We start from the raw sequence: 55,415 nt of genomic DNA on the forward strand, positions 1-55,415 counted from the left end.
TTCAAATTATTCAAATTATTCAAATTATTCAAATTATTCAAATTATTCAAATTATTCAAATTAAAACAGGTAGCAATACATGAGAATTACAGAGTAATCCTCAGACCACTCATCCACCGATCCGGCATAGGCGCGTCAGTGTATCATCCCATTGGTTGCTACCTGAGATCTATACAACTTCATAAAATAAAAAGATGATCTAGCATGGTGCTATCAAATTGACGGTTGATAATTCTCCTGTAAAAAGTCGGTGGAGGAGTTTTGATGATGTTTTCTCAGGTGCTGGGTAATTCATGAGACCTGACTACGGATCTTCTCTATGTTTACTTTCGAGACCTACACGAATAATTTCACTGCTTCATCAAATGTCATATAATAAACCTACACCAGTTTTTAAACTACATATGTCCAGTACATGTAAAATATGAAAACTTTACTTTTTACACTCTTGGCAGTAACTCTCTTTCTGAGTACAATGACTTTTGCAAGTGCTCAATCTAATACTACTGGTACTACTCCACATAGTAATATTGCATCCACAAATGGGAATGTTACTGATCCAACCATTGTTTTAGGAGGACCTCAGGATAATCCGAATATATCTAATACTACTACACAAGTACTCACACCAGTAAGACAACCCACTACACCACCAACACCGTCTGATAATCAAGGAGTAATTAACACCGCACTGTCTATTCCAGAATTACAAAATTGGTCACATGATTGGCAATATGTTGGCATGTCATTTCTTGGAAACAACAAGGCTGGAACATCTGCTTTTCAATGGGAGTATGCATTTGTCGATCTAAAAGCGCCTTCTAATAGTGCACCTTTTCCATGTAAGATTGATTGGAGCGCAACTATAGAAGTAGATATGACTACAATGAAAATAATATCTGCGGACTACCTACAATGGAATCACATATCTGTGAGGGTCCTGAAGGTGGAGGAGTACAGGATCAACCACCAGCAGTATATCGACCTACTACCTCACAACAAGTTTCCAATACTACAACTACAGCAATAAAACCCAATGTACAAGTAGCTCCTCAAGTAACGCAACCAGCTATAACTTTGGTACCTACATTGTCAGCAATATCATCAACAATTCCTGTTTGGGTGAAAGGTATTTTCAATTATCATGGACAAGGACAAATATCTGATAATGAATTGATCAATGCAATCAGCTTCCTAGTACAACAAGGAGTCATCAAACTAAAGTGACTAACAAAAAATTAACCCATAATCAACCGAGAATTTACACGTAGAAGATCAACCGCAGACTATACAGCACCTCTAGCATTTAGAAATTCATCCGGTAATCACTATACGGCCCATCTGAATTTGCCGATACGACTTAACCTATATAGTTTGATGACGTATAGTATGAAATGAAGAAGAATGTCTCTGATGCAGAATTTGTAAACGAGTCAGTAGAATTTTTCAACGAGCGAATTGAACAAATAATTGCTCAACTTCATGAATCTGCTCTAACCCCTCAGCAAAAAACTACACTGGAAAATGAAAAACAAATAATCATAGAGCGAAGAAACTATTGGAAGATAGAGCAGACTAAATTGCAATTATGTGACTAAATTCACTCGTTTGTTTTTACTTGTCTAATCACAGTTTTGTCATTTTGTCCAGTTTAGTTTACAAAGTACCTTGGAAAGGAGTTAACGAAGAGTCCACTTTATCCAAGATAAATCTTAGAAATTCTGATAATGGTTTTTTTAGCCAATGTTTTGCATTCCATTCCAAAACTAGATCATGATAAAACTTCCATTCGTCTTCATCTTTTTTTAGATGTAATACCATCATTTTTTCAAATTCTCTTGTATCCCAATCAACTGGGCATAGCTTGCTATCCATCTGGGTTAATTTACCATCTCTAACTTGAAACGGGTAAGATTTACACACACCGGGTTTGAAATCGTTTACGGTACAACGAAAGAACTCCCCAGATTCTACAAGAAACGTGCATGCATTACTTTTTTGTTTTAATGCAAGATCAACTAGTCCTTCTTTTACCTTTATGCCAAGATCAAAGTCCTTTGCGCCATAGATATCAAGAAAAGTCTCAGGTTTTACCCCGAGTCCTTTTACAAGCCTGTAAACATCATGTGCGTTTACAAATATCGTGTATTCTTTGCAGCAATTAGTATGGCAAGAAATACAAGGATAATCTGCAACATCTCCAGAATTAGTCAGGTTTTACTTTATCATCTTGCATGCTTTATGCGTATGTCTTGTTCGATTTTTAATTGGGACACAAATCACTATATGGTAAAATAAAATATGCTTTTTTTTATAATAATTGACAAAAGTTAAGTAACGTAAAACAGACTAGAAAAATCGTGGAAAAGGGATTTGTTTTAATCAACTGCGAACTCGGAGCAGAAGACTACATAATTGAAGAGCTCAAACTCATACCACAGGTAAAAAACGCAAATGTTACGTTTGGAGCCTATGATGTAGTAGCAGAAGTACAGGCAAAGAATTCCCAAGAATTTGACCAGACCGTATCTCAAAAGATACGAACATTATCGCAAGTGGTAAGCACAATGACCCTAAAGGCTACAACCCAAGAATCAAAGTAAAATATTTTTTAGTACAATTACCATATTCTAAACAATAGCAAAAAGTTGCCAAACATAGCTTGTTCAATTTGGCGCTCCACAAATTCAAGTGTGTTTTGTTCCAAAATACAAAGTAATGTCAAATTCATTCATGACCGCAATAGATGTCATAGACCGTAGAATTATAGAACTACTTATGGAAAACGCGAGAACTCCAGCACGTCAGATTGCAAAAAAGCTTAGAAGTGAAGGTCATGACATTCAAGATCGAGCGGTTGCATATAGAATAGAACGACTTGAGAAAAGGAAGATAATAACAGGATACGAGGCCATACTTCATAAACTACTAGTTGAGGATTTTGAGGCGCTGTATTTGAAATTTAAGACAAATAAACCGTCAGATGTCTTGTCTGATGAGATCTGCAATTTTGTCAGGGAACTGCCAAACTGTTTACTGACCGCTTCAGTCACCGGAAACTGGAATCTACTAATATTGACTGCTAAAGATGAATTGGGCAAAAAATGCGAACGCCAAATTATTGAAAAGTTTTGTGAACATATTGAGGATTATAGAGTTGACAATTTGAAATTTCAGTCAATTAACAAGTTTAACATGCAGTCGGTAATGATATGAAAATTCCAGGATCCTATGAAAACACTGACAGTGGAATTACTGCTATAGTAGTTGATGATGACATTGATACTGTCTCTTTTCTTTGTGAACTTTTGGAGATAAAGGGCATCAATGTTATTGGAAAAGGATACGATGGGATGGAGGCAGTCAAGCTGTTCATAAAACTCAGACCAACCATTGTATTTCTGGATGTAACAATGAAAGACCATGACGGGTTTTTTACATTAGAAAAGATAAGAAAGATTGAACCAGATGCCATTGTAATATTGATGACGGGAGACTTGTCAGAAGACACTCAGAAAAGATTGATTGAACTTGACGCATCTTCCATAATTTACAAGCCTTATGACATTAATGAAGTAATGCGCCAGACAAACGAACTAATTATCAAACTAAAACAAGAGTTGGTGCAAGACATTGCAGCTAAAAAGGCCCGTCTAGAAAAGCTAAATATGATACTTGGGAATCGTCTACATGAATCAGACATGGATACAATTCGCAAGGCACAATATTTTGATGAAAAAGAGAAACTAGTCTAAATCAATTTAGATACCAGATTTTGCCTGGAATACCTAAAAACTGATTATAATAAATAAAAAAGAATGGGTGTGTACTCTTACTTGCTGTGAGAGTATACCGTATCTACGCTAAAGAATGGACAGTTGACAACAAAGCCTGCCACCATTGTATCGGTCATGTCACTTTTGCTAGTCAGGTCGTGAGTGTTCTCAAGCACGGTTGCCATCGTTGGGTCTTTCCATGTAACTACCTGTATTCTCCACATTGGGGAATAGTACTGGTCTCCCTCTTTTGCACTTGCTACTCCTGATTGAAATCCAAGAGGTCCGCTGCCAACTATACCGTTAGAAAATTGGTATAGATCAGCCGCTGAACTTGTAGAAATCGTATTTTGAGTCTTGTTTGCAAATACAATTCCAAGTGCGTCTGCTGGACCCTTTTGTGATGCATCAGTTGCGATATAGTAAATCGTTGAACCGTCAGGAGCAAATCCCCTATGAGCAACAAAAGTTACTTGCATCTTGTCAGTGTCTATGTTTAACACTTGGGCACTTCCGTAAGAGCCAGACTCGCTTATACTGTCGCGCAATTTCATGTGACCTGCTGGAATAGTTCCATCCAAGCTTCCACCCCACTGTACAATTGGACAATTGACAACTATTGTTGTTGGCATGATTGTTATTTTTCCTGCATTAAATGCGTTCATGATGTCATTTTCAGAGCCAAGAACTGTTGCGTTTGTTGGGTCATTCCATTGTACCAAATTTACTTTCCATAACGGACTGTAATTTGTCTGTCCTGGAATTGAATCAACAACATTTGGTTGAAATCCTAGCACGCCTCCTCCCCTGATTCCATTTTTGAATGCATAGATATTTGCAAGCGAGGTAGCTGGTGCCTTTTCTAATGCAGGTGCAAATGTTACAGGAAAGTTTGTGAAGTTAGCTAGTGCACTTGCTATTGTCGAATCAGACGCCTCAGTTGTTACATAGAATACATCTTGTCCTTCAAACAATCCCTTGACCAATGGAATAACAATTGGGAGATTTGCGTTTGATAGCTTTAGAGTCATGCCCTGGTCTTGTTGCATTGTCATTGAGTTTGACATTGAATTTGTCATTGTATTTGACATGGATGAGTTTTGTGCCATCATTTGTTCAGGCATTGTCATTGTAGGTGTCTTTCCTTTCTGTGCTTGGCCAAGTTCTATTTGCATCATGGTGTATTCTCCACGATTGCATATGTGATCTCCACATACCGGAGTATTTCCAAATGTTGCAGTAAGAGGTTGGTCGTTCAGCATGCTCAAGTCTCTCTGAGTTAGTGCATTTACAGACGGAACAAAGCCAGTTATTGCAGACATGGAAAGCAACGGCAGAATCAAAAGAACTGCCAAGCTACGAGTTTTGTATGTCATTACAGGCATAGATTCAAATTTTCTAGTTAAGACTTGTTCCAAATCTCTTCCAAATCATATGAACAAAAATCTTCAAACCATCATTATGGACAAAAATATCCAAGTAGAATGTAGTCTACAAAATAAATTCAGTTGAAAACCCACTGAAGATTTGAGTCCTGTAAGACTCTCACTAACGAATTTGAACAGGAAATTCAACACTTTTCTGATGTAATCGCTTTCCCAGATAAAATACACCTGTGATAATCCCCATCTCAATAGGTGCAATACACCATAAGCAAATCAACAAAATCTTTTTCTTTCTAGGGGATAAACCCATAACCTGTCTGTACCACTGTGATACATACTTCATTTCTTAAACCTCAGTTGGCCATACTTTCTCTTAAGGTTATCTTACACAATTTTTCTAGAAAATCCGTAAGACTTGAATTATAATCTGAGATCAAAGGATTGAGCCACGTGCATTTTGCTAGAACAGATTTAGCTAAATCCAAGGTTTATGCCAGATTAGTTCCAGTATATTCGATACGTTTTTTTAATTTTTTATTTATTGGGGCTTCAAGATAGTAGGGGGTTTTTTCCTTCCTTTGGCATATGCATAGGTAAATGCACAAACTAGGACACTAACACACAAGACAGGACCAGAAAGTTCAGGTATCACATCAGAGTGAGTCAGGTTTTCATATAATGATGAAATTGCTATAACAAACGCAACTGCGCTTAGCAGATATGACAGGTATCGAAATCCTCTAGTACCCAATGTTCTTGAAAATGCAGACCTGAACAATACACTGTCTAGTGAATCCATAGCTATCATACCAACTCCAAATATGGCTATCATTACAAGTGCAGATTCTATTCCTAGTACAACTGTACTGGCTGCAGAGATAGCAAGAGCAGAAATTTGCGTTGCAGTATCAAATCCAAGACCGAAGATTATGCCAATGATAAAAGACGAGCCAAAAGTGCCCACACCTTTTGTCCTTGGAAGAATTTTACCTATCAGAATAGCAGGAGCGGATTTTCCAAACTTTTTCATCGCGTAGATATTAATTGCTCCAATGAATCCTAGCGCCGCAGCACCCATTATTCCTGACCACATAGAAAACACGCCGCTTTTATCAATTACACTTGCAGCAACAAATACAATCAGAATCATTTCTCCCAGAACTGACAGCATATGCCCTGCGCTAAATCCAGTGCCTACCCATCTTGATTTTTTATCTGCATTATGGAATCTGACTAAATTATCAATGGCTGTTATATGATCTACATCAAGTGCATGACGTATTCCCAATCCAATCAAAGTAACAATAGTTATTGCAAATGCCCACGAGAGATAATCTGTCAAATTATAACTTTCTCCTCAAAAATATCTTGACAGAGCGTTGATGGCATTCAGCAAACTTGCTTGGCGTAATTATTTAAATACTTGGACGGTTTATCCAACTCAAAATCAATTTAAGATCGATATAAATACAATCCAAACTTTTCTAATCACATAATAAGATGCATCAAGTGATTCGACTATTATCCAGAGTTACAGACAGATATGCCCCAAGCAGGATTCTAAGCTTTGACCTGGCTCATGTCTTTAAAACCATGCAGATGATGGAGATAGGAAAGGCAAGCCGAAGCAAACTTGTTCAAGAGATGGGACTTGGTGAAGGTTCCATCAAGACATTGGTAAAACACCTAAAGATGAACGGTCTGATAGAAAACTCCAATGCCGGAATGTGGTTAACAGGTAAAGGAAGAACTGTATACATGAAACTATGTTCTGTCATACCTGCAGAGACAGATATTCCAAAATGCTCCATCGTATTAGGCAGATTCAATCATGCAGTACTCATCAGGGGTTTTGCGTATACTGTAAGAGCAGGAATTGAACAGAGGGATATTGCAATCAAGAATGGAGCCATAGGTGCAACTACCCTAATATTCAGAGAGGGCAGGTTGACAATGCCAAACAAGAGCCAAGATGCTCTAAGAAAAGAACCAAAAATATACGATCTTATCATGGCACATTTGAGACCAGAAGATGAGGATTGCATCATAATAACCAGTGCAGATGATAGAAAAACTGCAGAAATGTCTGCCAAAAGTACTGCGTTACAAATTATTTCAGAGCATGAGAAACATTTTTGACTCTAGATTAGAATGGGTTAGACGCAATACCATTATGAGATTATTTTAATAATAATTTTTACACAATGCTTTTCACATCACATGTTTAACATAATATCATTGAGTTATTTACAGAATACAATTCCTCTTGTTCTTTTGTTGATGTTGTACAATTCAGCAGTGTTTGCTCAAACATACAGTAACCCAAGTTCTGTTTTTACAAATGATTCAGATGCGGTCTGTGCATATGTACTTAATGGACACCTAATGTATGGCTCAAATTCCTGCAAAACAGATGGAGTACCCACCATTTTATCACAGGCAAAAAGTATTACACCAGACGTCATTTCGTACTTGGCAAATACTGATAAATCACTATACGTTCTGATTCTAAATCATTACCAGTGCAATGAATGTAATTTGGACTTGTCAAAACTTTGCACATATGATAACAACGGAAATCAAATTCCGCAATTTTCAGATGAACAAAAAAAAGTTCTGTCAGACCTGCAAGCAAATTTTTCATTTAACATATGTCCATTTACAAACCACTCTACCAGTATGACTCTGCCCAGTATGGCATCATACAACATACCCGATCCCCTAAAACAATTCAGGTCAGGAGTTTCTGCAAAGAATGTAAAATGTCAGAAGGGTCTTGAGATAGTTATCAAAGCAGAAGATGGTACCCCTGCTTGCGTGACACATAATGGTGCCATCAAACTGACACAAAGAGGCTGGTACAAAATGCCATGAAATAAAAAATTAGACTTTCTGCGTGAGTTTGTTTTGTAGGTTTCAAGTCATGTAAGAATCTCTACAAACTCCTTTCCACACTTTTTTATTTCCAACTTTTTTTAGATATTTTTATTCAGGATCTCTCTTTTGTTTACACTGCCTACATGTATTTCAGGATAAACAGGCATGCCTTTCTCATATGCTAATTTTTCATCATCAATATAATCAAAACTTCCAGCATCTGGAAAATCTGTTAAAATTTCCATTATCAGAATCTTTTCTCGACTAGGTTTTTGTGTCATTTCATATGTAATTGTAAAAACTTCTACAGTCCTCTTATTGCGTGGATCATACCATTGTCCTTTGATGGCTTTTTCGTAAAGCTCTACTGTTGCCATATTGAGATTACCTGAACTTTGATCATTTTTCAGCTCTTAACAAGGAATACATCAATACCCCTCCAGATATTGCAAGAGATATTACAAATGTTATCAATATTTCATGCATGTCACGTTCCTCCCTTTACTAAAACTTCTTGTGCATACACTTCTGGATATTGCTTTACCAGTTCTACGTTTAGATTCAATACATTGATGTAATCTGGTGCAAAGACTAGAGCATTTGTTTCCTTATTTTTTGCAATATCAAGTTCAACTAGTGTTTTCAAAGCATTTACCGGAATTCCAGTTGCATTACTTATAACAGGTATTTGAGAAATAGCCATGTTAGGAGTAATGTCTGGATCTACACCTGATCCTGAATCAGTTGAATTTCTTGGTTGAAAGAATTTTGTAGAGTTGAAATTTTGTGCGATAAGTTCTGAGCCAACTACTTTACCGTTTAGTACAACCTGACTTCCATTTGACTGGTATGGAAGAGTAGTCTGACCTATTGCTGTAATCAACAACGGATAGGCAACCCCCGTAGTGATAATCATAAGCACGACTATTCTAATGGCGGGCGAAAATACTTTGCTCTTTATTGTTCTCATCTTCTATATCATCTCATAAAGACCGACAGTAGAAGGTCAATTGCTTTTATTCCTGCAAATGGAAGTACCACTCCTCCGACTCCATACATCATCATGTTCTTGATGAATGTCCTCTCTGGAAGTTCTGGCTTGTATTTTACACCCTTGAGCGATAACGGTATTAACATTGGAATTACTATTGCATTAAAGATCAACGTTGACAGTACTGCACTTTCAGGACTGTGAAGTTGCATTACATTAAGCACTTCCATTTTTGGATTATCCTTCATAAACATTGCAGGAAGGATTGCAAAGTATTTTGCAACATCGTTTGCAATGGAAAATGTGGTGATTGCACCACGTGTCATAAGCAACTGCTTTCCAAGCTTTATAACTTTGAGAATCTTTGAAGGGTCAGAATCCAGGTCCACCATGTTTGCAGCCTCCCGTGCAGCTGCAGTACCTCTGTTCATTGCAAGTCCGATATCAGCTTTGGCAAGTGCAGGTGCATCGTTGGTTCCATCACCAATCATGCCTACAACGTGTCCCTTTAGCTGTTCTTCCACTACTCTGTTTAGCTTGTCAGTTGGTTTGGCCTCTGCAATAATTTGATCAATATTTGCCTCTCTTGCAATTACCTGTGCAGTAAGTAGATTGTCACCTGTGATCATAACAGTTGTTATGCCAGCGACATGGACTTCATCCAACTTTGTTCGAATGTCCTTTTTGAGAGTATCCTTAAGCGAGATCAATCCAATTATCTCGTCATTTACTGCAACTGCAAGCGGTGTTCCACCACTCTTTGACACCTCTTGAGCCTTCCAACGTAATTCTGGCTCGTTTACATTTGTGGCAATCTTTAGAATTGCCTCAACTGATCCTTTTAGGATCTTCACTGGCGTATTGGATTCTTCTAGTTCTTCCACCTTGGCAGAAACCCTAGTACGTGGTAATGTTGATTTTAGAGTTTGATCCTGTGTAGTGGATAATTTTTTCTTTGGTGAAAATTCTATGCCACTAAAACGTGTTTCTGAACTAAACTCGACAGGCTTTCCTGTCATAATCTCCATCATAAATGGCGGTTCGATTTTCTTCTCATTTGCAAGTTCAATGATTGATGTTCCTTCATGCGTGTGATCACTAAAAGATGCGGCATAAGCAGCTTGTGCAATATCTTCGTCTGTAAATTTTTCCATCGGAACAAATGCAATTGCACGTCTTGCACCTTCAGTGATAGTTCCAGTTTTATCCAAGATGAGTATATCACAATCACCTGCTGCCTCTACTCCCTTTCCAGATTTTACTATGATGTTGTCTCTTGCCAGTCTGTTAATTCCAGCAACTCCTATGGCAGGCAATAATGCTCCAATGGTGGTGGGCATCAAAGCCACTAGTAATGCAACAAGTATCGAAATATCCATGTGATATCCAAGATAGTATCCAAAGAACAGCATAGTTCCAACTACGATTATGAAAATTAGTGATAACCCTGCAAGCAGTATGGTAAGAGCAATTTCATTTTTGGTCTTTGGCCTTTTTGCACTTTCAATTAATCCTACCATCTCATCAAGGAAGCTCTTACCAGCTTCCGAGGTTATCTCAATTATGATACTGTCGTTTGCCACCTTGGTTCCTCCTAGCACTGGATTGTCCTTTTCTTTGAAGGCAGGGTTTGACTCTCCAGTCATCATAGATTCATCTATGAACGCTCTTCCTTGATGTACGATACCGTCCCTTGGAATTATCTCTCCTGCATAAACTCTAACTCTGTCTCCCACCTTGAGATTGGCGGAATTTACCAGAACCTCTTTGCCGTCTACTAGTTTTTTGGCCAAAACTTCCTTCTCCAAATTTCTAAGAGAATCAACCTTTGCTCTTGCTTGGGACTCTGATAAAGATTCAGAGAATGTTGCAAACCAAACTGTAACAATTAGAATTATGGCAGATTCAATATAGAATATACGGTTTTCATTTACAAATTCTAATGACATGTTTGGCAACAAACCTATTGCAAGTAGCAAAAAGAATCCAACTTCAACAGTAAACATTACAGGACTTTTTTTGGCAAGATAAAGTGGACTAAGCTTTGTTACAGAGTCCCCGAGCATCCTTTTGTCAAATATTGCTTGTTTTAATTTTGTCGCCATTATTCCATCACACTACATTGAAAACGGTCCCATTATCAAGAACGGAAAGAAGGTAAGTACTGTTAAAACGAATACCATTATAGATAATACCCCAACAAAGAGAAAGCCTGAAGTTTTTATTGGTTCGACAACTTCTTTTCTATCCCTTAGGGTAAACGATCCTGCAATTGCCAACATCAATACAAATGGGGCATAGCGTCCAAGTAACATGACCGCCATTGTAGACCAATTCCAAAATGGTGTGTTTGCAGATGTGCCAAGATAATCTGATCCATTGTTTGCAGCAGCTGAACTATACTCGTACAAAACTTGTGTAAATGTTGCAGGAGTTGTTTGTTCTCCTAGAATACTTTGTGCACTCTCAGTAGTATACGCCAATACTGATGGAACCAATATCAATGCAGGGTGAATCAGAAATACAAATGCGGCAAGTTTGACATCTCTGGGGCTTATCTTCATGCTCATAAATTCTGGAGTCTTTCCTACCATTAGTCCAACCAAAAAGAGCGTAAGTATTACAAAGATGATCATCATCATCATTCCTGCACCGTCTGCTCCAGGGATAGCTTGTACAAACATGCCAAGAAAGAGTCCAATTACTGCATTTGGCGACATTCCCGTAAGAGATGCATTTGCAGAACCAGTGTTTGTTGCTATTGACGATTCCTGGAAGAGCGCACTTCCAAAACTCCCAAATCGTGTCTCAAGACCTGTCGGGCCGCTCTGTTCTGAGAATCCAAGAGCAAGCATCACACCAAATCCAATCAGCATGGCAGCAAGTATGGAAATTCCCCTTCCTTTTCCCAATAGATGACCATATGCTACGGGAAATGACAATGGTATTACAAGCATAAGGATACACTCAAAGACATTTGAGACACCAGTCGGATTTTCAAACGGATGAGCAGAGTTTGCACCGAAAAACCCGCCTCCATTACTTCCAAGATCCTTTATCGACTCAAGTGATGCAACTGGCCCAATTGTAATTGTTTGATTTCCACCTTGGAGTGTGCCTACGGTGATTGTTGGATCCAACGTCTGGGGAGCCCCAAGGAAAAGTAATAACAAGGCAGAGAAAAATGCAATTGGCAGTAAAAGTGTTAAAATTATTCTAGTAAAATCAACATAAAAGTTTCCTAATCCGAATTCTTTTCTGATAAAACCTCGGATAAATGCAAATGCTGCAGCCATTCCAGATGCAGGTGCTACAAACATTAGAAAGGTTAATCCAACCATCTGTGAAAAAATCGATAGTTGTTGATCGCCAGCATAGTGTTGAAGGTTAGTGTTTGTAACAAACGATGCAGCGGTATTAAATGCAAGATCAAGTGATAACCCAGGCTTTGGCGAGAGTGGTAGATTGTTCTGATATATGAGTACTGCTAACAGAAAACCAGCTGCTATGGCATTAGTCACTATTAGTGCCAGAGTATATTGTTTCCATGTCATCTGTTCATACTTGTCTACACCAATTATCTTGTAGAAACCGTTCTCTACTCTGCCCAATGTTTTTTCTAACGGTCTTTTTTCATAAATAATCATTCTTGCAATGTATCGGCCAAAAACTACAGCCAATCCAAGAGAACCTACCAGTACAACTAGAAGTATTACAATGTCCACATAAGGTCACCTAGGTTCTTTCTTTACAATGTAGATACTGATTCCATATTGGACGTGTTTTTGACAACACTTGCAGTTCTACATTTGTATCCATCTGAAATCAGCTATTCACCAAGATACATGAATATAGAGATTTCCGTAATTCAATAACATTATTAATCCATTATTACGTTATTAAATAACATGTCACAGATAATTAGAGAACCACCCTTTGTACCTGATGAGTTAGATCTACTGATACTAGAACACATGTCAGATGATGCAAATGTCCAGTTCAAACATCTGTCCGAATCATTGAAAGTTGATCAACGTACAATTGCAAAACGCGTAAACAAAATGAAAGAACACGGTGTTCTAAAAAATACAATAGAAATAAGATGGTCACGAATTGGCGTGGGAATTGCAGCCTATGTGGGTGCAGAAACAGGTCTTGGAGAAAAAGATTTAGTTAAATTACGCGAATTTATTCGTAAAGAACCACGTGTGATAGAAGCATATTCCACAATAGGAAGTCAGGAATATTTTATTAAAATTTTGGAAACTGATTTACAGAGTTTAAGGGAAGAGGTTTTGATGCCGTTGGAACCAATCACTTCAAAGCTTACTAGTTCCATCATATCATCCAAAGTAAAGCAGAAAGACGATGTCTCACTTCTCCGTTTTCTCAGACAACGATGGTTTTCACATAAAAAAAAGTAAGGCGTCATAATAATTCTGGTCGAGTATGAAACTTTTATGAATATCTTTGATTGGCATTATAATTAGTTGAAAACCAGCTAAAAAGGTGCGAGTCATGTAAGACTCGATAAAACAGTTTGAACGAGTTCGAAGTAAAATGGTTATAACTTATTAGTCATTGATAAATAAGTAGTGAATAAATATTTTCTAGTTTTAATTTTCATAGCAGTCGCAATTTCAGCATTTGTGATTGGTCAAAGTGTTGGTATATCCATGGCTTCTCCATCCAGTGCAATTTCAAACACCATACAATGGCCAAATATTCACCAAAATGTAGCGACGGATTTCAATCCCCAAATAAAATCACCACAAATTGAAGATAGTTCTTTTATCAGCCCCTTTGCTGTTGTTATTGGAGATTGTCATATTGGAAAGATGGTATTCATGGCTCCAACGTCTGTTTGTAGAGCCGATGAAGGTACTCCAATTTACATCTCTGATTATTCTAATATTCAAGAAGGTGTAGTATTACATGCACTAGAGACTACATTGGATGGAAACAACATAGACGGAAGAAGATTCTCTCAGGATGGAGACAGGCTACTTGCAAATGATTCTAGATTTGATCAAGGTTATGCCGTATTTATCGGTAGTAGTGTAAGTCTTGCACATGATTCAATGGTGCATGGACCTGCTTGGATTGGGAATAATACTTTTGTTGGCATGAAGAGTCTTGTCTTTAATGCCAAAGTTGGAAGTAATGTGGCAATTGGTGTTTTTAGCCTTGTAACAAATGGAGTGGTGATACCAGACAACAAATTTGTTCCGCCAGGAAGTCAAATTCTTACCCAGGCAGAAGCTGACGCTTTACCTTCTCGCATAGGAAGTGGAGCATATGAAAATATCAACAAAGGTGTTCTACATGTCAACAAGGATCTTGCAGATGCCTATAACAGCAACGACCTTGGAAAAATAAAGTATTACAGAGAAGCATTGATGGAGGAGGAAGGTATGGCTGCTACACAACCTTCGCCATAAATTTTTGTGTAATTTATTCACAAGAGAAAAGTTAAGTTGTGACTTTTTCATTTTTACATGGTCTTAGTCCTGTAAGGCTCGTTATTATTTTGGTGTTATATGGTACCACTTTCTAATAAAGAACTTATTTTTGAATACTGTTACCTCTTCGGTAGTTGTTATCGCTGTTACCCGTCGGTTGGTAGAAATTTATGAATGGCGAGTTTTTTTCTTCTTTTTATTTTTATTAGATTGGTAGGCAAAGAAACCAAGCATTATACCAATAATAATAGTCGCTATAACTATCCCCATTAAAATTGATGGACTGACATGAGAAGCATCCATAGAAATCAGGTATTGAAACCAAGTTAATTAAGATTCTAATTTTTATGAAATACTAAGAAATTCGTAATCTCTTGCCTTTCTTGCATCATTTTCTATCATGATCTTTCTTTCAACGGGTTATGTCTAGTGCTACTGCGTGAACCCATGTATCCCGGTAATCACATATTGCCCTGTGGACCTTACCGTTAGCAGCATCGGACTGACCATTTGTATCAAAAATTAGTTCACATGAAATATGATACGTCTCACACCAGGTTTACAAGCCAGCCAACTGCAAAGCCAACAAAAATTCCCATATAGATGGCTCGTTGAGTCAAGACAGATACTAGAGTATTACCGTGTTTTTCTTTTGAGTCACGTGGCACTTCAACAATAATCTGTGATGGGGCAACAGATGGTTCTCTGAAAAGTATTCTGAACATTGGAAGTATTACATATAGTATAGTACCTATTGCTATGCCATTAAATGCCAAATCAAGAACATTTGAATTGTAAACGTATCCAATGCCGCCACCAAGTATTGTTGGAAGACCTCCTACTAGGAACATCAATGATAATATGCCCAGTTTCTTGTCCAATTTACCCGCCATTGGTGCAGCTATTGGAAAGCCTTCCGTTAAATTCTGAATTGTAAAACCAGCTAGTATTACAAACGTCTCACCTGCAAGTCCATACTTTACGCTTGCAGATCCGTAGACTAATCCTTCAGTTAAATTCTGGAACCCCATAGCAATGGCAATTATCAGAGCCAGTTTGATAGGCGACAACCCATTCTTTGATCTGTGTTCAAAAAAATACAAAATAAGAAATCCTCCAGCTACAGCCGAGCCAAATATTCCATCAAAAAATGCCGATGTGCCATATCCTTGTAAAGAACCATCATTTAACATCGGGGCTACATCAGAATAGATATCGGCCATTAGAAAGACAAGAATGCCAACTGCAACAGCATTGAAAAACTTGATTTTTCTATCACCCAGTTTCTTGCGGAGAACAAGTGGTAGTGACAAAAAGGTGGAAAGACCCATCACTGCACAGAGTGTTATTGTCAGTATGAAATTAACCAATTCATTGTCCTCCATGACAGACAGGATTTCCATAACATGAGAGATCAACACCAGAAATATCAGATCCGTCTATGTCTGCACCTTGAAGGTTTGCATGTGCAAGACTGCCTCCGGTAAGATCCATATCGTCCATGTCTGCATCTTGTAGATTAGCACCTGTAAAATCAGCGTCTAGAAAGCTGGCGGTAGAAAGATCAGCACCCTTGAGATTTGCATTTGTAAAATTAGCAACTTCGAATTGGGTTTGTGTAAATATCACACCTTGCAGGTTTGCACCTTGAAAGTTGCTACTTGGAAAGGTAGTTCCAGTAATCGTGGCACCTCTAAGATCCGCACCCTTGAAATTAGTGTGATAGACATCTGCGTATTCAAGGTCTGCACCCCGAAGATCTGCACCTGCCAAGTTTGAATTTGAAAGGTAGGCACCACGCAAGTTGACATTTTGGAGGTTTGCTTTTGAAAGGTTGACGTTAAACAAATCTGCATCTATAAAAATACTGCCTGACAGATTAGAGCCAGACATTTGAGCATCATGAATACGAAGGTAGTTCCAATAACAGTTGCTCAAGTCAGCATTTGGATGCACTTGCATGTTGCAAAGTTTTATTATTGGCGGTGTTACAGTTTTTGCTGTTACAGAATTATTTTTATCCGTGTATTCATTTTCATCTTGCTCTTCACCAAAAACCTTTGTTACTTGTCCCATTGGAAATAGAAGCAATGTTACAGTGATAAAAAATAAAATGATTTTTGAATTTGTTTGCATGATTAGGTCAAGATAATCAATGGCATTTAACATGTTTGAAAGAAATAAGTTCTGAAAACAAATTCTAATTCTAATAACATGGAATTAAAATAAAAAAATTAGAAAAATAATTTTAACATCATTTTAATCTATGGTATGAAGTAAATCCTTGCTTCCTCTCGTTGTCTTTTCCTTTGGTTTTTCATTTTCATAACCAATTGGAATTATAGCTACTGGCCTCTGACCTTGTGGAAGATGTAATATTTCTGAAACTTTCTTTTCATCAAATGCCCCAATCCATACAGTAGACAACCCAAGTGCATGAATTGTTAGTTGGGCATATACAGCGGCAATAGTGGCATCCTGAACAGAGAAGAACTGGGACCTTTCTCCGAATCGTTCAACAGAGCGAGATGGATTAGCACAAAAAACAAGCAATAAGGGGGCTTGAGCAATTAGAGCCTGGTCTTTAGCAGCTAACACTAGGCTTTTTTTTATTTCTTTATTTTTTATGTGATAGATTTCAAATGTTTGCAAGCCACCAGAAGACGGAGCCAAGTTGCACGCTTGCAATATTTTGGATAGTTTAGATTCATCAACCATATTATCCTTGAACGCCCTAATTGAGCGCCGCTTATTTAGAAAATTAAGGAATGCATTCTCATCCACGGCATCTCACCTTTTGTGTCAAAACCACGACCAATAGATCAAGGCGATTTGTTATAATAGCGTCGAAAAATATCAAACTTGAGAATCATCACCGGGCACGTCAATTTTACATCATAAGGAATTCCATATTTGCCATAACAGTTTGACATGACGTAATTTTTCCCCTTGCAAAAAATTTTTCGTTTTAAATTTATTTCAAATCCAACAGTGTTTGATAAAAAAGAATAAAACAAAAACATCCTGCTGCTGCAAACATCGTCAAATGTTAGAAAATTCTCAAAGCATAAAAATCCAAACTATGATTTTTCACTCGGAATAGATAATTCAGTCAAAATTCCGCCAACAAATCTATTGTGTTTAGTTGTGGTAATCTCTTGATTTGCAAGCTTTGAGATCTCGCCTACCAAGTCATCATCGCCAGATAGCATCAACTTTATGGTATTGTAATGAGCCAAAACTATAGCATCGTTTTCTCCAGACGCAATCTTGGTCACAAGTTTTTTTATAGTATCAATCTTGATATCATAGGACATTTTTGAAAAACAGTGTCTCAGTATATCTCCTACAATTTTTTGATGTTCTTGTCCAACTGTAATGTTGAGCCGAAATTTTGGAATACGAGATAGGTCTTTAACTAAATCTAATAATGGAGATTCCGAATCTGTACAATATTTTGCCATAAGCGTAACAAACTGTGATTTTGTAATATCATCAAGTAGATAAGAAGACTCTAGGCTCTTGCTTGCCTCAATTGTAAACTCTGTTACAAGAAAGAGAAGTTCCAAAGGGTAGTTGATTGCACGTTTACTATATTGTACCGGATGACTAACAAACATTTGGTTTATCTTGGCAAGTGTTTGGGCAAAGACCAGGCTCTTTTGCGGTCCATCTGCTAACTTGCGAATAAGCTTGAGACAGACCACCAAGAAAAGAACATACTCTTTGATGGTTACATTTAATGGAAGAGCAAGTGCCTCAAATTCATTTGTAAACCTCTCAAGAACTTTGAGTATTCTCTCCTGCTTGTCCATTCTACGCAGATCAAGTCTACCTTCTGAGCGCGTGGAACTGTCAGTGATTTCCCCCGCCATCAAAATTCCTTTATCTTTGACATTTAAGAAAATTGGACTGCCCTGTTTTAGTACACTTAGAATGTACTCTAGTTGTCCTAGCCCATACATCTTACGACTTGTGGTAAGCTCTTCGACAGATTTTATCAGATCTTCAGACAACGCTTTTGTGATAAATCATCCAATAGATAAATCTGACAAGATATTTTTTGCGCTACTTTTCCTGTGCCAAGTACATATGAAAAATCATTTCCCAGATTGAAATTGTTGGAAATTGTTTAAGGCACAAAAGTTTGATCACCATTAGGATAAATACACTAGAAAACTTATCTTCAATATCTGCGTAAATTTAGCATGTCGTCTTATGTTGTAGAGAGGAACTTGGGCCAGTACATTTTCTTCATGGATGTCTCACCAGCATGGTGGTTAAATCACAGGTCGAGCGATGAAAAAATTATAAAATACATAATGGACAAATTTGGTCGAGACTATTATCCCAGAACAATATTTCAAGCAAGAAAACAAGTTGATCTTGATGACCTTGGCAACCCTCTTAGCAGATACATAAGGTCGGAGATTATAAATAGAGATTTTTCATTCGAGTTTTTACCTGAAGAAGAGATACACAAATCACACTATACCATAAGAAATGGAAACGTAATCTTTGAAAACAATCTAAGAAGACAAAATGCAAGGCTAAAAATATCTGTCAGAGTTTACAACTAGATTTTATTTTAAATTTTTATGAGTACCATCACAAAACGGTCTGTTTTTTGATTGCTGGCAGCCACATGCATGAATAATAGTCTCTTCATCATAAGTGATTACTGTGGGTACAATTCCAGAGCCCTTGTGTGAGCCATCACAGTATGGACCGTTCTTTGATTTCCCACACATGCAAAATGCAATTGTCTCGCCAGCTTTTGCTTTAATTTCAAATGGATGATTTTGCCAGCCTGTCATGACATAATCAAATGTTTAACAGTATTTATGATTTTTCTAGAGAAAATATTTGTTGCATTAGAGAGGAGGAGCTGATGCAGTACCGCCACACCTAGTACAAGGTCGTGATGTGAATGGCTCACCAAGTTTCATAGTTACTTTAAACTGAGTTTTACATTTGCCACATGTATATGGAACTTGTACTGTTGTCATGTGGTATAGAAAAATTTCTTTTGTCAGTATAAGTGTTAGCTAGTATGTATCAAAAACTGAATATCTAGCCCAATCTAGAACCAGAATGAGTAGACGGGCTACTCACTGTAAATGTTTCAGAGCCGCTACCAGAGAGATATCCAGATTTTGCAGCAGTTGCACTTGCTGTGTATGTACCAGTTGGCGCATTTCTTGAAATGGAATAATTGAAAGTCACTTTACCGCTTGTATTTGTTGTTCCACTTCCCTGTGCGGTACTGCCATTAGGAGCTGTTACTTTCAATGTTACTGATGCTCCACTAACTGGAGTTGAGTTGTTGGTTACCGACACAGTAAAAGATGCAGTTGAACCTTGTGTGAATGTATTTCCTATAGATGTGACAGAAACTGAGAGTGGAGTTGAAATTGTAACTGGGATGCTAATAGAATGAGATATTGTGCCATCTGTTGCAGATACTGAAATTGTTGTAGATGATGAAGGTGTAGTAAAAGTCATTGTCGTAGTAACACTTCCTGAAGAAGATACAATTACAGGATTTGGACTAAATGATGCACCGGTAATCGAAGATGATAATGTAATACTGCCGCCAGAAGGATAACCATTTACCGGAGTAATAGTAATAACAGAGTGTTGAGTCGAGCCTGCAGTTACTGCAAATGATGATGGGCTAGCAGAGATTGTAAAGTCAGGAACTGGAGGTAGTGTAAGAGTTGGAATTAGATTATTTACCTGTGGACTGCCAAGACCAGTTACTTCGTCGTAACCTACAGATGCATTACATACTATACCACAGTTTCCGTTGCTGCCAGATGTGATATCATGATAATTTGTAAGATATTTTGAGCTAGTTGCTGCACCATACAAGGCATTGCTTGTACCATATGATGCGGATGCAAGTTTTGCATTTTGGCTATTTGCTATTGCAGAGATTGCAGCCCATTGTGGAGCGCCAGCACTCGTACCTCCAACTGTCCACCAACCACTTTGAGACTTGCCATTAGTAACTATTGGAACACTGTCATAAACATATACTCCAGTGTTTGGATTACCGTCATAAGCTACGTCTGGGACTGCTCTGTTAGCATTTGTATTAAAATTATTTTGATAAGTAGGTTTTGGTTCATATGTACTGATACCTCCACCACTGTCAAGCCATGCAGTTTCACTCACCCAGTTTCCTGAGCTGTCAGTTGTAAGTGTAGTACCACCTACAGATATTACATAAGGTGATGCCGCTGGCCAATAGACACCATGACCACCATCTCCGGATGATACGAAGAAGCTAGTTGTTGGACGGTTGTAATGAGAATCATAACTTGTTTCAGTTGAAAATTCACTTCCTCCCCAGCTGTTAGAGACCTGTTGAGCACCACTTGCTACTGCAGTATCCACACCAGTAAGAAGATTTCCAAGTGAGTTATCGGTTGATTCTACTAGAACAATTTTTGCACCTGGTGCAATAGAATGAGCCCATTCAACATCAAGAGAAGTTTCCAATGCCCAGCCAGAATCAGTAGAGGGAGTTCCCTGAAGATTTGTTATTAAACAAGAATTAGCAGGACATGATGGCAAACCAAATTGAGTATCAAATGTTTGAAGATCACTTGCAATATTTGGATCGTTATATGCGTCTACAATTGAAATTATTTGATTATGGCCACAAAGACTTGGGTCAGTCCAGTCAGAGGTCGTAGTAAAAGCACAAGTCAAACTCTTGAAACCGTATGCTGTCAAGATAGTTGAAGGAGCATTACCGCCTGTTAGAGTGGTTGCTGCAGGACCTATGAATATTTTGACATGTGCTGGATGGTGTTCTTTTATTTTTAATGGGTCACCTGAAATTGGAGATTGATTTGAAATGCCAGAGGTTGACAATAGTCCACCAGGACCGTGTATTTCATCTTGCTGGGAATCCGTTCCAGGCAAACTAGCAAGTGCGCCACTGCCAGCAAGACTTGAACTTAGTAACAATAACGAAATAGCAGTAATTACAGAGATTGCCTTTAGCACCATTGACGCTTCTTTTCTAAGTTGACTTAAAAGCATTACTTAACTTTAATCAGTTCAGTCTAGTCAAAAATTATGGACATTACCTCACATCTCTGAGAATATAGTTGGAATCATAGACCAACACTTAGAATTTGAACAAATTATGATTTTTACCTAAAACCAAGACGATGGATGCCATTATAGATATTGCAAATATCACTATTGAGATAGAAGGAAATTCCGGAATTGAGGAACTGTCAGATATTTCAAAGGTAAACAATTTTGAAACAGTATTTGGCAAATTATTTCCAGTATTATATGAGAATGTAACATTAGCATTTGTAGCACCAGGCAAGGTAGCAATATACGAATTAGCCTGGCTTGGTCCAACTATAGTGGCATTCTCCCCAGGCTTGAGATTTGCATTAAATATTGCAAAGCAGCCCATTGCTTGACTTGTCTGCACATTCTTGTCAAAGGTTATAGAAAGAGGAGAGACACATCCTCCGTTAAAGTAAATTGTGCTGGGAGAATTATTTACTATGGTTGCATTAATTCTGATAGAATTTCCAACGTGTACATTTGCCGGACTAGTTTGAATATTTGTAAGTTCAACTTCTTGCCCAAAAGCTGGTACACCTTCTAAGAAGCAAGCAACAAAAATCAATGAGATCAATAACAATATTTTTTGTAATCTTCCAATTTGCACATTTGTAGTATTCCAGAAATGACTCTTAAAGGATTGGATTCATGTGAGAAGTGTACTCCAAGTTTTATTGTCACGTTAAACTGATTTTTGCATTTAGCGTACGTATATGAGACTTGTACTGTCATGACGCTCTAAAAAAATCAAGTTGAATCTGCAGGTACCAGACTTCTAGGATTGGGGTTGAACTTACTTACAATGTATAGTACCTTGTCATCACCTTCTGGCAGTGGATTTGCACATCTACCGCATTTTGGCAAAACTACAACTGCATCAGCATCAATTTCACCTATGAATCTATCACACTGAGAACAACGAACTGATTTTTTATCATAGATGTTCATGATATACATTCACAGATCTTGATGATAAGTAAGTAGTCTGCACTGCCGTGCAAAAATTTGTTTTACACATAAAAGTTGGATTTCATTTTTATCTACAACAAGTCAAGAAGTCCTTTAGTACTTTGATTGTATAGTAACATCATGACTATTGACACAATTCTTGAAAGCATAATGCACACGGACAAGCATATCAGATATGCCACAATTGCCGACATTCAAGGAAATGAAATCAAGACTCGGGTGAGGGAAGGAATAGAACCATTTCTAAATCCTCAAGATACAAAAGAAACACTCCAGTATGCAGCAAACGCATGGAAGATTAGAAGGACCTTTGAGCCAAAGATTGGAAAAGGTCAGTACGTTTTGGCAGTATATGAGAAGCTAAGGCGATTGACAATGCCGCTTGCAGACAAGTATCTCATCATGATTACTTGGGGCCCAGATGGCGGAACATTTGATATCATAGAACACATGCAAAACATGTTCTCCGGCGATGCTACAAAAGACTGGTAAATTTCCATTTGAATATTTTTTTAGGTAATCACATCGTTAGCTGTGCAAGTTTTAGGAAATACATTGTTTCTAAGACTAAATTACATTATCACATGAATTAAGTTGTTTCAATTATTAGAGCAAACTATTTTGCGCAATATATCACATCTTAAAAAATATCCAGATTTTAAAACAAGGATTCCACGGATTTCAAGGCATCCCATACTGGTCCCACATGACCAAATTCATCAAAAGCCAACTGACGGGTTTCTCTTATCTTTTTCTTATTATCAGGATCGTCCCTTAACAAGACTACCAAGTCTTCTAGCCTGTCTGCCAACTTTGATTGGTCTTCCACATCTACACCTTGGATGGATTTTATCTCATCAGCTGTTAAAACGGTTGACTGTTTTTTTGATTTAGACAAAGTTCTAATTATTTCGTCAATTTTCAGAATTGTTGCGTCCTTGTCCAATAATTGCAATGATAAAATTCCATTATTTAAATTGAGATCTATTGTCCGTTGATCCTTAACGCATCTAGATATATCTAGGTCACAGTCTATTTTGAATTATTTTTTTTACAATCCTACACTGGTGATTGCATTTCCAGAATTTGCATCAACTATGAGAATTATTTTCTTGCTCTTGTGGTCGTATTGGGCAAACCATATTGGAACATGCAATAGTTCACCGCTTGCAACTTCTTCCTGGGTCTCCATCTGCCTAATCATGTGGTATTTTGCATGAACCCTCTGAGACTGGATTTGATCAACTATGTTTTTTGCCTGGCTTTTTGCAGCATCTTCGTTGATATCGCCATTTAATACCTTCATCGATTTTGGAATCTTTTTTGAATCAAAGTCAGTTTTTTGATCAAATGCAAATTCATAGCCATGAGGCTGGTATGCCGTTAACGATTTTACTGCTATTACAGGACAGTTGTAGCTTTCATCATAAGTATATGCCTTAGTTGCATTGTTGTTCATCATTCCGCCTCCTCCCATCATTCCACCAAGTAACATTCCACCCATCATTCCACCACCATATCCACCCCTTCTACCGCCACCACCCATTGCTCCACCCATCATACCTGCCATTGCAGCAGTTGCGGCAATGCTTCCTATTTCTACTGCAATATCTGTTGCAATCAAATTTGTTTTTGCAGTTACAGGTACAACCCAGTATGGTACCATCAAAAAGTCAAGCTCTTCAAGTGTAGAGATTTCTTGAAGATGTCTATGCAAGAGTCCCTTGTCCATCATCTGATGCAATCTTGCAGTTATTTGATCTTGGTCTGATATTGTTATTGGTAACATGTAGTGCTTGGTAATATTTTGCCAGCCTGCGCTCTCTAAACTAATGCTGCTTCCGCAATACTCACAGGATATAACCATCTCACCAAATTTTGGAGTAATTGGTGCGCCACAGCTAGAGCATTTTACTTGCGTGGCTTCAGGACTTGAATCTTGTTTTGTAGTGGGATTTGCGTCTTGTTTTATAGCTGAAGCCGGGGTTTGTTTTGCACCACATTTTATACAATATACTGCATCATCTGCAAGTTGTAGACCGCATTTGACACAAAACATATCTTTGAATTATTTTATTGTGTTTCCACAATGTGAACAAAATTTAGAATCAACTGCTATTATGCTATTACATTTTGAACATGTTATGCCTTGAGCTTTTTGCACAGTCTGCTGCTGTTCTGTGCCACAACCTGGACAGAAATTACTAGATACTGGCATCATCATGCTACACTTGGGACACGGTTTCATTGGAGGCTGGTACAACCCCTGACCCATCTGCCCTGCCATTGCATAACCAATTCCAGAACCTGCTCCAAATCCTACTCCAAGGCCTGCCATCGAACCTGCTCCTCCTGAGGGATTTTTTGCAGCCTCTGTCATGGCCTGACCTGCCTGATATTGCATGTAATTTACTCCAAGTACAGACATCTCTCCTCTTGTATTGATTGCCTTTTGTACTTCATCTGGGAGATTGATTGTAAGTCCTGAGATCTTGTTGATTTCAATTCCATATTGTCCAAAACTTGATAGTACATTTGATAAAACAACTTGTTCTATATTTTGCAAGTTTGATGCAATATCAGTAACTTTGAGTCCGGTCTCTTTCATCTTTCCTAGTGCATTGAAGACCAAAAGTACCAGTTGTTCTTTGAGTCGAGATTCAACTGCATCAGATGTCTGTATTGCAAATGTTCCAACAAATTGATTAATAAAATTCTCAGGTGACGATATCTTCCACCTAAACTCTCCAAACACTCTCAAGTTCACCATGCCAAATACTGGATCTACAAACTGGTAAGGACCCTGTGAGCCAAATTTTCCATCGATATACCTATTTTGTAAATAATAAACTTCAGCGGCTTGGACAACTCCTGTGAAAAATTTTAACAGTCCGCCAACTATAGGGGCATTAAAGTCCGTAAGTGCATACCTGTTTGGTTTGTCAAAATAAGTCAGTACCTTTCCATCTCTGAAAAATACTGCAATCTCGTCTTCCCTTACTACGATATTATCATTGAGTCTGATGAGTCGAGGAGCCTTCCACATGATGTTGCCTTCCTTGTATTTTGATTCCCACTCCATAGTAGTTGAACCGGCTACACTTCCTCCCAGGTTGGGTTCTTTTTTTCGTCCAAACATTTACTGACACCTCATGTAGTTTGTTACCATTTTTATCACTTTGTAACTAGAATGTTTTCTACAGAGTCTAGTCTTTTCTTCCACGACATGCCAAGATTGTCCAATAGTGATGAAATTTGCGATGCAATATCTTGGATTTGTCTACCAGAGTTGTAATCGGACATAGAATTAGAACACGTTGTAAAGATCTGCTCAGATGTATTGACTGAATCAAAATCATATTCATACAACTTGTTGAGAACGCCCTCGTCTATTCGTATGTTGGGAGATATTCCTGCAGAACCCTGCTGAGCATGCTGTATCACCCCCGATACCTGCTGGATTTTAGATATTGTACTTCCCACAATAGTAAGATTGGTAAAATCATTTTTTGCAGTCATTGCTTTTCTTAGCTCTTCAAGTTTTGTCTTGGAGTCATTCAGCTTGTCAGATATCTGCTTTCGTAGTAACTGGTCTGCAGCTCTGATATCTTCAAGTTTACGATATTCTTGAAGAGCTGGAATTTTTAATTGTAATTTTTTTAGTGTTCCTCGATTGTCTTCCACTGTTTTTCTTATGTCTGGTGTTTCTGGCATTGTATCACTGATGATGTTACAAAACTTAAAGATTCCGTGAGAATCATACTTTGATTATACTAGTAATCCAAGACATGAGTTAGCGTATAGATCTTTGAGTACTAGTGTCACATTAAAGACCACATAGCTTTGTGTGTGGACAAAAATTATTGGCATCCAATTGCAGATTAGAAAATAGCATCCTAGGCAGTTACAATCCAATCTACTTGTAGCACGATTGAATTTGCGTCTGCAATAGAATCAATTCATACAAGGATTATTATCTAATAACATATTTCCAAATTTCTAGATGTATAGCGGAGAACGTGAAGTCCAGTCAAAGAGAAAGGCCCTTGCCGTTTTACAAGACGAGATAAACAGAATTCTCAACGCTGTCAGAGATCTATCAATTCTTCCCGGTTTGATTATCAAGGCAGACAAATCTGAAATAAAACAGCTGCTTGAGCGAATAAAGAATACAGAGAATGAGGTAGAAGCTCTCCGCAGAAAAATCACTCGAGAGATTTCAGACATTGGTGGCCTCATGATGCACAGGGAGAATATTTTGAACTCGGCATACACGATGGATGAAGTAGCAGGATACATCACAGGCATTGCCTTCAAGCTCTCAAACATCAAGGCAGCCACACTCAAAAAAGAGAAGCTTGACAAGGATCTTGTAGAACTAATAGAACTAGCTGTAGACCAGATTCAAAAAATTAATGAAATAATCAGAGCTCTTGCAAACAACAACAGTACGGTGGCAATTGACTTGGCACATGAAGCACAGAAAATAGAGAGACAGGTAGATAACAAGTATAGGGCATTGAGCATAAGAGTTCTTGACGAAACTAGTACAACAAAAGAGCTGTTACTTCTCAAAGACATAGTAGAAGGAATTGAAGAAATGTCAGACAAAGTTCTTCAAGTCTCGGATTCATTTATTTTGCTGGCCCTTAGCTTATAAAATATTAAAAAATATTTGTCATGCATCGTCCATACTAACTAATTTTAGTATTACCCATACAGAGATTGACAATAACCTAAGACATTGATACTTCCATAATTACAATATGAGTATCCTTGCGTGTCACATATCTGGAATTATTTTTATCTCTAGCATTTGAAATTTTGCATTTGCTTTTGTAATGAATCCAACTGGGAATACATTTGCAAATCTTGCTGATATTCTTGCTGCGATATAGCTATTTTTGGCATACCATTGTATTGTTTTTCTAGTGCATTGAATTGTTGTTGTAATGTATCATACTGACCAATTTGGTTTTGGGTGCATGCATAGTTTACCTTTGGAGACTTGAATCCATCTTGAACCATAGGAGTTGTTTTCGTTATAGAATACGATGTTATCGGAAATTGTTCTGCTCCATCTTGTAAGAATGCAACCATGGTGTAAACACCCCCCTGTGTAACAAACGGAGACAAGTCAAAAGATGTGTCAACATAGTTACCCATCTGCACCATCCTGTTGGCAATCTCCAAAGTCTCATTACTGGGCTGATAATACGAACCTGTTACTGGAGGTTGAACTATCGTTCCAAGTTCATTTCCTAGTTTATAGAAACCATCATTTTTGTGCACCTCATAGGTCTGCTTTGTTGGTAGAGGATCATAGAATATTCCAATACTTAGAAGTGAGCCAGTTTTTAGATTTCCGGCAAAAGTTACAATGCCATTATTTTCAGAAGGTGATTTTGTAAAACTTAGATAATTATTTTCAAAGTTCTGAGTCATGAAAAATGAATACTTGGTGTATGCAATTCCGATGCTTACTGCAGTATGATATTTGTCCAAAATATTATCCCTGTGCCCATTATTACAACAGATGAGATCATTATTCATCATACTAGATTCACTATTTTGAATCTCAGTTTTTGGATCAAGGGCGGGACAAATTACAAGAACACTTTGACATAAAGAAGTATTATCGTATTTAGAATCTGCAGCATTTTGTGCCACATTTCCAAACCCACCATATTTTGTATATACCATGTATGGCTTTTCACCATCTGACATGTAGTGTGACAATGTTTGCATATTCAACATGTCTTCTGCCTGCGCCTGGGCTGCCTGATTATTACTTAATGCAACAGGCAGTAATCCATGAGATGTTCTATCGTTATTGATTAATTGTAATGCATAATTTCTTAGTTCAGCAAGTGTAGTAGACTGGGTAGTAGATATGACTGGAATTGGAACCTGTCCCGTGTTACCATTATGATAAATACTTTTTATTGGAGATATGCTTGATTGTGAAATTTGCTGTTTTTGGATTGTTTTACCTGAATTAATTTGAGATGTTGCATTGTTTACTGTTTCAGCATTGCTTGGAGCATTTGAGTTATTTGCAAGTGTTGTAGCTTCTTTTTGAATTTGTTGTGACGTGTCTGATGCTCTCTCGGATACAAGATTGAGAAATTTCTGAGCCATTTGACTTGTATTTGCATAATAAAATCCAGCAGATATAATCACACATATGAATAGAACAGAAAAAATCTTTGCAGGACTTTTAGTCTTACGTGTTGATATTCTCTCATGTCCACAATCTATGCAAACAAACCTTCCCTTTTGAGTGGTGATATAATTATGATTTTTACATTCTTCCAAATGAATTGACTTCCTGTATTATCACATTTACTGGAATTTGTTCTAGTGTCATCCTATTTTTCCTCCCGTTAGTTGAACAATAGCGGATTTTAGATCGTAATGACTTGCCTCTCCCAGTACTTTTTCAATTAGATTATCTGCCATGGGTTGTGCCTTATCTCGGATCATAACAAAATCTTGATAATATTGAGTGGCATTTATTCCCGTGTATGCAATAAAGGCCAAACCAATCAGAGATATTACGATTATCTTACCTAGCATTGTAATCTGTCTCATGACATCACTTGATTAGATTAAAGGTTTGTGTACCAATCATTAGTCTACTAATTAATTATAACATTACAGTGCGTTGTGCAGTAAACTGGCAGCAGAATTTTGTTTTTATCAAGGTTTTATCATTTAATTTTTTAAAACCACGAGCGCGTAGCAGAGTATGATAATTATACTAGCAAACCAAGAGTATCCTAGTTGGATAAAATTGAGTACGAAGGCACGGTCTGGGCAATAAACCACGGCTTGCCACAGCCATTACTTGATCATTGTATCAAAAAACTAGTTGATCATGGAGTAAAAAAAGAAGACATTGTAATTACAGATGCCCCATCTGACGTCAAAGTAGGAACAGTCGTAGTTGACGTGTACCCATATCATATTGAAGTGGGACGTGTGAGAACCACAAGAAATGACTCTTACATAAGCGGTAGCATAATGATAATAGAACTAAAGGCAGACCCTGAAGGCAAATACATCGATTAGAATTTAAAAATCAATTATTCGCCAGATAGTTGTAAAGCCCCAATAACATACTGATCTATAAAAATTGCACGTGCATTAACATACAATATGATTACATGTACAATCTGCGGTAAAGATATGAAATTTGTTGAAGGAGATATCATCCATGAAGAAAATTGGTATCATAGAACCTGTTTGAAGATAAAAAATAGGAGCGCGGATATTTGTGCTCAAAGCAATATAGTGGAAAAAACACTCAGTTTGGATTAAGTATCATACAGTAATGGATCTACAAGACTTTGTGTAATATATAATCACACACTCATCTCTAAAGATTACCAACTGTATTACAATACCATACAAATGATTACATGTACAAACTGTGAAACTGTCCACATATCCGAATCTGCAATAGTATGTTCAGATTGTGGAAGCATATTTGAATAGGCAAATTGCCTAACCCCATTTTTTGATTTTTGTATTCAATTTATAATATCTTTAATTTATAAGATACTCTAAAATTCAAACGCATAATTATCTATAGTATTGTTATAACAAACAAGAAATGAAGATACAAAAACAAAATATAATATTTGTAGTTAGCGTATCACTTGTTTACTGTGCAATATCTGCAGGATTTTCCCTAGTCGGAACGGTTCTTCCAGATAGGGTGATGTTACTCAATCCAATAGAACATGGTAGTCTGAGTGTAAAGGAGATTGGAGGACATTTCGTTTGGGGACTGGTTGCAGGAATAGTCACACTACGACTCCGATACATACTCCTGGGTGGAATACTAGCAGTCCTAATAGACTCTGATCATCTCATAGGACTATTACATGTAGAAGCCATACCCCGAATGAGCCATTCAGTCACATTCGCAATTTTATCCACAATTATCTTGTTACTTGTATTTTCCAAAAAGGATTACCGGTTGGGGGCAATTGCATTTACAAGTGTACTTACCCACATATCATATGACATGTTTGCAGACTCGTATGGATTTCCAATCTTTACACCGTTTGTCAACAAGATAATCCAGATTCCAAGAACAGACTGGATAGTCTTTGAAATTGCAGCAATTTGCATAATTGGAATTGTAAGCTTTATTGTTACAAGAAAAGAAATAGATATTAAAAAAATCAGCAAAGAGCCAGGTAGATGAAAAATTATACTTCGTCAAAATGATGCAAGTTAGGCGATGGAGTAGATTCTTTTTTCCACATCGTCCTATCTTTTAGACAGCGTGCCTGCTCTGCATCCATTGGCATATCATGCTCGATAAATACAGGAATATCTTTTACTCCTAATTCGTCTGCTGCAACTGCTCTATGCCTTCCATCATGATAGACAAACTGGCATTTACTCAAATCCAATTTCAGAAATGGCGCATCTTGTGGTTTACATTTTGAAATTCGTTTTCGTTTGTGTTTTACCAAAAGTTCTGTAGTGGATACATCATCTTCTGATCTTTTTTCAACAATTTCTCCTGCAAATGCATAGTTGAGAAATTCAGAAGGCTTCATCGTAGTATAAAGCAGTCTTCCTGCCCCAGCATCTTTTGGAAAATTGGCGTGAAAACCGCCAGTTCTGCTTCCCTCTTCGATAAAGTATTCAGGACTTTTTTTTATTGCAGGAACTGGAATTGTCGGAGTCCATACTGGATAGTGTTCTTTCTTTGTGCACTTACAATCAAGTCTTCTCCGAAACATATCCGTAATAGAAGCAGGTGCAGATTCCAATGTTTTCAACATACGGTCTGCCTCGGATCTAGTCGGAATTCTCAATAGATATTTTTTTGCAGACAAGTCATATTCTTTTTTATAAATTTCATCCATGACATCAAGTAGCTTGCAATCATTTAGTCGATCGATAAAAACATCATCACGTTCGTCTGTTGTCTTGCTTTTTGTCATACCAAGCATGTAACTTTACCATTATAGTAGTTTTCCAAATATTTTTTCATGTTCTAGATTTATCATCTTTAAGAATATCAGAAATAAAGGAAAAATTGCAAATTACCAGACTTGGATAAATCTTCTGGATATTATTATGCTTCCAACTACAGATATCATAATTACTACTCCAACAATTGGACCAAATTCAGGAACTGTTGGTGCCATAATCTTGGACATGTTCATTATAGTAATACTGTGAGTGGAAAAGTGTGGAATTAGAACTAGTACCTGTACACCACCTTGAGTAACTACAATTGCAAAGCTTGGATTGTCTGTTGATTTTGCATGTAATATTGCATCCATGTTTGGCGCTGGTTGTATGAGTTGTCCATCATACATTACACCAAGTTGCTTTAGGTTTGCCACATTAATTGTAGTTGCATTAAGATTAAATGAAATTACCTTTGGGCCTGTTTGACTAGGTGCAGTCACATTGACGTTTAATGAATTTGGTGTAGTGTTGATTGTTTGAACTGAAACATTATTGTCAATGGATGTAGTTGTAGATTGATTAGTGCCAACATTTACTTCGGCAGCTATCGTTTGGTTAGCTTTAGCTTGATTGATGCTCTGAATTTCTTGTGGAGTTGCAAGTACAGACTGGGTAGTAGATAATGATGATGAGATACCATTTACCAACAGTGTCGATGTAGCAGTACTTCCCGAATGAGCCGAGTCACCTGCATAAAATACTGTTATGGTTACACTATTACTTGGATTCAAAGGTGGGGTATATTGAAGCGAGCAAGTATCACTTGTCAATATACAAGCATCTGAACTAAATGAGCCACCTGCACCATTATCAGTCCACTGGACTAGCCCTATCATACTTGAAGAAGGATTTGTCGTATCTGTTACTGTTACAGCAAAAGTGACTTTGGTTCCAACAGAAAATGTTGCAGGATTTGGTATGATGGCAGCAGTTGTAGGATGAAGTCCTATCGTAGTCGATATAGTGCTAGTACTGGTAGGAACAACATTTGCAGACAATTGTGAGAGACCGGTATTTGGCTGATGCATGGTATCACCACCATAACTTGCAGTTATGGTTATTGCACTTGGAGGATTTGTAGAAGGAGTATATGATACAACACATGCGCCAGATGCCAGTATGCATGTAGATGAACTAAATGTACCACCAGCATTTCCGTCACTCCAGATCATTGTTCCTGTTGGAATGTTTTGAGCATTAATAGGATCAGCAACTGTTGCAGTAAATGTCACTGCAGTTCCTGCTACATACGATGCAAGATTTGGCGAGATTGTAAGTAGTGAAGATGAAGTAGAAGAACCTGAATTTGTCAAAAGAGACGTTGCAGAGTTTGCAGCATGACCTGTATCACCATAATAGCTTGCCGTTATAGTGATAGAATTTTGTGCATTAGATGATGCAGTATATGTTACAACACATGTACCTGATGACAAGTCGCATGTTGATGCACTAAATGTACCACCAGCATTTCCGTCACTCCAAATTACTGTCCCGGTTGGGACATTTAGAGAATCAATAGGATCAATAACTGTTGCAGTAAATGTCACCGTGTTTCCTGCTACATATGATGCAGGGTTTGGCGAGATTGTAAGTAGTGAAGATGACGTAGAAGAACCTGAATTTGACATCAAGGTAGATGTTCCTGAAATTGAGGGATGATTTGAATCTCCGCCATATGTTGCGGTGATAACTATCGAATTTAGAACATTAGATGATGCAGTATATGTTGCAACACATATACCTGATGACAAGTCGCATGTTGATGCACTAAATGTACCACCAGCATTTCCGTCACTCCAAGTTACTATACCTGTAGGAATATTTTGAGAGTTCGTAGGGTCGGTAACTGTAGTAGTTACGGTAACTTGTTCTCCCGATGATATAGTAGAAGCAGATGATACTATTAGAATAGAGGCGGTATCCTGAGTGTGTGATAATTGAGATATTCCACTACTTGTTTGATGTGTACTATCTCCACCATAACTTGCAGTAATTGTTACTGAATTTGAAGAGCTTGAATATGGAGTGTAAGAGATTGTGCATGTACCAGAGGATAAAGTACATGCGGATGAGCTAAATGAGCCGCCATCATTTCCATCACTCCATGATACAGTTCCAATAGGCGTTGTAGGAGAATTAGATGTATCAGTAACAAGGGCTGTAAATGTCAAGGATTGACCCGAAACATATGACGCAGAATTTGGAGTTACTGTAATTGATGTAGTAGATGTGGTTGAGCTTGTTGATACTGGATTAGAGGATGTAGAGATTACTGTAACTGAAAATGTTGTAGTGGTTGATTGCATTGGTTGCGATTCCAATTCGTTTGCTTCAACTGTCACCTGATAAGTTCCAGCTGTTTGAAACCGGAAAGGAATATTTGCTGTACCTTGTGTAGCATGTGATAAAGTTGAAAAAACAGGACTGCCTTGTTGAGTTATAGAAAATGTATAATCAATATCTGGCTTGTTGAAATTAATTTTGAAATAAGTAGTTCCACCGACAACTGGATTTACAGGATAACTAGAAAATTGGATTTCAAGGCCACTATTAGATATCGTTGGCGGCATAGAAGATGGATAATAATATTGACTAGATGGACCGGAAGTTTTCCCATATTGTAATCCTTGTGACGCATTTGTAGAAGTATATCTTTGTTGAGAAATATTACTTGATTGTTGTGAGTTTTGGTAAGTTGGTGAAGGAGTACGTGTACTATTGTGCAAATACGCATAACTTGTAGGGTTCCCAGTATTAGCGGATGATTGAGGAGAGTTTTGATAAGTTGGAGTGGTGTGTGTGCTATTGTGTAAATATGCATATCTTGTAGGGTTCCCAGCATTAGCATTTAGAGTATAATAGGGAGTTGTACTTCCGCGGTTATAATTAGGAGATTGTGTGTTATGAGAAGTCATTTGGGCATGTGCTGGTTGTTCCAAAACACCAAAAGCAAGACTTGCTACGGATACCATAATGACAACTAGTAATATCTTAGAATGATTCAGGATTAATGCTAGTCATCATCCACTAATAAGGGAGTCATATTTTTCATTAGTAAGACATAAGAAGATTAGAAATTTTGGCATTCAAATTACAATACAAAAATGAAATTAAAAAACAGTTTAAGTATCAGACAAATCCAATCTTACGCATAATGGTATCCGAGAAAATAGTCAGGTTTCAAAACAAGAACAAGGACTTGAATCAGCTAGCACAGCAAATATCTACAATGTTGCAACAAGACGGATACAAGACACAGATGACATCTACTTCACCAGTAGGCATAGTTATGCAGGCAACCAAGGCAGGCATTCTCAGAGATATCATAACTGCAGACAGGGCGTTTACTATAATGATAAGCGGTGATCCAAATGACTTTGCAATACACATTGGAATTGGCAAGTTGATACAAAATATCGTAGTTGCAGCAGTAGAGGTATTGTTCTTATCAGTGTTATTTTTGGCAGTTGACATTCCAGAAATGCTCTGGACAAGACATGTAGAAGAAGAAATATTAAAAAAAATAACACAGATTGTAGGATAACAATCACGAAAGTTCTTTACAAAGGTACGATATGTATAATCACGAATAAAAAAATATCTATTTTTTTCTTGCCAGTTCTTGTTACTATCGTGGTCATCCTTTTCTCACAAACTTTTTCATTGTCTGCATATGGATCAAGCGCGCTGCCATGGCCTACTTTTATGCACGACTACTCCCATACTGGTTTGTCCCAGTTCGCAGGAGTACAATCCAACTCTACATTGTGGCAATTCAATGTAAAAAATGGTACTAGTGCACTTGTTATAGGTCAGAACAATATTATTTACTTTGGCTCGTGGGGAAACCTTGTTGCAATAGATGTAGATCATGCAGAAAAATTCAAAATCAATGTGGGAGGTATTGTAGATTCCCCCTCGATTGGCTCTGACGGAACATTATACTTTGAAAATGGTGGCAACACAATATTTGCAGCAAGCCCAGAGGGCACAATAAAGTGGAAATACCAATCCAATGACACTGTAACAATTCCAGCAATTGATATCTATGATAGAATTTATTTTGGCAGTGGTAATTTTCTAGAGTCTGTCAGTCCAGTTGGAAAACTCTTTTGGAAATATCACACAAATGGACTGGTCAGTATCCCTTCAGTTGGGCCTGATGGGACAATATACATCGGTGATACAGACCATAATTTTTATGCATTAGATTCATCCGGGAATTTAAAATGGAAGTTTAATGCAAAGGGAATTACTACGTTAGGTTCAATCAACCCTCAAAATACAGTCTACTTTTGTGATTCAGACAATTACCTTTATGCCGTAAATCAAGATGGCACACTCAAATGGACTTTCCAGTCCACCAATATAGGCACGCCCCCTTCCATTGGCCCAGACAATACTCTATTTCTTGTAGACGGAACTGGCCTAGTGGCACTAAATTCTGATGGTACTAAAAAGTGGGACTATCATCCTGCAAATGTTACGGTACAATCAGCATCTGTAGATAAAGACGGTACAGCATATGTAGGAATTTTTGAGAATCACCTTTATGCACTTGATTCTTCTGGAGATGTAAAATGGAATTTTAGGGCAGATGGCGGAGTCAGCCAGCCTGCTATTGGCTCGGATGGTACAATTTATTTCAACAGTGGAAAAGGAATCATCTACGCACTTGGACAACCAGCAATACCAGAATTTCCAATGCCCACGCTTCTTGTGATAATTTCATTTATTGGCATACTGGCAATACCAAGAGTCTTTCGGATATAGATGCCATATTTTTAAATGATCAAAATAGTTTATGAATGAGTTGAAAAAATTTCTCGTCATTACAATTTTAGTAGTTGGAATTATGATTATGTTTTTGCAGCCGTTAGCGTTTGGACAGTACTATCAGATACATCATACGATCTTAATTCTAAATCCCATATCTCGTACTGCACAGCAAGGAGATCATCTGACTTTTTCTGGCACACTTTTGACCGCAGATGACAAAATACCACTTTCAAACAGAATGGTGTTTATACAATATGATTCGCCTTATGATTGGACAAGAATTCGTACAAGTGCAACAACTGACAATAATGGAAATTTTGTAGTAAGCTGGACAGTGAATCCAAAGGGAACCGGTATTTGTACTTACAATTTTTTTGCAAAATACAATGGGGATGATAATAATTTCTGGTCCATTAGCAAGCAATTTCTTCTGAATGTCACACCAAGATCTATTAAAAATTGACTACATAGCATAATTTCAAAACAAAACTTACGACGTTCGCATTTTGTCCGTGATTATTTAATCACTTAATTTATTTCTGTGTCTCTAGTCTCCGGGTTCATCTTTGAACCAAATAACAATATGATTGAAGCTACAATCACATTGATTCCAAGAAGCACGGGAATAAAAGATCCTCCATGGGACAAGAGACTGACTGCAATTAGCGGTGCCCATGAACCAATCAATAAACCTCCATTGTAAACAAATCCATTTGCAGTATTTCGTACTTGAGTAGGAAATCTCTCTGACAAAAATGCAGGTATTGGGCCAAAACCTGATGTTGCCGTAAAGATCAAAATTACAGTATACAAAGATCTTTCATAAAATGATACAGCATGATACAATCCATAAACTGCAGGTATTGCAAGTATGATTGCAGATATTGCAAATAATCCCAGTGTCTTCATTCTACCAATTTTTTGACTAATATAACCCGCAAATATCTGTCCAAAAAATGAGGTTATCGTTGCAACAATAAGCAGAAATGGTATCTCAGACTTGTCCATATTAACATAATTTTGAAGAAATGTTGGATAGAACCCCATTGTTGTGTAGTACCCGTATTGAAGCCCAGTCATGATTATCAATGCCAAGAAGAAACGCTTTCGTATGTTAACATCAGAAAATATTTTTCGAAGAGGAGCACGCTCTATTTTCTTTTGGTGAAATTTCTCAAGCCAGACTTGAGATTCCTTCATCTTTATTCTTACAAAGAGTGTAGTGAGCCCAGGAATGATTCCTGTGAAAAACATTATTCTCCAACCTATCTCTGTGAACTGAGGACCTGAAAAGTGTGTAAATACAAAATAATATACAACTGATGCCAGTATAAAACCAAAATTATATCCACTTTGAAGAATCCCAGATAGTAGTCCTCTTGAAGATTTAGGTACAGTCTCCATTGTAATTACCGCACCGCTTCCCCATTCTCCACCTGCAAAAAAACCTTGCAAGAACCTTAATGTAACTAAGAATATCGGAGCAAGAATGCCAACCATTTCCCACGTCGGTAACAAGCCAGTTGAAAATGTGGCAACGGAAAATCCAATTATGGTAATCATCATTGCTTTTTTTCTCCCTATCTTATCACCAAAGTTTCCAAAGAATGCCCCTCCAACTGGACGCATTATCAGTGTAACAACATAAGCTGCAAAAGCAGCAAGAAGAGAAAGTGTCGCATTGCCCGTGGGAAAAAAGAGTTTGCTAATCAATGGAATAACCAGTAACATCAACACAAGATCATAACCGTCAAGAGCCCATCCAAGAAAAGAACCTAAAAGTACAGACCGCTGATGGCTAGAAAGATTCATTGTGATTGCAATATTTTAAGCGAATTTTAATCTATTATAATCATTAGATTTTCAAATCTGAGAATCAATCCAATTGTTATATACAAAGATTACATAACACTATCCGAAAACATATGGAAGACACACATGAATCATGTAGAACAGAAGGCGGCGCAAGATGCGGGTGCGGGTCAATGTCTTCTCACGAACACCAGGGCAGCGGTCACATGTCATCTCATGGCGAATGCGGTTGTGGCGATGGTCATCATTCGCATTCCATGACAAAGATGTACAAGCATGCGTACATGGATGCGTTGTATCAAGCCCAAGTAGAACGCATCAGAAAAAGAATTGATGCCAAATTTGGGACAACGCTTGACAAAATGGCAGATGCTGTAGTAGAGTCGTTTGGGAAGATGTGGGAATCAAAAATGGCAAAAATTGAAGCATGGCAAGGACTTGAATCTAAACTTAGAACCATCCTTTCTGAAAAAGCTAAAATCTAAAATAATCTCCCCTAGCCTTTTTTTAATGTCGTTTTTTAGCGGCTCGCACTGTAAGTAAAATTACTCCTACAATCAAAACAATAATTCCAATAAAGTACCAAGTTTGAATCATAGAGCATATTTGTTGTGTTGGTTGGTTAATAATTTGTGCAAACATTCCAATTATAGAACTACAGAGATTTGAATATCCGAATAAAAACATAGTTGAAATTCCTCCGAGGATTATGAAAATAATTCCTACAATTGCAAGTCCAGCATATCGTTTCTGTTTTAATGGTCGTTTTTGAATTGCCTTAGAACTGTTTTTACCCTGATATGCTCCACATCTTGGACAAAAATCGTGGATTCTAAATATTCCAGAACCACATGCAATACAGGATTTTAAAGCAGTATCTTGTGAGTATTGTTTAGTTTCAAGTTTTTCCTTTTTTGATATAGTTTTACGCGTATCAATAAAATTATGTTCATCATGAAATGCCCCACATCTTGAACAAAAACTAAACATTCTTGGTACAAGAGTTCCGCATTTTGGACATAAATCTACAAGATGTCCATCAGATGGCTTGGCTTCTCCCTCGTATCGCTGCTTTGCATTTTGAATTTTTTTCTCAAGAGATCCTACTGTTGATTTTTTCTGATATTCATCTTCTTCTACATGTGGGTAGAGGTATTTGGAAACTAGCATATCCACATATCTACGGTCAGTTGGATATGCCGATTCTTCAGTTTTCAACCTATTTAGTATAGACTCTAATCTAATAGGATCCCCATAACCAAATTCCATTAATTGTTCAACAAGTTCGATCAGCGCTTCATTCATGAATAACAATTTGATGATTTCTCTAATTAAAAGACATTTTGTTCATTTTTTATATTTTTGTTCACAGTATCATCAAATAGACTCCTAGGTTTGAATTAGATTAAGATCAGATCCCCTAGGAATTAGATAAAAATTAAAAAGAAATATTGCACTATTGTTTGTTATTTACTATTTGTTGTAATTGATGAATTACATCTACAGCAGCCTTGATGTCATTCCAAACATCGCTTGATTGTGTTCCCTGATACTTGTTAGACCCTACCTGAGATAAGACAGCCTGAGCATTGCCGATATCAGTCTGTGCTTGGCCAACTAGTGCTTGAAATGTAGAGGAGTTATTTTTCCCAGCAAGAAGATTTAGTTTTGCTTGATCTGCCTGGATTGCAGTATTTGCTGCAAAGTGAAAGTTGTTGGCAGTTTTGCACCCATTGTATAGACAGAAACTATCCAATACAGATTGAAGCTGTGTGCTGTTCTGGGCATTGTTTACCGCTGTTTGAAATGCTTGAATTTGAGTGTCTGCAGTGTTGATTGTCTGGTTCAGACCTTCAGTATTTGCACCATGTCTTGTCAGCCTATTTGCCAAATTCTGAGCATGTGTAATAGCCCTGTCAAATTTCTGGATATTGTTTTGGGCTTTTTGTTGTTTTACTTCAAAAAGACAACTCTTCTGTGCCAATTGGAGTTGTGCGTTATCTGATTTTAAAGCAGAGTTGACTGTCTTGCTATGCACAGTCCGGATTGCATGTATAATATCAAGACTGGCGGTTCGTTGGTCAGAATTGTATTTCTGTGCATCTGTTTTAAACTGGGATGTATTGTTAGCATTTGCATCTGCCTGTAGAGCAGCAAAATCAGCATTCAGTGTTGGAATGTCCGTATTTGTTAGAGAGGATGTGATTGTCGAATTCTGTATTACATTTACGACATCGTTAAGATAAGAAGTAGCATGAGTATCAATACATGTAACTGATGCCAATGGTAATTGTAGATTCAGAGATTGTGATGCGGAGCCTTGATCTGCAAAAGCAACATATGGCATAACCAATATTAGTGATGCAATAAACGCACTGTATTTTACAGTCGGATTCATTGTGCTTTGATATTTTTTTAAGATATAAAGCATTACGTAGCTTTGTTCACTGACAAAGTTAATGTATCGTATGTAAAATATAAAAAAGACAACTATGTTAAAAGTCAGGAAATTATCTTGGATGGATTTGTAGTAAGATGTACAATATGTAAGACCAAATTTGTAATTCCTGATATGGGTCCGTGCACTGATCTTGAATATGAGAAATACATTAAAGATTCTGGCTTTGTGTGCAAGTGTGGCAAAAACGACTGGTTTCTGGATTCAGATTAGAAAATATCAAATGTCGATTTTTTAATTTCTCCAGTCTGATGTGATAATGAAACACTTTCTACATCTGATAGATTTATTTCAGATCAAACTTTAGATTACACGTGCGAAAGAAAAAGGCACCAAATCCCAAGCTAAGAATGCAGGTAGCTATTGCGATTGGCGTCATAATAATAGCCATAGTTATTGTTGTAAATTATTATCTAGACCAGACACAACTCTCAGGTCAGAGATTTGGAGACCAATTAGCTCAGATTCAGCTAGACCTCAAAAATGAAACTCAGAGTTTTGATGCACATCTCACACAATACAAAAACGGACATATATCAAAAGACCAGATGCTCAACATAACAGATAATCACATAACAGCAGTACAAAATATTCTTCCGCGATATGAGCAATTAAAGACACCAGAACTTTTTGTGCCATCGTTGCAATTATTCAAACTCTCTACTGAAACCCAGATTGAAAGCGACCAGGCTCTAAGAGAATGGGTTGTGACAGGAGACAATGCAACATATGCTAAATCAAATCAGTTGCTGCAACAGTCATTTCAATACGAGATGAACGCACTCCAGTCTTATGAAGATACAAAATCTAAAGGCTCACAGTAAGCCCTTATGATGCGCAAAATCTAATATGTCACTTAGATTTCCCAGAATTTCTTTTTTCTCTAAAGGAACCGGCGAATCAAATATGATTCCAAGTGTAATGCTTAGCATGTCATGATCTGTATGAGAGACCAAGATTTTATGATGCTCGATTTGTTTTTCGATAGTTAGATTTTTCCAGGCCAAAATTCTGTTATAGACATCTTGTAGTTGTTGTGCAACATAGTCAAGGTTCATCTCTTTTCCATCTTCAAATAATCCAAACTTGACAAGAGGTAACATCATGTACCCACCTTTGATCGGATCATGATTTTTCATCATCTCTGCAATCACTAGATCAGATTTGTCTTCTGGTTGAATGTCTCCATACTCTGGCGCAAAATATCCTGCGAGGGTCTTGCGGTCGTCATAGATCTTAAAATAAGTCTCTTCTTGCTCTATGGTCCACATTATATTACGCCGTGATTTTTTCTGCTACTGGGTTTACCTTAAGCGTGTTAAGACATTTACCACAAAAATACTCTTTTCCAGTATTGAAGATGGTCGGATTTTTGCACTTGGGACACTCCCTGTTTACTCGATTAACTTCAATTGGCATGACAACACTGTAAACCAATTCCTCAAAAGATGCGAGGTCAAATTTAGTTTGTAATGGAATCGATTTTGCACAAATTATAGGACTTTAACGTGCTTTATTGCATCCAAGAGAGCTTTTTACACCTGAGAAAAACTCAACGCCTTCATTGATACAGTATGCACTGCTGTACATCATGCAATCTTGCAATTGCATTTAGTGCGTTATTTTTGTAATCTTCATTTCTTGCAAGCCATGAGGCAATATCTGTCGCAGTTACTATTCCTACAAGTTTGTCATCCTTTCCCACAACTACAAGACGCCTTATGTTATAGGCTGACATCAAGGTGGCCGCTTCTACAATTATCATCTCAGGCTCTACAGAGATGATCGGATGTGACATTATCTTCTCAACTAATACCTGAGACGGTTTCAAATCCTGAGACGCAACCTTTGTTACAATATCTCTTTCTGTAAGTACCCCTACTGGTTGTCCCCCCTGTGTCACTACAAGTGAGCCAATCCCTAACTTTGTCATTATCTGTGTAGCCTCTAAAACACTCGAGTTTGCATGTATGGTCTGAACAAATTCTGCCATTATTTCCTTGACAATGGATTCGCTCATCTTTAGAAACTATTGAATTTAAGATATTAATTCAGACATCTGAATAATTCAAGTCTAGGTTAAATTAATTTTAGCAATGTCTATTTCAAAATCTTTGCCGTTTAGTAGATTTAATATAATTAGCAGAAGAAAATTCAATAGTGAAAAATATCAACAATAATGCACCATTAAAGTACTGTAAAACAATTCTCATTAATTCAAGCCCTGAAAAAATTTGGGAAGTAATTACAGACATTAACCAATGGACAAGCTGGGAGACAGATATCAAAAACCCAAAGATCAATGGGCATCTAAAACCCAACACAGTTTTTGACTTTAAAATAAACAGAGTAAAAATTCGGTCAAAGATTCATACTGTTGAACCATTTCATCATTTTGGCTGGACAGCAAAATTTTTTGGGATGTATATCATTCACAATATGACGCTAACAGAAACAAAAGGGCAAACATTGGTATCAGATGATGAAAGCCTAGAGGGTGTCATCGTGAGACTTTTCAAGAAATTATTTGATAAAAAATTAGAAAAAAATAAGCAAAACTGGCTTGAACAACTAAAAAAAGAATGTGAAAAATCAATAAACTAAATAATAAAAGAAAGTTTTATTATCGAATATTTTTTGGCCTGATTTCTTTTACTCTGTCTTCATCTACGCTTATGTATTTACAACGTACATGATGTCGTAGTTGTTCTCTTGCCTGTTTTTTGTTCTCACCTGATGACCAATGCCAGCAGATAGAACATACAACAGTCCATTTTTTGTCTGATTGAATGTCTCCTAGTCGTGGGGGACTGGTAATTTGCATAATGTGTAAAATCTTCCTTTTACTCTTATCCTAGTTGTATGATCGATGTTGACCTGTGTGAAAAATATTATTCCCCAATCCTCGACATTTTGAAAAATCAAACATTATAAACGATGCAAATAAAATCTAGTTCGTGATTCCCGAGTCTACAAGAAAGTTCATCGACAGCCTAATCGACTATTATATCAGCGAAGCAGCCTCTTACAAACAGCTAGCAAAGACATACTATGACGAAGTCGAGGATGTCAATGCAAATGCTTTTGGAATTATAGTAGGATGCGTGTATTCTGGATTTTTACAGGCATATCAGAACCAGAAACTAAAGCCGTCACTTGAGGACACTCAAGAGTTTACACGTATGATAAAACTGCGAGCCGCTCAGATAAAACGAAATATACTGGATGCCAAGGTCTAGACTGTTCACTAGATTACTGGTAAAACGACTGTAAAAGTAGTAGGATTATTTCTCGTATGTATTGTTCCATTGTGTCGCTCTACGATCTTTTCACAGCTTACTAGACCCAATCCAGTACCTACCTGTTTTGTTGTAAAAAATGGTTCAAATATTTGAGGTAATATTTTTTCTGATATGCCAGGTCCAGAATCTATAAAATCAATCACAATATGACCTGCATCAACTTTCCAATCAACAGTTATAGTTCCTTGGTTTTCCCCTATGGCTTGAATTGAATTTAATAATAAATTTCCACAAACTGCACTCAATTGATTTTTATCACACATTATCTTAACATCATCTTCTTTGGCAAAATTGACTAGAATGTTGTTAGGAATAAGAACAGTCTCAATAGATGACAAAATTAAATCAGTGACAGAGCATTCTGACATATTTAATGGTCTATTACTTACATAATCCATGACATCTTCTATCTGATGCCTCATCCTTTCTGACGATTTTAAAATGGCAGTAACGTGTTTTGACATGTTTGTATTTGGATTAGCATCTAATTGAAGTTCTAATAATTTTGCAGAATTGATAATTACATTTAATGGGTTACGAATATCATGTGCAATCCTTGCAGTCATATCACCAATTATCAGTAACTTTTGATCTTTTTCTTTTCTTAATTCATCCTCTAGCCTATGAATGTCACTGAGATCTTTTCCCGTGACTAGATATCCTTCCATATTTCCCAATTCATCACTTAATTTAGTGCCACTCCATAGAGAAGAAAATACAGAGCCATCTTTTCTCATCACTTCAAGTTGAACATTTAGGTTTATACCATCAGTTACTACCTTCCCAAAGGCCGATAATGCTTTTTGCCTATCCTTAGGAGATACCATATCTACAGGACCAATCTTTCCTAGTGCCTCAATTTTTTCATATCCAAAGTTTTTTGTAAAATGATGATTACAGTCAAGAATTCTCCCATTTTCATCCATTATGACTAGGATATCAGGTGTGGTTTCAAAAAAAGTTTTTAGAATATGTTCATTTCTCATTAGTCTTTTTAAAATCATAATATCACAGTTGCGTATGGATTTATGATAACTGCATATTTATGCACGTATTCACATGTAACATACAAACAAGTATTTTAATATCAATTAAATCGCAATTTACATCTTTGTTGACTGCAATTTTATCAGCACATTCTACAGCATTACATAAACAGTTTCCATAGCATTAAATTGCAACATTTTCAACTGTATTACATGTCAGAATTAATCCATTATCAAATTCAACAGTTAATAGACAATGGTCAGACTGTGCAACTAACCCTGGTAGAAGATGTGCAGACAGAACCAGTCTCACAAAAACAACTCATGCTTGATGCAATAAACCAAAAGCTAGATCCAGAACTTAGAGACCAGATTGCCCCATTTATTGAGGCAATACTTCAGGCACAACCGACCATTGCAATCAAAAGTTATGCACAAACATCCATTACGATTACAATGCCAAAGCGAAGATATGAAAGAATGGGAAGTCCAGCTGTTGGTCAAAGGCTCGAAATCAACATAAAAAAGATCTAGGCTAGTTTTTCTATATCAGATATAGTTTCAAGTGGCAGTGAGCAAGTAAAATCTCTGCAAACATATACCCGGGTTTTATTTTCATCATATTCTTTTCCTGCAAAAAATTGCAATTGACTAAGATCTTCAAGTTCCTCTTTTTTTGAAATTAAAACTAGAATTGCTTCAGGAATGAACTTCCTTGTCAAGTAATTTTTGATTTCGACATTTGATGTGTTTATTACAGTAATCTCTAGCGGCTTAATCAAATACGCGTATACTGCATTTAGCAATTGTCCAAAACCAAAAGGATTTTCTGCAGCCAGCATGCCAAGTGACTCCAGTACCTTTATTGCAGTATCAAGATATTTTTTCTCTCCAGTAATATTATATATTCTCAGCATCACTGCGGCCGCTATAGAATTTCCAGAAGGTAGGGACAGGTCATAGATATTCTTTGTTCTTATGAGCAATTTTTCGTGATTATCTGCAGTAAAGAAAAAGTTTTTGTGATTTTCATCCCAGAAATGTTCCAGCAGATAATTTGCGTAATACACTGCAAGATCAAGATACTTCTTTGAAGGTCTAGTTTCAAAATAATCAAGTAACGCACTTGCAAAGTAGGCATAATCGTCCAAGTATGCCATAAGCTTTGACTGTCCATCCTTGTACGTATGAAGCAGTTGCCCATCTTTTGTCAATTTACTCTCAATGAATTTAATACAATTCTCAGCAGATTTTAGAAAATCTTGTTCCTCAGTTATACGATATCCCTTGATAAATGCCGAGATCATAAGCGAGTTCCAGCTTGTCATTATTTTATCATCTCTTCCAGGTGCAACTCGTTTTTCTCTTGCCGCATGAAGTTTTTCCCTTCCTTGTTTTAATATTTGACTGACCTCGGATTCAGTTTTGCCAAAATGAAATGCCACAGATGACAAGTGTATGCTGTTGTACAGTATTGTGTGCCCCTCAAAGTTACCACCATCTGTTACATCATAGTATAAACAAAACACATCAGAGTCTTGCCCCAAAATTTCTTGAATATCTTTTTTCTTCCAAACATAGAATTTTCCCTCCTCACCCTCCGAATCTGCATCATATGCAGAATAAAATCCACCTTCAGGCGACGTCATTTCTCGCATGACAAATCGCAACGTATCTTGTACTACCTCAAGATATCTAGGCTCTTTTGAAATCTGGTATGCTTCGGCATATACAGGAGGCAGTAACGCATTATCATAGAGCATCTTTTCAAAGTGTGGAACAAGCCATCTTGAATCAGTGGAATATCTATGAAACCCACCACCAATCTGATCATACATTCCACCATTTGCCATCTTTGTCAATGTCTTGAACACAAATTCTTGGAATTTTGAAATTCCAGATAATTTAGAATATCGTAGCATAAAAGAAAGATTAGACGCATTTGGAAATTTAGGAGCTTGTCCAAATCCCCCATTTGTCATATCCACGATGGATAACAAATTGACTGCGGCTTCATCTAGAATAGATTTTTCAAGCTTTGAATCATGTACATCAGATTCAGTTCTTTGTAAACCATTAACAAAATTTTCTGCTGCCTGTTGTATGTCACCGGGCTTTTCTTTCCAGGCTTGTGCAAGTTGCCTTACTAGACTTCCAAATCCAGGTCTACCGTAATTGTCAAGTGGTGGAAAATATGTACCCACATAAAACGGTCTTTGATCAGGTGTCAAAAATACGCTAAGAGGCCATCCACCACTACCAGTATTTAGCTGGCAGACTTTTTGATAAATATCATCGATGTCAGGTCTCTCTTCTCTATCCACTTTTATATTTACAAAATATTCGTTCATGATTTTGGCAATCTCTTCATTTTCAAATGATTCATGGGCCATAACATGGCACCAGTGGCATGCACTATATCCAACACTGAGAAAGATGGGTTTGTTTTCTTGTTTTGCCTTGTTTAATGCCTCCTCTCCCCACCCATACCACTGGACTGGATTGTGGGCATGCTGTAAAAGATATGGGCTAGTTTCTTTTATCAGACTATTAGGCTGCATAGATCATATAAGAAAATTATAGTATTTGTATTAATCTCTTTAACAGAAAGAAATAATGTTGCCACCTTGACTCAAAGATCTAGTAATGAAATTTAGAATGGATTTTTTTATCATAGCCGTGGCAGTAATTTTTCTCACAATACATACAGAACAGGCATTTTCACAACAGGTAAACACATGTCAGTATCATACTATTTGCGTACACCCAGGAGACGTGCTAAGATATTCTGACACAATAGGTTCTACCAACAGTTCTGAGACATATAATTTCGAAGACATGATAGATTCAAGTCATATCAGAGTAGTGCAACAAAATCGAGCCAATGGTAGCGAAATTAAAAATTTTACCATGATTCTCAATTTAAAAACTGGCTTTGCACAGAGCGAACAAGATTCTAGTATTACAAGCCCGTTTCTACAAATCTTGTCCACTCCAATGAAATACAACAAGACGGATAGTTCAATCACACAAATATTTACAGATTTTAACGGTTTTAATAGAACTGCACTATCTGCATTTCATTCAACAGATAACAATACATCAAACATGGTATTTGATGCAGAAACAGGAATATTATTGGAGATAAAATCTGCATCTCTTATTACAACAGGCAATACACCTCAACTGGTAGATTTTTCAAGTGAACTGACTGACACAAATATAATAAATTCAGACTCTTCTGGAATTTTGTCTTCGAATAATGTTGTCTCAATACCAAGCTGGATTAAAAACAACGCCAGATACTGGCATGATGGAACAATTGATGACTCGACATTTGCCCAAGGGATACAATATATGATAAAACAAGGAATAATCACAATCCCACCAACACAGAGCGGTCAGGCAAATCCAGGAATTGCAATTCCAGCATGGATTAAAAACAATGCAGAGTATTGGGCTTCAGGAGATATTGACGATGGTACATTTGTCAATGGGATACAGTATCTCATCACATCTGGAATCATTCAGGTTTAGACAATAACTTGAGACTAGATGAAATTAAATAAAACTAGAAAATGGTTCAGTTATGAATTGTAAGAGATGTCATCATACAAGTGATGCCCATGTGCCATCGCAAGAAAGTACATCTCTTACAAAAATTGGAAAGTGTCTTGTCAAGACTTGTTTATGCAAACAATTTGTGGAGCCTATTGAAGATATTGATGATGAGCTAGTCTAAGTTGTCTATTGACCTTGGATTCCAACTTTTTCTGAAAGAGGTAATGTCTTTGTATGATTAGAAGTTATTGCATTTGAAGCAGTAGTATTAGACAAATGAGATATAGTTACATTTGCATTAATTGAAAGACTTTCCACATTAGCACCAATTTGTTTACCAGACAGTGTTGCGTTTGAAACATGAGCAGTAACAGATGCAGCAATTGGAACTGCGAGTTGGGTTGAATTAGTTGTTACAACCTTTGGAGTGTTAGATGATACAACGCTAGTAGCATTAGTTGATGTGGTGTTTTTACCAGTCAAAGCTGCTGATGTTGTTTGGTTTACAGAGGCAGCGGCGGTTTGAGCTGCGGCTTGGGCCTGTACCTCTTTTAGATGCGCTGCTTGGGCTTGGATGATTGTACTATTTGTGATAAACACCAGTTGTTTGTTTGCTGAAAGTGTTTGGTTAAAGATTATCACCATACCAGTCGTACTTGGGTTTTGTTGTGTATCTTGAATTTGCTTTTGTTGTGCGTCATCTATAGTAGATGCAGAATCTAGCAGCTTTAATTTTGCGCCAACAGGCTGTGCAGTATCATAGAAAACAATATTGTATCCATGCTTTGGAGTCATGGAATCAATTTCTTGATTTCCCATAATATCACTTGAAAAATGATAATCGCCACCTATTGCCCAGACAAGCAAGCCTATGAGAACTAGTGATACAGAGATTACAATCATCGAATAGCCAACCTTTCGGTAATTATGAGGATTCTTGTCTTTTACAACAGGTTTGGAGGCATCCGATGGCTCGCCAGGATTGGACATTCGTTTCCCAACACTGGGTAGCGGAATTTAATCTTTTATTGTCATCACACAGTACATCAATCAAAGGTCAAATTACAGCCTATTTCTGGGCTTGATCCATTTTGAAGATCTGGACTGTCAATAGATCTAGGGCTTTTTTGAGATGCTCAAATTCATCAGCAAAATGTTTTTGATTTTCTGCAAGCACCTTAAGAACACCCATTAGTGATTTTTTCTCACGGTCAGTTGTTGACGCCTCTAGTGCATCTATTCTTGATATTATTACGTCAAGTTCTTTTTTGAGTTCAGCACCATGGGATTTAGATTTATCCATCGTTGATTTTACTTGATATAATATATGAACATATTAAAATCAAAGTATTGTACAAAACATGTCATGATTGACGAAAAACTTGCATCGTTAAACATTACGCTTCCAACCCCACCAAAACCTGCAGGCTCGTACATTCCAGTTGTAAAGACAGGTAACTTGGTCTTTGTATCAGGACAGATTCCAATGAAAGACGGACAGGTACAGTTCAAGGGACAGGTACCTACGAACATCTCAGTTGAAGATGCACAAAAGGCTGCAAAATTATGCATAATCAATGTCTTGGCGCAGCTAAAGTCAGAACTTGGAACGCTGGATAAAATATCAAGAATAGTTCGAGTTTCAGGATTTGTTAGCAGTTCTCAAGAATTTTACGAGCATCCAAAGATAATCAATGCTGCATCTGATCTTCTCTTTGAAATATTTGGCGAGAAAGGAAAACATACAAGAGTTGCAGTAGGAGTTGTAAGCCTGCCTCTAAACTCGGCAGTTGAAATCGATTTGATTGCAGAAATTATTTGAGTTTGGCATTAAACTTTTTGAGAAATAAACCGATTTTTTCTTTTGGAATTACCGCACCACATGCCTTGTCGTGTCCTCCACCAGAGCCACCAAGTTCTGTTGCCAATTGATTCACTATTCTTCCAAGATGAATCTTGCATGTTCGTGAACCTCTAACTGAGACTGCATATATTCCAGGTTCCTCTCTTAATTTGTAAGCTACTCCAACTTCTTTTCCTGACAATCCTAAAACAAAATTTACAGCCATGCTTGCACCCGAGTCTTTGACTTCCATGTATGACAAATTTTTCATCTTCTTCATGTTGTCCTTTACTTTTTGTATAACACCAGAGATTCTCTCGGCTTGTGTGCTTACAAACTCAAACACATTTGGAATTGCATGTGGATATCTTGATTCGCTCAACTCATCAACAAGATATAGCAAGTATTCAGGATCTTTTTGATGACTTGTAATTGTAAATGTTAGAGTGGTGGCCTCTAATAATACAAACTGTCTGTCAAATCTTTGTAGTTGTGCTGAACCAATTGGTCTGTCTTCCATATAGTCTGTAACTGCAGCGCATGCTGCTAGAAATGAACCATAATCTCCTAGTTTTGATTTGAACGCATTATACACTTGAACGGTGGTACATTCGTTAACAGTATGAATTAGTTTTACCTTCATTGCCTTGATCTTCTTTTTGATTGGCTCTTCGATGTCATGATGATCAATGTATGTAATTACGACTTTGTTCTTTTTTAATGCCCTGAGTAATTCTACAAATTGGTCCTGATTTGATTTGCTCAAGCCAAGGTCACATATGTATAGATTTTTTAGTTTTTCATCATTTTTTAGTGCCTCAAGTTCATTCATCAATCCAGGATAATCAACAAGTTTTGTTTCACCGCCAAAGGCTTTACGAATCAGCGATGCCGCACCTATACCGTCAGCATCTTCTTTATGAGAGACACAGACAGTTCTTGTTCTTGCCATGGATTATTCACGGGATAGAACGCCCCCATTTAAACTAAAAAACAGGCTTTGATTTCTTTAAGCTCATGTATGTCTTAAATTCTGCAACCAGTGTCTGATGACCTTTGACATCTTGTAATACAACACAATACATGTCATAAAATGAAATTCCAAGAAGTTGCGACTCTCTGTCAAGTTTAGCAATCTCTTGCAAGACCCGTGGGTCTTTGGTTTCCACTACAAAATTGTCCACTAGACGGATAAATTCGTCATCCCATTGGCTCATTTCTACCAATTTATGACAAATTTTGCTATAATTACCAAGGTTACAAGATTAGACCTAGTGCTTAATTTTTTACTCCCAAAATTAGTAATAATTTAATACGTATTTTTACCACTGTTACCCGTGCAAACAAAGAATATTGGCCTTCGAAATATCGAGGTTGCAGATACCAAAATTTCTGCGATAGATGGAATTAATGGTAAACTCATCTATAGAGGCTATGATATTTTAGACCTTGTAAAAAAGTCATCATTTGAGGAGACATCGTGTCTTCTTCTCAACGAGGATTTACCAACACAGGAGACGCTCTCTTCATTCTCAGATATGCTTGTTGCAACTCGTGAAATCCCAGAGAATTTAGAAAAAACTCTAAGAAACATACCAAAAATTGCAAACCCCATGGATGTTTTACAATCCACAGTATCACTCATGGCGGTATACGACAAGGAAAAAATTGATGATAGAGATACAAATTACAAGAGAGCAATTAATCTAATTTCTAAAATTCCAATAATCATAGCATGTTGGGATAGAATAAGAAATGACAAGGAGATTATCCAGCCATCAAAAAAGCTAAATCACGCTGCAAATTTTCTGTACATGCTAACAGGAAAAGAGCCAGATACAGAGGTTGCAAGAATTTTAGATATTTGTCTCATATTACATGCAGAGCATAGTTTTAACGCGTCAACATTTGCAGCAAGAGAAGTAGCATCAACACGTGCAAACATGTATGCTGCAGTCAGTGCGGCAGTAGGAGCACTCAGTGGTGAGCTTCATGGGGGCGCAAACTTTCAGGTAATGAAGATGTTACTAGAGATTGGTGTAGAAGATAAGGTAGAACAATGGATTATAGACAAACTTGAAAAAAGTCAAAAGATAATGGGTATGGGTCATGCGGTATACAAGACATTTGATCCTAGAGCAGAAGTCTTACGAGAGTTATCAAGAAGACTGGCTGAAAAAACAGGTCAACCGTGGTATGGCATAACAAAAAAAGTTGAAGACGTCACAGAAGAAGAGATGAAAAAGATCAAAAGCTCGGATATATTTCCAAATGTTGATCTGTATAGTGCATCATTATACTATATGCTGGGCATTCCGATGGATCTTAACACTCCAATCTTTGCAATATCAAGAGTCTCGGGATGGACTGCACATATCATAGAAGAAAAATTTGCCGAAGCGGCGCCAAAACCAATGCTGTATAGACCAAAAGCAGTCTATGTGGGAAAATATTGTGGACCTTCTGGATGCGAATACATTTCAATTGAAAAACGTCTGGTATCCAGTGAAGGATGATTTTATCAAAAAACTTTGAGCAGATAGCAAGATCAGCACACAAAATAAAAAACTAACAGAACAAGTTTAATTTCTATTTGCAAGCCAGTCTTTTGCTTTAGAATCAACATCGTGTCTATGCAGCACATGAAACACCATCTCGTAAAATGTTATACCGCGCTTTTGTGCCTCGCCGTCAATCCACTTTAGTCCTTCAGCAAGCTCTGGATCATATTCTGAAAAATCTACAAGTTCGTCGACCATATTTGTAAAGAAGGAATTTGCTTCTAACACGATAACAGGTTTTTATTTTTCTTATTCAGTAATATACAGAAAATATATTGACATATTTGGTAAATATGTTGACATGGAACACACCTATTATTTTGATGGTGATCAAAAAAAGATCTCGTGGATAATTGAAAATTCTCAGACAAGATCTGAAGAGAGTAGAATGCATACAGAATATTTTTACGGCCAAGTTACAAGTGAACAATCAAAGTACATTGCATTACATGTCGGAATTTTTTGGGGGGGTGGGAAGATTCATAATAAAAAACAAGGACACAGTTAAAGTCATGTTGGATCTAAAAACAATGTTTGATCGTCTAGTAAAAAACAAGTCAACTACTGATATTTTCATTGAAAGAAGGATGAGATTCATTGATCAAATTATTCAGCAGCAAAATTTGGATGTCAGATATCAGATAATAGATCCTGCCGAAAATAAAGCAAACCAGTTGTTATTGCCTAAGAACTAGACCAATATCCATCAAGTTTGTTCCCGTTGGACCGGTAAATACTAATCCCCCATACTTTTTAAAAAAATTATAAGAATTGTTTTCATCAAGGTATGGCATCACCTTGTCTATTTTTTGATCCGACATCCATATTGCACCTGCACAATTCGTTTTGCCATCCACCCCATCCGTTCCAACTGATACCACAATTGCGTTAGCATTCCGTTTTGCAAGATCTATTGCAGTGTATAACACCAATTCTTGATTTCTACCGCCCATCCCTTTTCCTTTTACGACAACCGTGGCCTCACCGCCAAATATTACACAGTTTATTTTTTTATTCGATAACGTTTTTGCAATTTTTATGCCAAGATCTTTAACATCTCCAGATATACAGTTTAGAACTTTGGTTGAAAAACCAAGTTCTTTTGCATGCATATTCATTGCGTCAAGACAAATTTTGTTGGTTGAAACTACGCGGTTTTTAATTTTTTGTCTTTTCGGAGTCTCTGGAATTTTTCCTTGCATTCCAAGTTCAATATGTTCAAGTACACTTTTTGGAACTAATCTTTCCAAGTTGTATTTTTTCAGAATTTTTCTAGCATCTGAAAAAGTAGTTTTATCATAATATGTAATTCCCGATGCAATGCTTGTCAGATCGTCACCTACAACATCAGACATTACAAGAGACACCGCATCGGATCTTAGATGTTCAAGTAATCTACCACCTTTTATCTTTGAGAGATGCTTTCTGATACAGTTTATTTCATGTATGGACGCACCGCATTTTAGCATTAGATTAGTTGCAATTTTTTTCTCCTCCAAAGTTATACCATCAGGTAGTGCAACCAGAGATGACGCACCTCCAGAGATTAGAAAAATAACAAAATCATTAGGTTTTACGCATTCTATAAATTCAAGGATCTTTTTTGCTGCGAGTATGCTATTTTTATTCGGTAGTGGGTGACCTGCCTGCATCACCACAAAGTTTCTAGTCAAGACGGTCTTTGTTTTCTTTGGAACAATCAACAATCCGCTTGTAATGCTAGCAAGAGAATTAACAGATTCTGCCATTGAATATGCAGCTTTACCTATTGCAACTACAAACACTTTATCATATTTTTTGAGATCAAATTTTTTTCCACATAGAAATAGGTGATCATGGAAGACGATTTTCCCAAGTTGTTTCCAAGGTAATGCCGCCTCAAGACCTGTTTCAATTATAGACAGTACATTTTGCTTTTCACGGTTTGTGGAAAGTAATTTGAAATTTCTAATGAGCATCTATTACAATCACATAGTAAAGATAATTTGCTCAATTTTTGAGTCTTTTTATTATATTTTTCAAGAAAAAGTAATTTAAAGACTCTACCTTTATTACAATTTTTTATATAGGATATAATCAAGGGATATTAGGTATGATGTCAAAAAAATACTTTGTAATTTTAGCAGTTTTTGCAATCCTAGTAACTCCAGCTTATGCAGATCCAATTGTAAAACCAACTAGTGCTGGAACAATCAATGTAGGTTTCACAACAGATCCTGTAGCACCCAATCCAGGTGACCCGACGCAGATCAAGATTAGTTTCATAAACAAGCAGACAAATCAGATACAACCCCACATAGATTACAGAATTTCGGTAATGCAGGGAGGAAATGCGGTATTTGGAATACCAATTACTCATACAGCAGAAGGCGCAGTAAGCATTCCATTTACATTCCAGACAGCTGGGACATACCAAGTCATTGTGGATGTAGAAGGAATACTCTTTCAACCAATTCCTCCAGAAACAGCAACTTTTGATCTAAACGTGGGATCCAGTCCTAATACAAATTCCACTTCAACGACAAATAGCACTGTAAATAACGCCATAC

General features: G+C 37.1%; 70 protein-coding genes and 1 pseudogene (1 of these 71 running past the window's edge). 31 read left to right on the plus strand and 40 right to left on the minus strand.

Translation table 11 applies throughout. The annotated features are described in order from the left end of the window. Positions 1 to 424: 424 nt before the first annotated feature. From C0Q33_RS02775 to C0Q33_RS02780, 3 genes are all read left to right on the plus strand, one after another. On the plus strand, positions 425 to 1,030 hold the full coding sequence (locus tag C0Q33_RS02775) for a hypothetical protein (protein WP_101477089.1): 606 nt from the start codon (positions 425 to 427) through the stop codon (positions 1,028 to 1,030). Positions 1,031 to 1,089: 59 nt separating this feature from the next. Next, on the plus strand, positions 1,090 to 1,227 hold the full coding sequence (locus tag C0Q33_RS09200) for a hypothetical protein (RefSeq protein WP_165776415.1): 138 nt from the start codon (positions 1,090 to 1,092) through the stop codon (positions 1,225 to 1,227). A 167-nt stretch (positions 1,228 to 1,394) separates the two neighbouring features. Continuing rightward, positions 1,395 to 1,598, plus strand: a complete 204-nt coding sequence (locus C0Q33_RS02780; protein ID WP_101477090.1) for a hypothetical protein — start codon at positions 1,395 to 1,397, stop codon at positions 1,596 to 1,598. Between the two features lie 58 nt (positions 1,599 to 1,656). Here C0Q33_RS02780 and C0Q33_RS09480 read toward each other — a convergent pair whose 3' ends face one another. Continuing rightward, the gene (locus tag C0Q33_RS09480; protein WP_245867298.1) at positions 1,657 to 1,875 is read right to left on the minus strand and encodes a hypothetical protein; all 219 of its coding nucleotides are present in this window, start codon (positions 1,873 to 1,875) and stop codon (positions 1,657 to 1,659) included. A gap of 24 nt (positions 1,876 to 1,899) precedes the next feature. Then, a pseudogene (locus C0Q33_RS09485) lies at positions 1,900 to 2,214 on the minus strand (YkgJ family cysteine cluster protein); the annotation flags it as partial. Between the two features lie 146 nt (positions 2,215 to 2,360). Here C0Q33_RS09485 and C0Q33_RS02790 point away from each other — a divergent pair. From C0Q33_RS02790 to C0Q33_RS02800, 3 genes are all read left to right on the plus strand, one after another. Then, complete coding sequence (locus C0Q33_RS02790) at positions 2,361 to 2,603, plus strand: Lrp/AsnC ligand binding domain-containing protein (RefSeq protein ID WP_101477092.1); 243 nt, start codon at positions 2,361 to 2,363, stop codon at positions 2,601 to 2,603. Positions 2,604 to 2,733: 130 nt separating this feature from the next. Next, on the plus strand, positions 2,734 to 3,216 hold the full coding sequence (locus C0Q33_RS02795) for an Lrp/AsnC family transcriptional regulator (RefSeq protein WP_165776416.1): 483 nt from the start codon (positions 2,734 to 2,736) through the stop codon (positions 3,214 to 3,216). After that, the gene (locus C0Q33_RS02800) at positions 3,213 to 3,755 is read left to right on the plus strand and encodes a response regulator (protein ID WP_101477094.1); all 543 of its coding nucleotides are present in this window, start codon (positions 3,213 to 3,215) and stop codon (positions 3,753 to 3,755) included. Before C0Q33_RS02795 ends, C0Q33_RS02800 begins: the two co-directional genes overlap by 4 nt. Positions 3,756 to 3,832: 77 nt before the next feature. On the opposite strand, the gene C0Q33_RS02805 is transcribed toward C0Q33_RS02800, so the two are convergent. Continuing rightward, the gene (locus C0Q33_RS02805) at positions 3,833 to 5,152 is read right to left on the minus strand and encodes a DUF7482 domain-containing protein (RefSeq protein ID WP_133120988.1); all 1,320 of its coding nucleotides are present in this window, start codon (positions 5,150 to 5,152) and stop codon (positions 3,833 to 3,835) included. A 547-nt stretch (positions 5,153 to 5,699) separates the two neighbouring features. Continuing rightward, a complete protein-coding gene (locus C0Q33_RS02815; RefSeq protein WP_101477097.1) occupies positions 5,700 to 6,503 on the minus strand; it encodes a HoxN/HupN/NixA family nickel/cobalt transporter in 804 nt (267 codons plus the stop codon). A gap of 167 nt (positions 6,504 to 6,670) precedes the next feature. Between C0Q33_RS02815 and C0Q33_RS02820 the strand changes: the two genes are divergently transcribed. Together C0Q33_RS02820 and C0Q33_RS02825 are read left to right on the plus strand one after the other, a co-directional pair. Continuing rightward, complete coding sequence (locus C0Q33_RS02820; protein ID WP_245867299.1) at positions 6,671 to 7,300, plus strand: DUF4443 domain-containing protein; 630 nt, start codon at positions 6,671 to 6,673, stop codon at positions 7,298 to 7,300. A gap of 99 nt (positions 7,301 to 7,399) precedes the next feature. Then, positions 7,400 to 8,035, plus strand: a complete 636-nt coding sequence (locus tag C0Q33_RS02825) for a hypothetical protein (protein ID WP_101477099.1) — start codon at positions 7,400 to 7,402, stop codon at positions 8,033 to 8,035. Positions 8,036 to 8,136: 101 nt separating this feature from the next. On the opposite strand, the gene C0Q33_RS02830 is transcribed toward C0Q33_RS02825, so the two are convergent. The 4 genes from C0Q33_RS02830 to kdpA form a co-directional block, all read right to left on the minus strand. Further along, positions 8,137 to 8,415 carry a hypothetical protein gene (locus tag C0Q33_RS02830; RefSeq protein ID WP_101477100.1) on the minus strand — a complete coding sequence of 93 codons (279 nt, stop codon included), beginning with the start codon at positions 8,413 to 8,415 and terminating at the stop codon, positions 8,137 to 8,139. 110 nt (positions 8,416 to 8,525) lie between these two features. Then, a complete protein-coding gene (locus tag C0Q33_RS02835; RefSeq protein WP_101477101.1) occupies positions 8,526 to 9,008 on the minus strand; it encodes a potassium-transporting ATPase subunit C in 483 nt (160 codons plus the stop codon). An 8-nt stretch (positions 9,009 to 9,016) separates the two neighbouring features. Further along, positions 9,017 to 11,134, minus strand: coding sequence for an HAD-IC family P-type ATPase (locus C0Q33_RS02840; protein WP_101477102.1), 2,118 nt, complete (start codon positions 11,132 to 11,134; stop codon positions 9,017 to 9,019). 12 nt (positions 11,135 to 11,146) lie between these two features. Then, complete coding sequence (kdpA, locus tag C0Q33_RS02845) at positions 11,147 to 12,754, minus strand: potassium-transporting ATPase subunit KdpA (protein WP_101477103.1); 1,608 nt, start codon at positions 12,752 to 12,754, stop codon at positions 11,147 to 11,149. Between the two features lie 183 nt (positions 12,755 to 12,937). Between kdpA and C0Q33_RS02850 the strand changes: the two genes are divergently transcribed. Both C0Q33_RS02850 and C0Q33_RS02855 read left to right on the plus strand, forming a co-directional pair. Next, positions 12,938 to 13,453 (plus strand): Lrp/AsnC family transcriptional regulator, encoded by a 516-nt coding sequence (locus tag C0Q33_RS02850; protein WP_101477104.1) that lies wholly within the window; start codon positions 12,938 to 12,940, stop codon positions 13,451 to 13,453. Between the two features lie 171 nt (positions 13,454 to 13,624). Beyond that, on the plus strand, positions 13,625 to 14,470 hold the full coding sequence (locus tag C0Q33_RS02855) for an LbetaH domain-containing protein (RefSeq protein ID WP_101477105.1): 846 nt from the start codon (positions 13,625 to 13,627) through the stop codon (positions 14,468 to 14,470). Positions 14,471 to 15,039: 569 nt separating this feature from the next. Here the strand turns inward: C0Q33_RS02855 and C0Q33_RS02860 are convergent. The 4 genes from C0Q33_RS02860 to C0Q33_RS02875 all read right to left on the minus strand — a co-directional run bounded on the left by C0Q33_RS02860 (position 15,040) and on the right by C0Q33_RS02875 (position 18,507). Continuing rightward, entirely contained in the window at positions 15,040 to 15,861 is an 822-nt protein-coding gene (locus tag C0Q33_RS02860) for a ZIP family metal transporter (protein WP_133120989.1), read from the minus strand. Between the two features lies 1 nt (position 15,862). Beyond that, positions 15,863 to 16,627 (minus strand): pentapeptide repeat-containing protein, encoded by a 765-nt coding sequence (locus tag C0Q33_RS02865; protein WP_165776417.1) that lies wholly within the window; start codon positions 16,625 to 16,627, stop codon positions 15,863 to 15,865. Between the two features lie 123 nt (positions 16,628 to 16,750). Next, a complete protein-coding gene (locus C0Q33_RS02870) occupies positions 16,751 to 17,275 on the minus strand; it encodes a nitroreductase family protein (protein ID WP_133120990.1) in 525 nt (174 codons plus the stop codon). Positions 17,276 to 17,571: 296 nt separating this feature from the next. Beyond that, complete coding sequence (locus tag C0Q33_RS02875; protein WP_101477109.1) at positions 17,572 to 18,507, minus strand: hypothetical protein; 936 nt, start codon at positions 18,505 to 18,507, stop codon at positions 17,572 to 17,574. A gap of 192 nt (positions 18,508 to 18,699) precedes the next feature. On the opposite strand from C0Q33_RS02875, the gene C0Q33_RS02880 reads away from it, so the two are divergent. After that, positions 18,700 to 19,071: a hypothetical protein gene (locus C0Q33_RS02880; protein ID WP_101477110.1), complete on the plus strand. Its 372-nt coding sequence runs from the start codon at positions 18,700 to 18,702 to the stop codon at positions 19,069 to 19,071. A 3-nt stretch (positions 19,072 to 19,074) separates the two neighbouring features. Here C0Q33_RS02880 and C0Q33_RS02885 read toward each other — a convergent pair whose 3' ends face one another. The 5 genes from C0Q33_RS02885 to C0Q33_RS02900 all read right to left on the minus strand — a co-directional run bounded on the left by C0Q33_RS02885 (position 19,075) and on the right by C0Q33_RS02900 (position 22,540). Beyond that, positions 19,075 to 19,308 (minus strand): CDGSH iron-sulfur domain-containing protein, encoded by a 234-nt coding sequence (locus tag C0Q33_RS02885; protein WP_101477111.1) that lies wholly within the window; start codon positions 19,306 to 19,308, stop codon positions 19,075 to 19,077. A gap of 57 nt (positions 19,309 to 19,365) precedes the next feature. After that, complete coding sequence (locus C0Q33_RS09560; protein WP_281258818.1) at positions 19,366 to 19,500, minus strand: hypothetical protein; 135 nt, start codon at positions 19,498 to 19,500, stop codon at positions 19,366 to 19,368. 64 nt (positions 19,501 to 19,564) lie between these two features. Continuing rightward, on the minus strand, positions 19,565 to 21,547 hold the full coding sequence (locus C0Q33_RS02890) for a SpaA isopeptide-forming pilin-related protein (protein WP_133120991.1): 1,983 nt from the start codon (positions 21,545 to 21,547) through the stop codon (positions 19,565 to 19,567). An 88-nt stretch (positions 21,548 to 21,635) separates the two neighbouring features. Continuing rightward, positions 21,636 to 22,199, minus strand: a complete 564-nt coding sequence (locus tag C0Q33_RS02895; protein ID WP_101477113.1) for a COG1361 family protein — start codon at positions 22,197 to 22,199, stop codon at positions 21,636 to 21,638. Between the two features lie 140 nt (positions 22,200 to 22,339). Continuing rightward, positions 22,340 to 22,540 (minus strand): hypothetical protein, encoded by a 201-nt coding sequence (locus C0Q33_RS02900; RefSeq protein ID WP_101477114.1) that lies wholly within the window; start codon positions 22,538 to 22,540, stop codon positions 22,340 to 22,342. Positions 22,541 to 22,681: 141 nt separating this feature from the next. Between C0Q33_RS02900 and C0Q33_RS02905 the strand changes: the two genes are divergently transcribed. Continuing rightward, positions 22,682 to 23,053 (plus strand): hypothetical protein, encoded by a 372-nt coding sequence (locus tag C0Q33_RS02905; RefSeq protein WP_101477115.1) that lies wholly within the window; start codon positions 22,682 to 22,684, stop codon positions 23,051 to 23,053. A gap of 166 nt (positions 23,054 to 23,219) precedes the next feature. Here C0Q33_RS02905 and C0Q33_RS02910 read toward each other — a convergent pair whose 3' ends face one another. From C0Q33_RS02910 to C0Q33_RS02925, 4 genes are all read right to left on the minus strand, one after another. Then, a complete protein-coding gene (locus C0Q33_RS02910; RefSeq protein WP_101477116.1) occupies positions 23,220 to 23,507 on the minus strand; it encodes a hypothetical protein in 288 nt (95 codons plus the stop codon). 105 nt (positions 23,508 to 23,612) lie between these two features. Continuing rightward, on the minus strand, positions 23,613 to 24,620 hold the full coding sequence (locus tag C0Q33_RS02915) for a zinc-ribbon domain-containing protein (protein WP_101477117.1): 1,008 nt from the start codon (positions 24,618 to 24,620) through the stop codon (positions 23,613 to 23,615). Between the two features lie 9 nt (positions 24,621 to 24,629). Further along, complete coding sequence (locus C0Q33_RS02920; RefSeq protein ID WP_101477118.1) at positions 24,630 to 25,700, minus strand: SPFH domain-containing protein; 1,071 nt, start codon at positions 25,698 to 25,700, stop codon at positions 24,630 to 24,632. A 35-nt stretch (positions 25,701 to 25,735) separates the two neighbouring features. Continuing rightward, positions 25,736 to 26,275: a hypothetical protein gene (locus C0Q33_RS02925; RefSeq protein WP_101477119.1), complete on the minus strand. Its 540-nt coding sequence runs from the start codon at positions 26,273 to 26,275 to the stop codon at positions 25,736 to 25,738. Between the two features lie 289 nt (positions 26,276 to 26,564). On the opposite strand from C0Q33_RS02925, the gene C0Q33_RS02930 reads away from it, so the two are divergent. Next, positions 26,565 to 27,221 (plus strand): DUF47 domain-containing protein, encoded by a 657-nt coding sequence (locus C0Q33_RS02930; RefSeq protein WP_101477120.1) that lies wholly within the window; start codon positions 26,565 to 26,567, stop codon positions 27,219 to 27,221. Between the two features lie 149 nt (positions 27,222 to 27,370). On the opposite strand, the gene C0Q33_RS02935 is transcribed toward C0Q33_RS02930, so the two are convergent. Further along, the gene (locus C0Q33_RS02935; protein WP_101477121.1) at positions 27,371 to 28,879 is read right to left on the minus strand and encodes a CAP domain-containing protein; all 1,509 of its coding nucleotides are present in this window, start codon (positions 28,877 to 28,879) and stop codon (positions 27,371 to 27,373) included. Positions 28,880 to 28,927: 48 nt separating this feature from the next. Then, positions 28,928 to 29,155, minus strand: a complete 228-nt coding sequence (locus C0Q33_RS02940; RefSeq protein ID WP_101477122.1) for a hypothetical protein — start codon at positions 29,153 to 29,155, stop codon at positions 28,928 to 28,930. A gap of 192 nt (positions 29,156 to 29,347) precedes the next feature. On the opposite strand from C0Q33_RS02940, the gene C0Q33_RS02945 reads away from it, so the two are divergent. Then, positions 29,348 to 29,635, plus strand: coding sequence for a hypothetical protein (locus tag C0Q33_RS02945; protein WP_101477123.1), 288 nt, complete (start codon positions 29,348 to 29,350; stop codon positions 29,633 to 29,635). A 544-nt stretch (positions 29,636 to 30,179) separates the two neighbouring features. Continuing rightward, the gene (locus C0Q33_RS02950; protein WP_101477124.1) at positions 30,180 to 30,779 is read left to right on the plus strand and encodes a metal-dependent hydrolase; all 600 of its coding nucleotides are present in this window, start codon (positions 30,180 to 30,182) and stop codon (positions 30,777 to 30,779) included. Positions 30,780 to 30,783: 4 nt separating this feature from the next. Here the strand turns inward: C0Q33_RS02950 and C0Q33_RS02955 are convergent, their stop codons facing one another. Continuing rightward, a complete protein-coding gene (locus C0Q33_RS02955; RefSeq protein ID WP_133120992.1) occupies positions 30,784 to 31,530 on the minus strand; it encodes a hypothetical protein in 747 nt (248 codons plus the stop codon). Between the two features lie 102 nt (positions 31,531 to 31,632). Continuing rightward, the gene (locus tag C0Q33_RS02960) at positions 31,633 to 34,536 is read right to left on the minus strand and encodes a hypothetical protein (RefSeq protein ID WP_101477126.1); all 2,904 of its coding nucleotides are present in this window, start codon (positions 34,534 to 34,536) and stop codon (positions 31,633 to 31,635) included. A gap of 182 nt (positions 34,537 to 34,718) precedes the next feature. Between C0Q33_RS02960 and C0Q33_RS02965 the strand changes: the two genes are divergently transcribed. The 3 genes from C0Q33_RS02965 (at position 34,719) to C0Q33_RS02975 (ending at position 36,806) form a co-directional block, all read left to right on the plus strand. Beyond that, positions 34,719 to 35,108, plus strand: a complete 390-nt coding sequence (locus tag C0Q33_RS02965) for a hypothetical protein (protein ID WP_101477165.1) — start codon at positions 34,719 to 34,721, stop codon at positions 35,106 to 35,108. Between the two features lie 185 nt (positions 35,109 to 35,293). Next, positions 35,294 to 36,337: a PQQ-binding-like beta-propeller repeat protein gene (locus C0Q33_RS02970; protein ID WP_165776418.1), complete on the plus strand. Its 1,044-nt coding sequence runs from the start codon at positions 35,294 to 35,296 to the stop codon at positions 36,335 to 36,337. A 40-nt stretch (positions 36,338 to 36,377) separates the two neighbouring features. Further along, positions 36,378 to 36,806: an Ig-like domain-containing protein gene (locus tag C0Q33_RS02975; RefSeq protein WP_133120994.1), complete on the plus strand. Its 429-nt coding sequence runs from the start codon at positions 36,378 to 36,380 to the stop codon at positions 36,804 to 36,806. 65 nt (positions 36,807 to 36,871) lie between these two features. On the opposite strand, the gene C0Q33_RS02980 is transcribed toward C0Q33_RS02975, so the two are convergent. Next, positions 36,872 to 38,155 carry an MFS transporter gene (locus C0Q33_RS02980; RefSeq protein ID WP_101477129.1) on the minus strand — a complete coding sequence of 428 codons (1,284 nt, stop codon included), beginning with the start codon at positions 38,153 to 38,155 and terminating at the stop codon, positions 36,872 to 36,874. Positions 38,156 to 38,328: 173 nt separating this feature from the next. Here C0Q33_RS02980 and C0Q33_RS02985 point away from each other — a divergent pair, with 173 nt between their 5' ends. After that, positions 38,329 to 38,640 (plus strand): hypothetical protein, encoded by a 312-nt coding sequence (locus C0Q33_RS02985; protein WP_133120995.1) that lies wholly within the window; start codon positions 38,329 to 38,331, stop codon positions 38,638 to 38,640. A 22-nt stretch (positions 38,641 to 38,662) separates the two neighbouring features. On the opposite strand, the gene C0Q33_RS02990 is transcribed toward C0Q33_RS02985, so the two are convergent. Next, on the minus strand, positions 38,663 to 39,460 hold the full coding sequence (locus C0Q33_RS02990; protein WP_101477131.1) for a zinc ribbon domain-containing protein: 798 nt from the start codon (positions 39,458 to 39,460) through the stop codon (positions 38,663 to 38,665). A gap of 151 nt (positions 39,461 to 39,611) precedes the next feature. Further along, positions 39,612 to 40,553 carry a hypothetical protein gene (locus C0Q33_RS02995; protein ID WP_133120996.1) on the minus strand — a complete coding sequence of 314 codons (942 nt, stop codon included), beginning with the start codon at positions 40,551 to 40,553 and terminating at the stop codon, positions 39,612 to 39,614. A gap of 42 nt (positions 40,554 to 40,595) precedes the next feature. Between C0Q33_RS02995 and C0Q33_RS03000 the strand changes: the two genes are divergently transcribed. Together C0Q33_RS03000 and C0Q33_RS03005 are read left to right on the plus strand one after the other, a co-directional pair. Continuing rightward, complete coding sequence (locus C0Q33_RS03000) at positions 40,596 to 40,826, plus strand: hypothetical protein (RefSeq protein WP_101477133.1); 231 nt, start codon at positions 40,596 to 40,598, stop codon at positions 40,824 to 40,826. A 101-nt stretch (positions 40,827 to 40,927) separates the two neighbouring features. Continuing rightward, positions 40,928 to 41,437: a hypothetical protein gene (locus C0Q33_RS03005; protein ID WP_101477134.1), complete on the plus strand. Its 510-nt coding sequence runs from the start codon at positions 40,928 to 40,930 to the stop codon at positions 41,435 to 41,437. Here C0Q33_RS03005 and C0Q33_RS03010 read toward each other — a convergent pair. From C0Q33_RS03010 to C0Q33_RS03015, 3 genes are all read right to left on the minus strand, one after another. Further along, entirely contained in the window at positions 41,429 to 41,884 is a 456-nt protein-coding gene (locus C0Q33_RS03010) for a hypothetical protein (protein ID WP_101477135.1), read from the minus strand. The two genes, C0Q33_RS03005 and C0Q33_RS03010, sit on opposite strands and share 9 nt — an antisense overlap. 4 nt (positions 41,885 to 41,888) lie before the next feature. Then, positions 41,889 to 42,032 (minus strand): hypothetical protein, encoded by a 144-nt coding sequence (locus tag C0Q33_RS09205; RefSeq protein WP_165776419.1) that lies wholly within the window; start codon positions 42,030 to 42,032, stop codon positions 41,889 to 41,891. A gap of 142 nt (positions 42,033 to 42,174) precedes the next feature. Next, positions 42,175 to 42,633 (minus strand): CBS domain-containing protein, encoded by a 459-nt coding sequence (locus tag C0Q33_RS03015; RefSeq protein ID WP_101477136.1) that lies wholly within the window; start codon positions 42,631 to 42,633, stop codon positions 42,175 to 42,177. Positions 42,634 to 42,773: 140 nt separating this feature from the next. Here C0Q33_RS03015 and C0Q33_RS03020 point away from each other — a divergent pair, with 140 nt between their 5' ends. Then, entirely contained in the window at positions 42,774 to 43,217 is a 444-nt protein-coding gene (locus C0Q33_RS03020) for an SRPBCC family protein (RefSeq protein WP_101477137.1), read from the plus strand. Positions 43,218 to 43,236: 19 nt separating this feature from the next. Here the strand turns inward: C0Q33_RS03020 and C0Q33_RS03025 are convergent, their stop codons facing one another. Beyond that, on the minus strand, positions 43,237 to 43,437 hold the full coding sequence (locus tag C0Q33_RS03025) for a hypothetical protein (RefSeq protein ID WP_101477138.1): 201 nt from the start codon (positions 43,435 to 43,437) through the stop codon (positions 43,237 to 43,239). 133 nt (positions 43,438 to 43,570) lie between these two features. On the opposite strand from C0Q33_RS03025, the gene C0Q33_RS03030 reads away from it, so the two are divergent. Next, positions 43,571 to 43,852: a hypothetical protein gene (locus C0Q33_RS03030; RefSeq protein WP_101477139.1), complete on the plus strand. Its 282-nt coding sequence runs from the start codon at positions 43,571 to 43,573 to the stop codon at positions 43,850 to 43,852. An 8-nt stretch (positions 43,853 to 43,860) separates the two neighbouring features. Here the strand turns inward: C0Q33_RS03030 and C0Q33_RS03035 are convergent, their stop codons facing one another. Beyond that, a complete protein-coding gene (locus tag C0Q33_RS03035; RefSeq protein WP_101477140.1) occupies positions 43,861 to 44,919 on the minus strand; it encodes a two-component system sensor histidine kinase NtrB in 1,059 nt (352 codons plus the stop codon). Between the two features lie 195 nt (positions 44,920 to 45,114). On the opposite strand from C0Q33_RS03035, the gene C0Q33_RS03040 reads away from it, so the two are divergent. Beyond that, positions 45,115 to 45,435: a hypothetical protein gene (locus C0Q33_RS03040; protein WP_101477141.1), complete on the plus strand. Its 321-nt coding sequence runs from the start codon at positions 45,115 to 45,117 to the stop codon at positions 45,433 to 45,435. Here the strand turns inward: C0Q33_RS03040 and C0Q33_RS03045 are convergent. After that, positions 45,432 to 47,462: a thioredoxin domain-containing protein gene (locus C0Q33_RS03045; RefSeq protein WP_101477142.1), complete on the minus strand. Its 2,031-nt coding sequence runs from the start codon at positions 47,460 to 47,462 to the stop codon at positions 45,432 to 45,434. The genes C0Q33_RS03040 and C0Q33_RS03045 overlap by 4 nt on opposite strands. Before the next feature lie 118 nt (positions 47,463 to 47,580). Between C0Q33_RS03045 and C0Q33_RS03050 the strand changes: the two genes are divergently transcribed. Both C0Q33_RS03050 and C0Q33_RS09210 read left to right on the plus strand, forming a co-directional pair. Then, complete coding sequence (locus tag C0Q33_RS03050; protein ID WP_133120997.1) at positions 47,581 to 48,438, plus strand: hypothetical protein; 858 nt, start codon at positions 47,581 to 47,583, stop codon at positions 48,436 to 48,438. A 52-nt stretch (positions 48,439 to 48,490) separates the two neighbouring features. After that, positions 48,491 to 48,643, plus strand: a complete 153-nt coding sequence (locus tag C0Q33_RS09210) for a hypothetical protein (RefSeq protein ID WP_165776420.1) — start codon at positions 48,491 to 48,493, stop codon at positions 48,641 to 48,643. Positions 48,644 to 48,648: 5 nt separating this feature from the next. Here the strand turns inward: C0Q33_RS09210 and C0Q33_RS03055 are convergent, their stop codons facing one another. Continuing rightward, the gene (locus tag C0Q33_RS03055; RefSeq protein ID WP_101477144.1) at positions 48,649 to 49,452 is read right to left on the minus strand and encodes a hypothetical protein; all 804 of its coding nucleotides are present in this window, start codon (positions 49,450 to 49,452) and stop codon (positions 48,649 to 48,651) included. 79 nt (positions 49,453 to 49,531) lie between these two features. After that, positions 49,532 to 49,765, minus strand: coding sequence for a hypothetical protein (locus C0Q33_RS03060; protein WP_101477145.1), 234 nt, complete (start codon positions 49,763 to 49,765; stop codon positions 49,532 to 49,534). Positions 49,766 to 49,828: 63 nt separating this feature from the next. Between C0Q33_RS03060 and C0Q33_RS03065 the strand changes: the two genes are divergently transcribed. Then, a complete protein-coding gene (locus tag C0Q33_RS03065; protein ID WP_101477166.1) occupies positions 49,829 to 50,284 on the plus strand; it encodes a RidA family protein in 456 nt (151 codons plus the stop codon). Here C0Q33_RS03065 and C0Q33_RS03070 read toward each other — a convergent pair. Next, the gene (locus C0Q33_RS03070) at positions 50,277 to 51,257 is read right to left on the minus strand and encodes a DHHA1 domain-containing protein (RefSeq protein WP_101477146.1); all 981 of its coding nucleotides are present in this window, start codon (positions 51,255 to 51,257) and stop codon (positions 50,277 to 50,279) included. The genes C0Q33_RS03065 and C0Q33_RS03070 overlap by 8 nt on opposite strands. 34 nt (positions 51,258 to 51,291) lie before the next feature. Further along, positions 51,292 to 51,522 (minus strand): hypothetical protein, encoded by a 231-nt coding sequence (locus tag C0Q33_RS03075; RefSeq protein WP_133120998.1) that lies wholly within the window; start codon positions 51,520 to 51,522, stop codon positions 51,292 to 51,294. 120 nt (positions 51,523 to 51,642) lie between these two features. Between C0Q33_RS03075 and C0Q33_RS03080 the strand changes: the two genes are divergently transcribed. Further along, positions 51,643 to 52,821, plus strand: coding sequence for a citrate/2-methylcitrate synthase (locus tag C0Q33_RS03080; RefSeq protein WP_101477148.1), 1,179 nt, complete (start codon positions 51,643 to 51,645; stop codon positions 52,819 to 52,821). A 66-nt stretch (positions 52,822 to 52,887) separates the two neighbouring features. On the opposite strand, the gene C0Q33_RS03085 is transcribed toward C0Q33_RS03080, so the two are convergent. Further along, a complete protein-coding gene (locus C0Q33_RS03085; RefSeq protein ID WP_101477149.1) occupies positions 52,888 to 53,094 on the minus strand; it encodes a hypothetical protein in 207 nt (68 codons plus the stop codon). Between the two features lie 73 nt (positions 53,095 to 53,167). Here C0Q33_RS03085 and C0Q33_RS09490 point away from each other — a divergent pair, with 73 nt between their 5' ends. Next, a complete protein-coding gene (locus C0Q33_RS09490) occupies positions 53,168 to 53,374 on the plus strand; it encodes a hypothetical protein (protein ID WP_245867300.1) in 207 nt (68 codons plus the stop codon). A gap of 4 nt (positions 53,375 to 53,378) precedes the next feature. Then, positions 53,379 to 53,561, plus strand: a complete 183-nt coding sequence (locus tag C0Q33_RS09495; RefSeq protein WP_245867301.1) for a hypothetical protein — start codon at positions 53,379 to 53,381, stop codon at positions 53,559 to 53,561. On the opposite strand, the gene C0Q33_RS03095 is transcribed toward C0Q33_RS09495, so the two are convergent. Continuing rightward, positions 53,544 to 54,824, minus strand: coding sequence for a glycerate kinase type-2 family protein (locus C0Q33_RS03095; RefSeq protein WP_101477150.1), 1,281 nt, complete (start codon positions 54,822 to 54,824; stop codon positions 53,544 to 53,546). The genes C0Q33_RS09495 and C0Q33_RS03095 overlap by 18 nt on opposite strands. A 134-nt stretch (positions 54,825 to 54,958) precedes the next feature. Here C0Q33_RS03095 and C0Q33_RS03100 point away from each other — a divergent pair, with 134 nt between their 5' ends. Further along, positions 54,959 to 55,415 carry the 5' portion of a hypothetical protein gene (locus C0Q33_RS03100; RefSeq protein WP_133120999.1) on the plus strand. The gene runs 101 nt beyond the window's last position, so the window shows 457 of its 558 coding nt (coding positions 1-457); the start codon lies at positions 54,959 to 54,961; the stop codon falls past the right edge of the window.

It is taken from the genome of Candidatus Nitrosotalea bavarica, assembly GCF_900167955.1.
GTDB classification, from domain to species: Archaea; Thermoproteota; Nitrososphaeria; order Nitrososphaerales; family Nitrosopumilaceae; genus Nitrosotalea; species Nitrosotalea bavarica.

What these genes read in the sequence shown, in the direction of transcription:
- C0Q33_RS02775 (WP_101477089.1), top strand. Translation starts at nt 425, where the DNA reads ATGAAAACTTTACTTTTTACACTCTTGGCAGTAACTCTCTTTCTGAGT.
- C0Q33_RS02780 (WP_101477090.1), top strand. Translation starts at nt 1,395, where the DNA reads ATGAAGAAGAATGTCTCTGATGCAGAATTTGTAAACGAGTCAGTAGAA.
- C0Q33_RS09480 (WP_245867298.1), bottom strand. Translation starts at nt 1,875, where the DNA reads ATGGATAGCAAGCTATGCCCAGTTGATTGGGATACAAGAGAATTTGAA.
- C0Q33_RS02795 (WP_165776416.1), top strand. Translation starts at nt 2,734, where the DNA reads ATGACCGCAATAGATGTCATAGACCGTAGAATTATAGAACTACTTATG.
- C0Q33_RS02800 (WP_101477094.1), top strand. Translation starts at nt 3,213, where the DNA reads ATGAAAATTCCAGGATCCTATGAAAACACTGACAGTGGAATTACTGCT.
- C0Q33_RS02805 (WP_133120988.1), bottom strand. Translation starts at nt 5,152, where the DNA reads ATGACATACAAAACTCGTAGCTTGGCAGTTCTTTTGATTCTGCCGTTG.
- C0Q33_RS02830 (WP_101477100.1), bottom strand. Translation starts at nt 8,415, where the DNA reads ATGGCAACAGTAGAGCTTTACGAAAAAGCCATCAAAGGACAATGGTAT.
- C0Q33_RS02835 (WP_101477101.1), bottom strand. Translation starts at nt 9,008, where the DNA reads ATGAGAACAATAAAGAGCAAAGTATTTTCGCCCGCCATTAGAATAGTC.
- C0Q33_RS02840 (WP_101477102.1), bottom strand. Translation starts at nt 11,134, where the DNA reads ATGGCGACAAAATTAAAACAAGCAATATTTGACAAAAGGATGCTCGGG.
- C0Q33_RS02850 (WP_101477104.1), top strand. Translation starts at nt 12,938, where the DNA reads ATGTCACAGATAATTAGAGAACCACCCTTTGTACCTGATGAGTTAGAT.
- C0Q33_RS02865 (WP_165776417.1), bottom strand. Translation starts at nt 16,627, where the DNA reads ATGCAAACAAATTCAAAAATCATTTTATTTTTTATCACTGTAACATTG.
- C0Q33_RS02880 (WP_101477110.1), top strand. Translation starts at nt 18,700, where the DNA reads ATGTCGTCTTATGTTGTAGAGAGGAACTTGGGCCAGTACATTTTCTTC.
- C0Q33_RS02885 (WP_101477111.1), bottom strand. Translation starts at nt 19,308, where the DNA reads ATGACAGGCTGGCAAAATCATCCATTTGAAATTAAAGCAAAAGCTGGC.
- C0Q33_RS09560 (WP_281258818.1), bottom strand. Translation starts at nt 19,500, where the DNA reads ATGACAACAGTACAAGTTCCATATACATGTGGCAAATGTAAAACTCAG.
- C0Q33_RS02890 (WP_133120991.1), bottom strand. Translation starts at nt 21,547, where the DNA reads ATGCTTTTAAGTCAACTTAGAAAAGAAGCGTCAATGGTGCTAAAGGCA.
- C0Q33_RS02900 (WP_101477114.1), bottom strand. Translation starts at nt 22,540, where the DNA reads ATGAACATCTATGATAAAAAATCAGTTCGTTGTTCTCAGTGTGATAGA.
- C0Q33_RS02905 (WP_101477115.1), top strand. Translation starts at nt 22,682, where the DNA reads ATGACTATTGACACAATTCTTGAAAGCATAATGCACACGGACAAGCAT.
- C0Q33_RS02915 (WP_101477117.1), bottom strand. Translation starts at nt 24,620, where the DNA reads ATGTTTTGTGTCAAATGCGGTCTACAACTTGCAGATGATGCAGTATAT.
- C0Q33_RS02920 (WP_101477118.1), bottom strand. Translation starts at nt 25,700, where the DNA reads ATGTTTGGACGAAAAAAAGAACCCAACCTGGGAGGAAGTGTAGCCGGT.
- C0Q33_RS02925 (WP_101477119.1), bottom strand. Translation starts at nt 26,275, where the DNA reads ATGCCAGAAACACCAGACATAAGAAAAACAGTGGAAGACAATCGAGGA.
- C0Q33_RS02930 (WP_101477120.1), top strand. Translation starts at nt 26,565, where the DNA reads ATGTATAGCGGAGAACGTGAAGTCCAGTCAAAGAGAAAGGCCCTTGCC.
- C0Q33_RS02940 (WP_101477122.1), bottom strand. Translation starts at nt 29,155, where the DNA reads ATGAGACAGATTACAATGCTAGGTAAGATAATCGTAATATCTCTGATT.
- C0Q33_RS02950 (WP_101477124.1), top strand. Translation starts at nt 30,180, where the DNA reads ATGAAGATACAAAAACAAAATATAATATTTGTAGTTAGCGTATCACTT.
- C0Q33_RS02955 (WP_133120992.1), bottom strand. Translation starts at nt 31,530, where the DNA reads ATGACAAAAAGCAAGACAACAGACGAACGTGATGATGTTTTTATCGAT.
- C0Q33_RS02960 (WP_101477126.1), bottom strand. Translation starts at nt 34,536, where the DNA reads ATGGTATCCGTAGCAAGTCTTGCTTTTGGTGTTTTGGAACAACCAGCA.
- C0Q33_RS02965 (WP_101477165.1), top strand. Translation starts at nt 34,719, where the DNA reads ATGGTATCCGAGAAAATAGTCAGGTTTCAAAACAAGAACAAGGACTTG.
- C0Q33_RS02980 (WP_101477129.1), bottom strand. Translation starts at nt 38,155, where the DNA reads ATGAATCTTTCTAGCCATCAGCGGTCTGTACTTTTAGGTTCTTTTCTT.
- C0Q33_RS02985 (WP_133120995.1), top strand. Translation starts at nt 38,329, where the DNA reads ATGTCTTCTCACGAACACCAGGGCAGCGGTCACATGTCATCTCATGGC.
- C0Q33_RS02990 (WP_101477131.1), bottom strand. Translation starts at nt 39,460, where the DNA reads ATGAATGAAGCGCTGATCGAACTTGTTGAACAATTAATGGAATTTGGT.
- C0Q33_RS02995 (WP_133120996.1), bottom strand. Translation starts at nt 40,553, where the DNA reads ATGAATCCGACTGTAAAATACAGTGCGTTTATTGCATCACTAATATTG.
- C0Q33_RS03010 (WP_101477135.1), bottom strand. Translation starts at nt 41,884, where the DNA reads ATGTGGACCATAGAGCAAGAAGAGACTTATTTTAAGATCTATGACGAC.
- C0Q33_RS09205 (WP_165776419.1), bottom strand. Translation starts at nt 42,032, where the DNA reads ATGCCAATTGAAGTTAATCGAGTAAACAGGGAGTGTCCCAAGTGCAAA.
- C0Q33_RS03015 (WP_101477136.1), bottom strand. Translation starts at nt 42,633, where the DNA reads ATGAGCGAATCCATTGTCAAGGAAATAATGGCAGAATTTGTTCAGACC.
- C0Q33_RS03025 (WP_101477138.1), bottom strand. Translation starts at nt 43,437, where the DNA reads ATGCAAATTACCAGTCCCCCACGACTAGGAGACATTCAATCAGACAAA.
- C0Q33_RS03035 (WP_101477140.1), bottom strand. Translation starts at nt 44,919, where the DNA reads ATGATTTTAAAAAGACTAATGAGAAATGAACATATTCTAAAAACTTTT.
- C0Q33_RS03040 (WP_101477141.1), top strand. Translation starts at nt 45,115, where the DNA reads ATGTCAGAATTAATCCATTATCAAATTCAACAGTTAATAGACAATGGT.
- C0Q33_RS03045 (WP_101477142.1), bottom strand. Translation starts at nt 47,462, where the DNA reads ATGCAGCCTAATAGTCTGATAAAAGAAACTAGCCCATATCTTTTACAG.
- C0Q33_RS09210 (WP_165776420.1), top strand. Translation starts at nt 48,491, where the DNA reads ATGAATTGTAAGAGATGTCATCATACAAGTGATGCCCATGTGCCATCG.
- C0Q33_RS03055 (WP_101477144.1), bottom strand. Translation starts at nt 49,452, where the DNA reads ATGTCCAATCCTGGCGAGCCATCGGATGCCTCCAAACCTGTTGTAAAA.
- C0Q33_RS03060 (WP_101477145.1), bottom strand. Translation starts at nt 49,765, where the DNA reads ATGGATAAATCTAAATCCCATGGTGCTGAACTCAAAAAAGAACTTGAC.
- C0Q33_RS03065 (WP_101477166.1), top strand. Translation starts at nt 49,829, where the DNA reads ATGATTGACGAAAAACTTGCATCGTTAAACATTACGCTTCCAACCCCA.
- C0Q33_RS03070 (WP_101477146.1), bottom strand. Translation starts at nt 51,257, where the DNA reads ATGGCAAGAACAAGAACTGTCTGTGTCTCTCATAAAGAAGATGCTGAC.
- C0Q33_RS03075 (WP_133120998.1), bottom strand. Translation starts at nt 51,522, where the DNA reads ATGAGCCAATGGGATGACGAATTTATCCGTCTAGTGGACAATTTTGTA.
- C0Q33_RS09490 (WP_245867300.1), top strand. Translation starts at nt 53,168, where the DNA reads ATGGAACACACCTATTATTTTGATGGTGATCAAAAAAAGATCTCGTGG.
- C0Q33_RS09495 (WP_245867301.1), top strand. Translation starts at nt 53,379, where the DNA reads ATGTTGGATCTAAAAACAATGTTTGATCGTCTAGTAAAAAACAAGTCA.
- C0Q33_RS03095 (WP_101477150.1), bottom strand. Translation starts at nt 54,824, where the DNA reads ATGCTCATTAGAAATTTCAAATTACTTTCCACAAACCGTGAAAAGCAA.